This window comes from Microvirga aerophila (assembly GCF_003332305.1).
Lineage (GTDB): Bacteria > Pseudomonadota > Alphaproteobacteria > Rhizobiales > Beijerinckiaceae > Microvirga > Microvirga aerophila.
The window spans coordinates 1-54,357 of sequence record NZ_QOIO01000021.1 but is presented as its reverse complement, the minus strand read 5'-3'; the positions used below and the strand labels follow the sequence as shown (position 1 = coordinate 54,357).

The following is a 54,357-nucleotide window of genomic DNA, read 5'->3' as shown; positions in this document are numbered from 1 at the left end:
GCCATGATAGCCCTCTGCCAGCCAGGCCTGGAGGCGTTCAGGCGCGAGCGGGATCGCGTCCGGCCGGGCGATCCGCACCACGTCGAAGCCAAGCGCCTCAGCCCGGGCCGTAAAGGCGCGCTTCAGCGCCTCGCCGTCTAAAAGTCCAGGTTGTCGTAGTGCTCCGCCGGAGCCATGCCCGGCACCCGCTCTGCCAGGAGCGCGCGAAAGGACGGCCGGGATTTGATCCTGGCGTACCAATGCTTCGCTGTTTCGTTCTCGTCCCATGGCACGTCGCCGAGATAATCCACCACGGAGAGATGGGCCGCCGCCGCCAGATCCGCATAGGTCATCCGGTCGCCCGCGAGCCAATTCCGTGTCGCAATCAGGTATCCGATATACTTCAGATGGTATCGCACATTGGTTCGCGCAGCGCGAATCGCGCCCATATCCGGCGAACCGCCGCCGAGTTCGGTGGGCATGAACCGCTTATAGATCTTTTCTGTGGCAAGATAATCCGACACCTCGGCGTGGAATTTCACCAGGAACCAGTCGAGCAGCCGGCGCACCTCCACCCGCTCTGCGATGTCCCGAGGCAGGAAGCGCCGGTCCCGGAGCGTATCGCCGCGGGTGTCGTCCATATACTCGGCGATGATGAGCGCTCCCGGCACCGCCAGGCCGTCATCGTCGATGAAGAGCGGGAGATTGCCCCCTGGATTGATTTCCAGGAAGGGCAGCCGCCGCTCCCAGGGCTTCTCCTCCACCACGGACGGCTCGACGCCCAGCTCCGCCAGGACCAAACGAGCGAACCGCGATTGCGGGCAAAAGGGATAAGAGTGAAGGATGGCCATCAGCGGTTCAGACGCGAAACAGGCGGCCAGAATAAGGCCGCGTCTCGTTAAGGGTCGGTAAGGAATTTTGGTGAATCTCATGTCCTGGACGCAAGTACGCCAGAATAGAAGCGCAAGGCGTGCTTGACAGATCCGGGAACGCCCGACCATCTGGCGCCCGCTTTAGGATTTTCAACGATGCTGCAAATTGTCGAGGCCCTGTTCCTGGGCCTCATCGAAGGCTTGACCGAGTTCCTGCCGGTTTCCTCGACGGGCCATCTCCTGCTGATCGGCCATTTCCTGGGGTTTGAGTCCACCGGCAAGACCTTCGAGGTCCTGATCCAGCTCGGCGCGATCCTGGCCATCCTGTCGGTCTATTTCAACCGGCTCTGGGCCATCGCCAAGGCGTTGCCCACGGATCCGGCCGCGCGGCGCTTCGTGATCGGCGTCCTCATCGCGTTCCTGCCTGCGGCCCTCATCGGCGCCGTACTGCACGGCTTCATCAAGGAAGTGCTGTTCGACCCCTGGATCGTCTGCATGACGTTGATCGGGGGCGGCTTCGTGCTCCTGATGGTCGACGGGCTGCCGCTTGTGCCGAGGCACACGGACGCCACCAAGTTCCCGTTGCCGATGTATCTCAAGATCGGCCTCATCCAGTGCGTCGCCATGGTGCCGGGCGTATCGCGCTCGGGAGCCACCATCGTGGGCGCGATGCTGATGGGGGCGGACAAGCGGGCGGCCGCGGAATTCTCGTTCTTCCTCGCCATGCCCACCATGACGGGCGCCTTCGCGTACGATCTTCTCAAGAACTACAAGAACCTGTCGGCGGACGACATGACCGTCATCGCGGCGGGCTTCGTGGCGGCCTTCCTGTCGGCGCTCGTGGTGGTGAAAGTGCTGCTGGACTATGTCTCCCGCCATGGCTTCACGCCGTTTGCCCTGTGGCGGATCGTCCTCGGAGCCGCGGGACTCGCGGGTCTGATCGTTTTCGGGTGAGGTCATGCACCCGCAAAACGACGCCATAGCGGTCATTCTCGCCATCTTGATTGCCCTTGTGGCCACGACCCTCGCCACGCTTGCAGGCGTCATGGGGGATGTGCCCACAACGCAGCGCTTCACTCCGGATCAGACTTGCGCCGAATGGACGGACGGCTGCGTCGTCTGCTCCCGCACGCCTCAGGGGCTGGCCTGCTCGACCCCCGGCATCGCCTGCCAGAGAGGCCAGGAAAGCTGCCTCAGACGTTAGCGGACGCGCCGGCTCACGGCGCCGGCGTCTTGTCCGGGTAGCGGCACAGGTCAATGATCGGGCAGCGCCAGCACTCGGGCTTGCGCGCCTTGCACACGTAGCGGCCGTGCAGGATCAGCCAATGGTGCGCGTGGAGCCGGTACTCGTCCGGCATGATCGCCTCGAGGGCGACTTGCGTGTCGAGCGGTGTCTTGGTGACGGCGAGCGGGATGCGGTTGGTGACCCGGAAGATATGCGTGTCGACCGCGATGCGCGGATCTCCGAACGCGATGTTAACCACGACGCTCGCGGTCTTGCGGCCCACCCCCGGAAACGTTTCCAAAATCTCGAACGAATTCGGCACTGCGCCATTGAACTCCTCCACGAGGCGGCGCGAGAACGCGATCACGTTCCGGGCCTTGGTGTTGAAGAAGTTCAGGGTCTTGATGTTCTGACGCAGCCCTTCCTCGCCCAGCGCCAGCATCTTTTCCGGCGTATCGGCCACGGGAAAGAGATTGCGGGTCGCCTTGTTGACGCCCACATCGGTCGCCTGTGCCGAAAGGGCCACCGCCACCAGGAGCGTGTAGGGGTTGCTATACTCCAGCTCGCCTGTGGGTTCCGGCATGGCTTCGTGAAAGCGGCGGAAGATCTCCACCATGGTGGCCCGGTCCACCGGCTTCGGGGCGCGGACACGCGGCATCTTCACGGCGGCTTTCAGCGGCGCGACGAGCTTGGCTTTCGGCTCGGAAGCTTTGGGCTTGGAAATGCGGCGGGGTGACCGCTTCAGATCGGGCATGGCTGCGTTATAACTGGAGCATGGAGAGCGGCAAAGCACCATTCGGCGGATCGGAGCGGTTCGAGGAGCCGGTTTTCTCGGCCGTCATCCGCCCGCACCGCTCGCTGTCGCCACAGGGCTTCAAGATCCTCATGGGGCTGCTGTGCCTCCTGTCCATTGTGGCCAGCCTCCCTTTCGTGATCCTCGGTTTCTGGCCGGTGGCGGGGTTCTTCGGCCTCGATTTTCTCGGCCTCTACATCGCATTTCGCATCAACTACCGGCAGGGCCAGTCCTTCGAGCTTTTGGAGCTCACCCCGATCAGGCTCCTTCTCCAGAAGGTCACCCACCGGGGCGAGGTGCGGGAATGGCGCTTCAATCCCTTGTGGACCCGGGTCGACCGCCAGGAGGACGACGAATTCGGCCTCCGGGAACTCGCCCTCACGTCCCGGGGCGAACACGTGGTCTTCGCCCATGATCTGTCTCCGCCGGAGCGGGAGAGCCTGGCCGAGGCTCTCGGACGGGCGTTGGCGGACGTGAAGCGGGGCTACTGACGCGCTACGGCGATCTTCTCCACAGAAAGAAACCCCGTCACAGGAAACGGGTGTCGCTTCCCAGCCCAGTCGCTAGGATGAGCATAAGAGGATAACGCCATGCTCGATACCTTACGCGACATCACCATCGAACCCTCGGCCATCGACCTGCCGGACGGCCCCCAGGCCGATTACGAGCGCGTGCGCCGCATCATCGCGTTCATCTCCGAGCGCTGGCGCGAGCAGCCGTCCCTGGAGGCCATCGCCGACCATGTGGGGCTGTCCACCACCCATGTGCACCATCTCTTCCGGCGCTGGTCGGGCCTGAGCCCCAAGGCCTTTCTCCAGGCCATCACCCTGGACAACGCCAAGGTGCTGCTCGCCTCCTCGGCCAGCGTGCTCGACGCCACCTACGAGGTGGGCCTGTCGGGCCCGGCGCGCCTCCACGACCTTTTCGTCACCCACGAGGCCATGACGCCCGGCGACTACAAGGCGGGTGGCTTGGGCCTCACCATGCGCTTCGGCTTCCACCCCTCGCCGTTCGGGGAGGCGATCCTGGTCGCCACCGAGCGCGGTTTGGCCGGTCTCGGCTTTGTGGACGAGGGCGACCGGGAATCGGCGCTCGCCGACATGAGGCGCCGCTGGCCCCGAGCGGAATATATCGAGGACACGGCCTCAACCGCGCCCCTGGCTCGCCGGATCTTCAATCCCACCCAGTGGCAGGCGGAGCAGCCCCTGCGGGTGGTGCTGATCGGCACCGATTTCGAGATCCGGGTCTGGCAGACCCTGCTGCGCATCCCGCTTGGCCGCGCCACCACCTACTCCGACATCGCCGGCCATATCGGCAAGCCCTCCGCCTGTCGGGCGGTGGGTGCGGCGGTGGGCAAGAACCCGGTCTCCTTCGTGGTCCCCTGCCACCGGGTATTGGGACGCTCGGGCGCCCTCACGGGCTACCATTGGGGGATTACCCGCAAGCAGGCCATCCTGGGCTGGGAGGCTGGACGGAGCTTGGGGTGATCCGGCACCGTTCGTCGTCGTTCCAGAGCCGCGTAGCGGAATCCATGGCCGCGGACATCAATAGTTAGGGCGCAGTGGATCCCACTGCGCTTTTTTTAGTCTTCCTATGGGGTTATGGGTTCCAGGCGCGCGGTCACTTTACCCTATTGCAGCCATGCAACAGCCCCACGTTCCGACGGATTGAGGCCATCTCAGCCCCAGGATCGTCTTGCAGCGCTCGAAACCCCTTCTTATATCAGCGCCAGCACAGGGAATGGCCGGCATCGGACGCGCTCTGTCGATTGTTCAACCCAATAAGCCATGGGCCGGGCTGCTTTTAGGGCCCGGCGGTCTGCTTGAAAGTGAGGGATCCCGCCATGGGTAAGGTCATTGGTATCGACCTCGGCACCACCAATTCCTGCGTCGCCGTTATGGAAGGCGCGCAAGCCAAAGTTATCGAAAACGCCGAAGGCGCGCGGACGACCCCGTCCATCGTGGCCTTCACGGACGAAGGCGAGCGCCTCGTCGGCCAGCCGGCCAAGCGCCAGGCGGTCACGAACCCGGAGCGCACGTTCTTCGCCATCAAGCGCCTGATCGGGCGCACGTTCGAAGACCCCATGACCAAGAAGGACATGGGTCTCGTTCCGTACCACATCATCAAGGGCGGCAACGGCGACGCCTGGGTCGAGGCGGACGGCAAGCAGTATTCCCCGTCCCAGATCTCGGCCTTCACCCTTCAGAAGATGAAGGAAACGGCGGAAGCCTATCTGGGCCAGCCGGTGACGCAGGCCGTCATCACGGTTCCGGCCTATTTCAACGACGCCCAGCGCCAAGCCACCAAGGACGCCGGTAAGATCGCCGGCCTCGAGGTGCTTCGCATCATCAACGAGCCAACGGCAGCAGCCCTGGCCTACGGCCTCGACAAGAAGCAGCACGGCACCATCGCGGTCTACGACCTCGGCGGCGGCACCTTCGACGTGTCGATCCTCGAGATCGGCGACGGCGTGTTCGAGGTGAAGTCCACCAACGGCGACACGTTCCTGGGCGGTGAAGACTTCGACATGCGCCTCGTCGAGTACCTGGCGGCCGAGTTCAAGAAGGAACAGGGAATCGACCTGACCAAGGACAAGCTCGCCCTCCAGCGCCTCAAAGAGGCTGCCGAGAAGGCCAAGATCGAGCTGTCCTCCGCGAGCCAGACCGAGATCAACCTGCCGTACATCACGGCGGACGCCTCCGGTCCCAAGCACCTCGCCCTCAAGCTCTCGCGCGCCAAGTTCGAGCAGCTCGTGGACGACCTGGTGCAGAAGACCATCGAGCCCTGCCGCAAGGCCCTCAAGGACGCTGGCCTCTCGGCTGGTCAGATCGACGAGGTGGTTCTGGTCGGCGGCATGACCCGCATGCCCAAGATCCAGGAAGTCGTGAAGTCGTTCTTCGGCAAGGAGCCCCATAAGGGCGTCAACCCAGACGAGGTCGTGGCCATCGGCGCGGCCGTCCAGGCGGGCGTGCTCCAGGGCGACGTGAAGGACGTGCTGCTCCTCGACGTGACCCCGCTGTCGCTGGGCATCGAGACCCTGGGCGGCGTCTTCACCCGTCTGATCGATCGCAACACGACGATCCCGACCAAGAAGAGCCAAGTGTTCTCGACCGCGGAAGACAACCAGAACGCGGTGACCATCCGGGTCTTCCAGGGCGAGCGCGAAATGGCGGCGGACAACAAGCTGCTTGGCCAGTTCGACCTGATGGGCATTCCGCCGGCCCCGCGCGGCATGCCGCAGATCGAGGTGACCTTCGACATCGACGCCAACGGCATCGTGAACGTCACCGCGAAGGACAAGGCCACGGCCAAGGAGCAGCAGATCCGCATCCAGGCCTCGGGCGGTCTCTCGGACGCCGACATCGAGAAGATGGTGAAGGACGCCGAGGCGCACGCCGAAGAGGACAAGAAGCGCCGCGAGCTCGTCGAGACCCGGAACCAGGGCGAGAGCCTCGTGCACTCGACCGAGAAATCCCTGAAGGAGTACGGCGACAAGGTCTCCGAATCCGACCGGCAGGGCATCGAGACCGCTATCGATGCGCTGCGTCAGGCGCTCGCCGGCGAGGATCCGGAGGTCATCAAGGCCCGCACCACGGACCTGATGCAGGCCTCCATGAAGCTCGGCGAAGCCATGTACCAGGCCGCTCAAGCCGGTGAAGCCGGCGGCGAGCAGCCGGCTGGCGACGAGGCTCCGAAGGACGACGTCATCGACGCCGACTTCCAGGAGGTCGACGAAGGCGACAAGAAGAAACGCGCCTAAGTCCATGGCCGCTTTTTAAGGAATCGGCACCCGGTTGTTCATCGCCGGGTGCCGTTTTCATGAGGCAGGCTTGAAAAGGCTAAAATCAACAATGACCATCATGCCGATCGATATCCACGATGCTTTGGCAAGGCCCGCCGAAGCCGCGCGCATTTTCGTGGGGCAATCGATTGCTCCGAGGGGCGCCTGACATGTCCAAGCGCGATTACTACGAGGTTCTCGGCGTCTCGAAGACCGCGACCGAGGCGGAGATGAAATCCGCTTTCCGCAAGCTCGCGATGCAGTACCACCCGGACCGCAACCCGGGCGACCACGAGGCCGAGGTCAAGTTCAAGGAACTCAACGAAGCCTACCAGACCCTCTCCGATGCGCAGAAGCGCGCGGCCTACGATCGCTACGGCCATGAGGCCTTCGCCAACGGCGGCGCGGGCGGACCAGGGTTCGGCAACGACTTCTCCGACTTCATGTCGGATATCTTCGAGAACTTTTTTGGCGGAGACGCCCGTGCGCGTGGCGGCGGCGGCCGCAGCACCGGTGGCCACGAGCGCGGCTCCGACATGCGCTACAATCTCGAGATCAGCCTCGACGAGGCCTTCCACGGCAAGACCGCCGAACTCAAGATTCCCACCGCGATCACCTGCGAGACCTGCTCGGGAACCGGCGCGAAGGCGGGATCCAAGCCCAAGCCTTGCCCCACCTGCGGCGGCGCGGGCCGGGTGCGGGCGACGCAAGGCTTCTTCTCCATCGAGCGCACCTGCCCCAACTGCCATGGGCGCGGCGAGGTGATCGACGATCCCTGCTCGGATTGCGGCGGCGCCGGACGGGTCACCCGCGAGCGCACGTTGTCGGTCAACATTCCGGCCGGCGTCGAAGACGGCACCCGCATCCGCCTCGCCGGAGAAGGCGGAGCGGGCTCCCGCGGCGGGCCCGCGGGCGATCTCTACATCTTCCTGTCCCTGAAGCCGCACCCCTTCTACCAGCGCGACGGGGCTGATCTTTTCTGCCGCGTGCCGATCTCCATGGTGACGGCGGCGCTCGGCGGCGAGTTCAGCGTTCCCACCATGAGCGGCACGGACGCCCAGGTGAAGGTTCCCGAGGGAACGCAATCAGGCAAACAGTTCCGCCTGCGGGGCAAGGGCATGCCGGTGCTGCGCTCTCGGGACGTGGGTGATCTCTACATTCAGGTTGTTGTGGAAACTCCGCAGAAACTCACCAAGCGCCAGCGCGAGCTTCTAATGGAGTTCGACCAGGAGTGCTCCAAGGAGAATCATCCGGAAAGTTCGGGCTTTTTCTCCCGCGTTCGCGAATTCTTCGACGGGTTGAGTGGATCCTCTTAGCTTGACGGTCGTTTCCTTTGAGTTTCTAAAGAGCCCAGAGTCTCCTTAGAGCCTATGTGATCTGCCCGTTTGAGGGGTCCCCCCAGTGCTTCAGTCTTTCCAAAGGCATACGCCCCGGAAATTGCCCATCGGCAAGGACCGCTTCGAAGACGAAGCCCGTTTCCTCCGCTCCTGGCTCGAGCGCCCCCTGGTCATGGGGGCGGTGACGCCCTCGGGGAAGATCCTCGCCAGAACCATGGCGTCCTTCGTGGACCCGCGCATCCCGGGCCCCGTCGTGGAGCTCGGTCCCGGCACCGGCCCGGTGACCGACGCTCTGATCCGGCGCGGGGTCGCCCAGGACCGGCTCGTTCTGGTCGAGTACAGCCCCGATTTCTGCAGGCTCCTGAAGCGGCGGTTCCCCAAGGCGACCATCATCCAAGGGGATGCCTACGACCTTCACGAGACCCTGTCGGACGTCCTGTCGGAAGCGCCAGCCGCGACGGTCTCCAGCTTGCCGCTTTTCACCAAGCCGATGGATCAGCGCCTGGCCCTGCTCGACGCCGCGCACGCGATCATGGGCCCGGACGCGCCGTTCATCCAGTTCACCTATGCGGTCGTGCCGCCGATCCCGGCGCGCTCCAAGGCGTACCGCACCCGCGCGTCCAACCGCATCTGGCGCAACCTCCCCCCGGCCCGCGTCTGGGTTTACAATAAGGCCACGACCCCATGAGCTCTGCGATGCCCCTTCGTATGGAATCTGCTCCGGCAAGGGACATTCGCGACAGGCTCATCATTGGTCTCGACTTACCCTCCGTCGAAGAGGCGCGCGCGGCAGTCGATCGCATCGGGGATGCAGGCACGTTCTACAAGATCGGCTACCAACTGGCTTACGCGGGCGGCTTCGAGTTCGCCCGGGAGCTGATTGCGGAGGGCAAGAAGGTTTTTCTTGACCTCAAGCTCCACGACATCGGCAACACCGTCGAAGAGGGCGTGCGCTCCATTGCGCGGCTCGGCGCGACGTTTCTCACAGTCCATGCCTATCCCCAGACCATGCGGGCGGCGGTCGCCGGCAAAGCGGGCTCCTCCTTGAAGATCCTGGCCGTGACCGTGCTGACGTCCTATGAAGAACAGGACCTTGCGGATGCAGGCTATGCACCGGGCATGACGGCCGCCGATCTTGTCACCCGCCGCGCCGAACAGGCCCGCGACCTTGGCATCGACGGCATCGTGTGTGCGTCTCCCGAGGCCGAGCGCGTTCGCGCCATCGTCGGCTCCGACCGCCTGATCGTCACGCCGGGGATTCGTCCGGCCGGCTCCGAGGCGGGCGACCAGAAGCGCATCCTGACCCCCGCCGACGCCATTCGCCTCGGCGCGGATCACCTCGTGGTGGCGCGCCCGATCATCAAGGCGGCCGATCCGAGAGCGGCGGCGGAGGCGATCGTGCGGGAAATCTCCGGCGCAACGCGTTAAAGACAACAGCCGATGAAGCGCATCGCAGCCGCCATCCTCTGGAGTGCGCTCGCGCTCGTCTGCGGGCCTGCATGGGCCGACACCTGCACCCTGATCGTCGATCTCGAGACGGGGCGGGTCATCAAGCGCGAGGGCCCATGCGACGAGCGCAGCAGCCCGGCCTCCACCTTCAAGGTCCCGCTCAGCCTGATGGGCTATGACGCGGGCATTCTGACAAGCGATGACGCGCCTGCCTGGCCCTGTCGGCCGGAATACAAAGCCTGGAACGACGCCTGGAAGAGGACCACGACTCCGCGCCCATGGCTGCGGGACTCCGTGGTCTGGTATTCGCAGGCGCTGACCCGCACCATGGGGCCCGGGCGCTTCAAAGGCTATGTGAACGCCTTCGGATACGGCAATCGCGATCTCTCCGGCGATCCCGGCAAAGCGAACGGCCTGACGAACGCCTGGCTGAGCTCGTCGTTGCAGATCTCGCCGGTCGAACAGGTGGCGTTCCTCCGGAAACTTCTCAAGCGCGAACTCCCCGTCTCGGCCCACGCCCGCGACATGACGATGGCCATCATGCCAACCTTCACCTCGGAGGGCTGGGCGGTGCGCGGCAAGACCGGCTCCGGGTTCCAGCCAGGACCGAACGGCAGACCTGACCGAAGCCGCCAGTTCGGCTGGTTCGTGGGTTGGGCCGAGAGAGGAAACCGCACCGTTCTTCTCGCGCGCCTGATCAAGGACGAGCGCAAGGAGAACTCGGTTGCAAGCTTTCGCGCCCGCGACAGCCTGCTGGCCGATTTGCCCGCTCTGCTCAGCGATTAGCGCCTGCGCACCTTGACGGCGTGGCGCCTGTGGCCTTTCTCGTGCAGCATCGAATGGAGGAGCCGCCGATGCCCAAAGCCTATGTTGTCGCCCGCGTGACCGTCACCGATCCGCAGGCCTATGCCGAATACGTCAAGGGAGCGTCCGAGGCGATCCGGCACTATGGCGGACGGGCCTTGGCGCGCGGTGGCGCTTACGAAGCGCTCGAAGGTGAAGCGCGCCCGCGCAACGTGATCCTCGAATTCGAGTCGCTGGAGCAGGCCAAGCGGTACTATCATTCGCCAGAATACCAAGCCGCAAAGGCGCTGCGGGAAAAGGCCGGCATCGCCGAGATGGTGGCCGTGGAAGGAGTCGAGTGATGGCTAAGGGATACTGGATCGGTCGCGTGGATGTCACGAACCCGGACGGATACAAGAACTACGTGGCGGCCAATGGAGCCGCCTTCGCAAAGTATGATGCGCGCTTTCTCGTGCGGGGCGGAGCCTACGAGGCGGTGGAGGGCGAGGCCCGGGCCCGCAACGTGGTGATCGAGTTTCCGTCCTATGAGCAGGCCCTGGCCTGCTGGCATTCGCCCGAATACAAGGCCGCAAAGGCCGAGCGGGATGGACACGCGGTAGCGGACATCATCGTCATCGAAGGGTATGACGGGCCGCAGCCCGCCTAAGGGATGGCAAGGCCGGGGAGCGGAATGCAACCCGGATAAGCCTCATTCCGCTCCAGGCTACGCTTCTCAGCAGCCGCATCGGCCGCTATATCCGACCCCGTGGAAACAGGAGTTCAGGCATGACCGAGATGCGACTCGTCGTGGTGGGTGCGGCCGGGCGCATGGGGCGCATGCTGATCAAGGCCGTGGCTGAAACGGAGGAATGCCGCCTCGTCGGCGCCATCGAGCGCAAGGGCTCCGATGCGGTCGGTCACGATGCCGGGCTGCTTGCCGGAACGGGTCTGCTCGACGTGATCGTGACGGAGGATCCCCTGCCGGTCTTCGCCCAGGCCGACGGCGTGCTCGATTTTACCGCTCCTGCGGCGACCACGGCCTTCGCGGCGCTCGCGGCCCAGGCCCGCATCGTGCACGTGATCGGCACCACAGGCCTGCAGGAGCCGGACTTCACCAAGCTCGAAGCCGCCGCCCGCCACGCGCGCATCGTCCAGTCCGGCAACATGTCGCTCGGCGTGAACCTGCTCGCGGGCCTCGTGCGCAAGGTGGCCGCCACCTTGGGCGAGGATTTCGATATCGAGATTCTTGAAATGCACCACCGCCATAAGGTGGATGCGCCGTCCGGCACCGCACTCCTGCTCGGAGAGGCGGCGGCGGAAGGCCGGAAGATTTCCCTGAAAGAACGCTCTGTGCGCAGCCGCGACGGCCATACGGGCGCGCGGAACTCTGGCGATATCGGCTTTGCAGCCCTGCGCGGCGGCTCGGTCGTGGGCGAGCATACGGTGATGTTCGCGGCCCAAGGCGAACGGCTGGAGCTTTTCCACCGGGCCGAGGACCGGGGCATCTTTGCCCGCGGCGCCGTCCGGGCCGCGCTCTGGGCCTTCGACAAGAAACCCGGCTACTACACCATGGCCGACGTGCTCGGCCTGAACCAGTTATGACACCCCATTCGAAGCATCGTTGGAGACGCCACCACATGAACCGCCTTCTCGTCCTCGCCCGCCACGGCCAGAGTGAATGGAACCTCAAGAACCTCTTCACCGGCTGGAAGGACCCGGGCCTGACCGATCTCGGCGTCGAGGAGGCGCGTGAAGCGGGCCGACGCCTCAAGGCGTTGGGCGTGCAATTCGACATCGCCTACACGTCGGACCTGTCCCGGGCCCAGCGGACCTGCAAGCTGATCCTCGAGGAGATCGGCCAGCCGGATCTCCGGACCATCATGGACCAAGCCCTGAACGAGCGCGATTACGGGGACCTCTCGGGCCTCAACAAGGATGACGCCCGCCAGCGCTGGGGCGAGGAGCAAGTACACCTATGGCGTAGGTCCTACGACGTTCCGCCTCCTGGCGGCGAAAGCCTGAAGGACACGGTCGCCCGCGTGCTGCCCTACTACATCCGCGAGATCCTGCCCCGGGTCATGCGCGGCGAGCGGGTCTTAGTGGCCGCCCACGGCAATTCCCTGCGCGCCCTCGTGATGGTGCTCGACGGGCTGACCCAAAAGACGATCCCGTCGCTCGAACTCGCCACCGGCATCCCGCTCGTCTACCGGCTGAACGAGGACACAACCGTGGCCGACAAGAAGGTGCTGGAGGCCTGAAGGCCTGCAGAACAACGGGCGCCAACGGTGCTCTCCTCCCCCTTGCGGGGAGGAGGTGGAGGTGGGGGTCGCAAAGTCAGACCTCTGAGCTTCGTTGTCGAGGCGCAAGGCCGCTACAGCCTCGCCTCTCCCTGAGAGAGAGGTCGAGCGTAAGCGAGGGTGAGGGGTTACGCCCTCTCCGGGTACGGCACGCCCCCTCACCCGGACCTCACAGTCCGACCTCTCCCCCCGGGAGAGGTGATCGGCGCCTTGCAGCAACGTCTCTCACCCTGGCGCCCCCAGCAATGGGGAGGAAACATCGGGCAGCGCCACAAGGGATATCTCCATGACCTCCATCACCCTTGCGCCCGGCCTCGTCTACTACCCCGATTACCTCGATCGCACGGCCCAGGAGAACCTTCTGCAAGCGGTGCGCGACATTACCCTGGCGGCTCCGCTCTACACGCCCCGCATGCCGCGAACCGGCAAGCCGTTTTCCGTGCGCATGACCAATTGCGGGCCCCTCGGCTGGGTGTCCGACGTTTCGGGTTACCGTTATCAACCCACCCATCCGGAAACCGGCGAGTCCTGGCCCGCCATGCCCCGGCTCGCCCTCGATGCATGGGAGACCTTGAGCGGCTACCCGGCCCCTCCCGACGCCTGCCTGATCAATTTCTACGAGTCCGCGGCCCGGATGGGGCTGCACCAGGACAAGGACGAGGAGGAGTTTGACGCTCCCGTGGTATCGCTGTCCCTCGGCGACACCGCGCTCTTTCGTTATGGCGGGCTGGACCGAAAGGACCCGACGCGGTCGATCCGGCTCAGGTCCGGTGACGCCATTGTGTTCGGCGGCCCAGCGCGGCTGATCTATCATGGGATCGACAGGCTGATGACCGGGGGCTCCGACCTGCTGCCGCAGGGCGGACGGCTCAATCTGACCTTGCGCAGAGTGAAGAAGCCGCTTTAAGCCTTTGTAATGGACGTGTCTGGAGAACGCTGATGAAAAACGTCGTGAGGGGGCTTGCCGCCACAGCCCTGGCCCTGGCCCTGACCCTCAGCCTTCAGGCCGCGCTTGCGGCTGAGCCCGTCTTCCCGCCCGCCTCCCGGGTGGGTCTCGTGCCGCCGCAGGAAATGGTGATGTCGAAGCGGTTCACCGGGTTTGAGAACACCGAGCGGGCGGCGGTGATCACCATCGCGGAGATGCCGGCGGAAGCCTATGGGCAGCTGGTGACCGGGATGACCAAGGATGCCCTGAAGCGCCAGGGGCTCGACGTGACCTCCCGGGAAAACCTGAAGGTCGGCGACCGGGACGGCGTGCTCATCGCGGGCTCCATGACCGGGCCGGTCAAGGGCCGCAAGTGGGTGATGGCGGTGCGGGGCCTAGACATGACGGCGCTTCTAATCGCGCAGGTCCAGGGCGGCAGCGACGGCTACAGCGAGACCGATATGCTAAAGGCGCTCAGGAGCGTCGCCCTGCGCGGTCCGGTCTCCCTGGACGAGCAGGTCTCGGCCTTGCCCTTCCAGATCGGCAACAAGGCGGGCTTCCGCCCGGTGCGGGTGTTGTCGGGCAACTCGGCGCTGTTCACGGACGGTCCGCTGGATACCGTCAAGGCGGTGGAGCAGCCTGTGGCAATCCTGGCCGTATCCCTGCAGCCGCCTCCGCCAGCTGGCGAAAGGCGGGAGCAGTTCGCCCGCATGGCCCTCAACTCCAACGAAGTTTTGAAGGAGATCAGGGTCGAGCGCGCGGATTCCTTCCGCCTCAAGGGTCAGGATTGGCACGAGATCGTCGCCCGGGCCAAGGATCAGGCCTCCGGCGAGGACGTGGTGGTGATGCAGACCATCCGGTTCGAGCCGGACCGCTACGTGCGGCTGGTCGGCCTGGCCCGCGCCGAGAAGCGGGAGCAGGTGCTGCCACGCTTCCGCACCATGATCGACAGCGTCGAGATGAACCCTTAGGGACCAGCGGAGGATCGTCGGCCCAGCGCCAGGGGCGACGGCTGCGTTCTGGTCACAAGGCTTGCCACGACCGAGAACAGCCCAAACAGGACATGCGGCAGGTAAACCTGGTTCGCAAAGCCGAAGCCGAGGGGCGAGATGGCCAGGATGAAGCCCGTAAGCCCATCGAGCCCCAGGTGGAGCGGCATGGGCACGAGGGGAACGAGGCTCAGTTCGTAGGCGGTGACGAGGCTGTACAGAATTGCCCCCACGCCGAAGAAGATGGCCACCCACTTGGCGGCCGGCACGTCCGCGAATCCGAAGAGCCAGGGGGAAGCAATGAGGGCCAGCCCCCAGAGGTAGTCGATGACGCCATGCAGGCGGGTGGGAATGAAACGCATGTCGTCTCCCGAGATCCGAGACGGCAACGGTGGGGAGACCCGGCGGTTCCGCCGCTCACGGGTCGAGGCGGCGCATGGTTTGATGCGCTAGTCCCGGGGCGGAAAGGCCGGCAGGGACCAGCCGCGCAGGATCGCCAGCGCCCTCAGGCCGAAGGCCGCCAGGAAGCCTGCCGCGGCTGACGGAAACGGACCGACGCCTGAGGCTTGCAGGCCGACCATGACGGCGGCTCCGAGGGCCGCCGCCGTGACGTAGATCTCCTGCCGCAGCACGAGGGGCGTGGTGCCGGCGAAGATGTCCCGGATGATGCCCCCGAAGGTGGCCGTGATCGTGCCCAGCGCCACCGCCGACAGGGCCGGGACCCCGGCCGCGACAGCCTTGCCGGTTCCCACGATGGCGAACAGCGCCAACCCCAGGGCGTCGGCCCACAGGAGCGCCCGCCCCCGCTTGCCGCCTTCCATGACCGCGACCCGGCGTGGGCCCAGCGCGAAGACGACCTCGGCGACCAGAAGGCAGACGAGGACGTCGCTCGGGTCACCAACCCAGAAAACGGGCCGCGTGCCGATGAGCAGGTCCCGGAGCGTCCCGCCGCCGACGCCGGTCACCGTCGCCAGAAGCGCGAACCCGAACGGGTCCATGCCCTTGCGGGCCGCCATCAAGGCCCCGCTCAGGGCAAAGACGGCGACGCCGATGGTCTCGAAGGGAATGTGGCCGAGGAGGCCCAAATTAGAGCCTCGGACCCAAAAGAGGGCTCCACTTTTGGGATCGATTCCGATGCTCGACTTTATAGGCGGCGCATCGTTCGAGGCGGAAAACCGGGTCCACTTTTCCGCACGATGCGCTAAGACGCGGCGGAGGAGTTGTCCGCATCGGCGCCATTCTGGGCCGCCTTCGGGCCGCCCTTGGCGACGCCCACGAGGGCAGGACGCAGGACCCGGTCGCCGATCACGTAGCCCGACTGGACCACCTGGACCACCGTGCCGTTGGGCACATCCGGGTTGGGAACCTCGAACATGGCCTGGTGGATGTTAGGGTCGAACTTCTGCCCCTCGGGCTCGAGCTTCTTCACCCCATGGCGCTCAAGGGTCTTGAGCAAGTCGCGCTCGGTCAGGTCGATGCCGTCGATCAGGCCCTTGAAGGCGCCCTCGGCGGTGCCGCGGGCCTCATCAGGCACGCTCTCGATGGCGCGGCGGACATTGTCGGCTACGTTGAGCATGTCGCGAGCGAAGTTCGCCACCGCGTAGGTGCGGGCGTCCGCCACCTCGCGCTCCGTGCGGCGGCGCAGGTTTTCCATATCGGCCATCAGACGAAGGAACTTGTCCTTCAGGTCGGCCTTTTCGGCCTCCAGAACGGCGATCGGATCCGGCGCAGCCTGCGAGGCGGTCTCGTCGGCCGGAGTGTTGGCGGCCTCGGGGGCGTCGTTTGGCGGGGTCATGTTCTGGTTTTCCGTGTCGTTCGGCTTCATCGTCATTCAACTGAGATGGGAAAGGGGTCGGCCCACATATCAGGTCGCAGGCGGCACAAATCAAGCGCTACGGCGCTGGGACGAGGCGCTTTCCTCTGTGTTGAACACTTCGAGCAGGGTCCGCCGGATGCTCGCCTGGCGGCCCGCATGGGTCACTTTCGTGCCCGTGAGGTCCGTCACGTAGAAAACGTCCACGGCTTTCTCGCCAAAGGTCACGATATGGGCTGAGGCGATGTTGAGGTTGAGCTTGCCGAGCGCCGTCGTGAGATCATAGAGCAGGCCCGGCCGGTCGAGGCCCGATACCTCGATGACCGTCTGGCGGTTCGACAGGGAGTTGTCGATCGTCACCTCGGGCGGCACGTGGAAGGCCTTCGTCCGCTCCTTGACCGGCCGTTTGCCATTCACGAGATCGGCGATCTTCACCTCGCCCTTGAGCGCGCGCTCGATGCCTTTCGCGACTCGCTCGGCCCGGCGCAATTCGTCTTCGTCCCGGTCGAAGGCGCGCGAGAGCACGATGGTGTCCAGCGCCATGCCGTCCGTGGTGGTGAAGATCTGCGCATCGACGATGTTGCCGCCAGCCGCCGCGCAGGCCCCCGTGATGATGGCGAGCAGCCGCGGATGGTCCGGGGACAGGATCGTCAGCTCCGTCACGCCGCGGAACTCGTCCGTTTCATGGCAGGTGGACACCGTCCGACCGGCCTTCTCGGCATTCTTCACGAAGCGGGCCTGCTTGGCCCGGCGGGTTTCGTCGGTCTTGAGCCAATAGGCCGGGCTGTGCCGGGCCGCATAGGCGTCGAACATCTCCTGCGACCAGTCCGGCAGCTCGGCCCGCAGCTGGTCCTGCGCCAGACGCACGCGCTCGGAGCGGGCCATGTCGCTCACGCCGCCGCCGAGCAGAACCTCGGTCTCGTGATAGAGGTTGCGCAGAAGCTGTCCCTTCCAGCCTGTCCAGACCCCCGGCCCCACGGCCTTGATGTCGGCGATGGTCAGGACAAGGAGGAGCTTGAGACGCTCCATGGTCTGGACGACCTCGGCGAAGCTCTTGATGGTGGCAGGGTCCGACAGGTCGCGACTTTGCGCCGTGTTCGACATCAGGAGGTGATGCTCCACGAGCCAGGCCACCGTATGGGTCTCGGCCTCGCTCAGGCCGAAGCGCGGGCCTAGCTTGCGGGCGATGACGGTGCCGGCCTCCGAGTGGTCCTGCGGACGGCCTTTGGCGATGTCGTGGAGAAAGACCGCTACGTAAAGGGCGCGGCGGTTGCGGATGGTGCCGAAGATCTGGTTCGCAAGCGGGTGCTCGTTGCCCAGATGCCCGGCCTCGATTTCCGTCAGCACGCCGATGGAGCGGATCAGGTGCTCGTCCACGGTGTAGTGGTGATACATGTTGAACTGCATCATCGCCACGATGCGGCCGAATTCCGGAATGAAACGACCGAGCACGCCGGCTTCGTTCATGCGCCGGAGCACCACCTCCGGCACGTTCTTCGACGTGAGGATGTCGAGGAACAGCCTGTTGGCCTCCGGATCGTGGCGCAGGCTGGGGCCGATCAGCGAGAGGGAGCGGGTTGCGAGCCGCGTCGCGTCGGGGTGGATCGGAAGGTTGTGCCGATCCGCCAGCCAGAACAACCGGATCAGGTTCACCGGATCCCGCTCGAACGCGGTCTCGGACCTGACGTTGATGCGGTCGTTGTCGATGAGGAAATCGTCGTCGGCCAACGTTCCGCCCCGACGGCGCCGGAAGCGGCCGAGCATGCGGTCGAGCACGGGCCTGCGCTTGGCCTGTCGCGCCTCGAGTTCCGCGCACACGATGGCCGTGAGATCCCCCACATCCTTGGTGATCAGGAAGTAGGACTTCATGAAGCGTTCGACCCCGGACAATCCCCCGCGGGCCGTGGACCCGATGCGTTCGGCAATGATCCGCTGGACGTCGAAGGTCAGCCGCTCCTCGGCGCGTCCTGTCGCGAAATGCAGATGGCAGCGCACGCGCCAGAGGAATTCCTCGCAGCGGGCGAACAGCCTGAACTCCTCAGGCGTGAACAGCCCCGCCTTCACCAGCTCCTCCGGCTCGCGCACCCGATAGACGTATTTGGCGATCCAGAAGAGGGTGTTGAGGTCGCGCAGGCCCCCTTTGCCATCCTTGACGTTCGGCTCGACGAGGTAGCGCGATGCGCCCGCCTTGGCCACGCGCGCATCGCGCTCCTTGAGTTTCGCGTCGACGAAATCCGCCGCCGTGGAGGCGACGATCTCCCGGTCGAAGCGCTCGATCAGGGTGTCGTAGAGCGCCCGGTCGCCGAAAAGAAAGCGCGCCTCGAGGAGCGAGGTCCGGATCGTCATGTCGGCGGCGCCCTCGCGCAGGCACTCGTCCACGGATCGGGTGGCGTGGCCCACTTTCAGCTTCAGGTCCCACAGCACGTAGAGCATGGCCTCGACCACGCTCTCGCTCCAGGCGGTCTGCTTGTAGGGCAGCAGGAACAGGAGGTCGACATCCGAGCCCGGCGCCAGCGTCCCGCGCCCATAGCCGCCGGTCGCCACCACCGCGAGACGCTCCCCCGTGGAGGGATTGTCCGCCGGATAGAGATGGCGCACCACCGCATCGTGGACCGTGCGAACCAGAGCATCCATCTGGTCGGAAAGATACCGCACGCAGGCCAGCCCATTCTGCTTTTCGAGAAGCTGCGCCTCGGCTGCGGCCTTGCCCTCGTCCAGGGCGGCCTTGAGGCCGGGCACCAGCCGGGACCGGAGGGTGGCCGCGTCGTCCAGCGGCTGCTCGCCCAGATGTTGCAGGATTCTTGCGAAAGGATCGTTCGACATGCCGGACCGTGTTCAAGGTTCCGTTTCGCTTAACACTTTGCGGAGGTCTCGCCCATCGTTGAGTTCCGGAACCGTGGTCGCATCCGGTCGTTGTTCTTTATACGCTACGACGTTTGACAAAAGAAACGATTGGTTCTACATAAAGGACACGCGCCGATTTGAGCATGCAGCTTGCGGGCGCGAAACAAGTGCAGCTAAAGCGCCGGGCGCTCAAGACCTCACGGTCGAGGGTTCCTATGCGCCAAACATAGGACCCAAGGATATGAGACTGACCCGCCGCTTCCTTCTCACCGCCTCCCTCGCCACCGGCATCGCGTCCTTCGCCACCGCAGCTTCGGCTCAGGTGAAGGAAATCCGCATCGATTACGCCACCTACAACCCGGTCAGCCTCGTCCTCAAGGACAAGGGCTTCCTGGAAAAGGAATTGGCCAAGGACGGCATCACGGTTCGCTGGGTGCAATCGCTGGGCTCCAACAAGGCGCTTGAATTCCTGAATGCGGGCTCGATCGATTTCGGCTCCACGGCCGGCGCCGCCGCGCTGATCGGCAAGATCAACGGCAACCCGATCAAGTCGATCTACGTGTATTCCCGTCCTGAATGGACCGCCCTCGTGACCCGCAAGGACACCGGCATCACCAAGGTCGAGGACCTGAAGGGCAAGCGCGTCGCCGTCACCCGCGGCACAGATCCGCACATCTTCCTCGTCCGCTCCCTGCAGGACGCCAAGCTCACCGAGAAGGACGTGAAGCTCGTACTGCTCCAGCATCCGGATGGGCGCACGGCTCTCGAGCGTGGCGACGTGGACGCCTGGGCCGGCCTCGATCCGCTGATGGCCGCGGCGGAAGTGGAGAGCGGCGCGACGCTCTTCCACCGCAACGCGGCCGCCAACACCTGGGGCGTGCTGAACGTCACCGAGACCTTCGCCAAGGAGAACCCTGCGCTCGTCTCGCGGGTGCTCAAGGCTTACGAGGAAGCCCGCGCTTATTCGCTCGCCAATCGCGACGAGCTGAAAAAGACCCTCGTGTCCTACACCAAGCTGCCCGAGACGGTCATCGAGCGTCAGCTCGAGCGCACGGAACTGACCCATTCGACCATCGGTCAGCCGCAGGTGGACACGGTCCTGGCCGCAGGCCTCGCCCTGCAGCAGGCGGGCGTCATCAATGCCGGCACGGACGTGAAGGCCGCCGTCGATTCGCTTATCGACCGCAGCTTCGCGACCGCTGCCCGCTAACCTACTTCATCACGGGAGAGCGCCGTGACAGGCCAAGCCGAAAGCCAAGCCTGGTCCTCCCATGAGGGTGCCGCCGCTCTCGCGGCCCCTGTCCTTGCCGAGAAGCGTCGCGCCTTCGACTGGCGCGTCCTTCTCGGCTTTTTTCTTCCCATCCTCATCGCGCTTCTCTGGGAAGCAGCCGTGACTTTCGGCGTCGCCCAGGGCCGCCTCGTTCCGCCGCCGAGCCGCATCCTGGCAACCCTCGCGGCACTCTCGGAAACCGGCGAATTGTGGACCCACGTGTGGGCGACCCTCTGGCGCATTCTCGCGGGCTTCGCCATCGGGGCCGCGGCCGGGATCGTGCTCGGCGCACTGTCCGGCGCCAATGAAACCATCCGCCGCCTGCTCGATCCAACCCTTCAGGCGCTTCGCGCCATTCCGTCCATCGCCTGGGTGCCGCTCTTCATCCTGTGGCTCGGCATCTTCGAGGCATCGAAAGTCGCGTTGATCGCCGTGGGCGTGTTCTTCCCGGTCTATCTCGGCATCGCGGGCGCGATTCTCTCCGTCGACCGCAAGCTTGTAGAAGTGGGTCACGTGTTCCGACTCTCCCGCACCAAGCTCGCTCGGCGCATCCTGCTTCCGGCGGTTCTGCCCGAAGCCCTCATCGCGCTGCGCTCAGGGCTAGGCCTCGGCTTCATGTTCGTGGTGGCGGCCGAGTTCATGGGCGCGTCGGAAGGCCTAGGCTACCTCTTGGTCGACGGTCAGCAGATGGGCAAGCCCGATCAGATCCTCGCGGCCATCATCGCCTTCGCGCTCCTCGGCAAGATCGCCGACAGCATTCTGGTCTATTCCACCAAGCCGCTCGTGCGCTGGCAGGACACCGTGCGGGAGCGCCTGTGATGCTAAGCCTCGAACACCTCTCCAAGACCTATGCCGACGGCACCCGCGCGCTGTCCGACATCAACCTCATGGTCCATGAGGCGGAGATCGTCGGGCTGATCGGCGGTTCCGGCTGCGGCAAGACCACGTTGCTTCGCCTCATCGCCGGTCTCGACCGGGCGAGCGCCGGAGCCATCCGGCTCGACGGCGAGACCATCGACGGACCGAACCCGGCGGTTGGAATCGTGTTCCAGGAGCCGCGCCTCCTGCCGTGGCTGTCGGTCTTCGACAACATCGCGTTCGGTCTCGACAACGTGAGCAGCGCCGAGCGCAAGGCCCGGGTCGGGCATGCGCTGGAGAAGATCGGCCTCGCCGAGCATGCGAAACGCTGGCCGCGCGATCTTTCAGGCGGGCAGCAGCAGCGCGTGGCGATTGCCCGCGCGTTCGTCACCAACCCGAAGGTTCTGCTTCTCGACGAGCCGTTCTCGGCCCTCGACGCGTTCACACGCGCCAGCCTTCACGAGCACCTGCTGGGCCTGTGGGAAGAGACGCGCCCCACCGTCGTTCTCGTCACGCACGACGTGCAGGAGGCCGTGACCCTGGCCGACCGGGCGATCGTCATGCAGCCGAAGCCTGGACGCATCTTCGACGAACTGGGCCTTGGGCTTGCCCGGCCTCGCGACAAGGCGGGACTGCCTTTCGAAACATCCGTCCGTCGTGTACTGACAGCCCTGGACCAATCGCTCAACACGCCGCAAAAGCAGCCCCAGCGCGAGCGCGACCGTCAGGCCGCCGCGCTCTGGTGGTGAAACGAGAAGGACAACGCCCATGGACTCGACTGCTCTGCGCGCCCTGCAGGCGCCGCTGAAGGATCAGTACCGCGCCGATCCGGATGCCGCCGTCATCACGCTCAAAGCCCAAGGCACGCTGGACGACCAGCACATCGCCTGCAAGGTCGAGACCGGCCGCGCTCTGGCGGTGGCGGGCCTTCATCCGGCCACCGGCGGTTCGGGCGTGGAACTCTGCTCGGGCGACATGCTGCTCGAAGCGCTCGTTGCCTGCGCGGGCGTGACCCTGAAAGCGGTTGCGACCGCGCTCGAGATCAACCTGCGCCACGGGGCTGTGAAGGCCGAGGGCGACCTGGATTTTCGCGGCACGCTCGGCGTCGACAAGGGCGCTCCGGTCGGGTTCAAGGACATTCGCTTGAGCTTCGAGGTCGACACCGATGCGCCCCAGGAGAAGATCGACCAGCTTCTCAAGCTGACCGAACGCTACTGCGTGGTGTTCCAGTCGCTCAACAACCGGCCGAACCTGAGCGCCACCGTCACCCGCCGCTGAAGCTTGCGGCTAGTTTCCGACAACGAGAGTTCGCGGCGCGGCGCTGACCGTCACGGCAGCCCCGTCGCGGATTTCCTGAATGGCGAGGGATCGATCATTCGTCCCATCGGGCTTGAACCGGAACACCCCGTCCGCCCCGGCGAATCCCGCAGGGTTCGTCAACACGCCGTCGCTGAAGACTTGGCCGCGTTGCACCCGGTTGAGAGCCACAGCCAACGTCACCGCATCGTAGGACAGGGTCGCAAGACGGATCGGATCCGTGTTGAAGCGCGCTCTGTAGCGGCCCGCGAAGGCCTCGAAGCCGCGGTTGTCGGGCGCGGCGAACCAGCCGCCTTGGAGCGCCGGCAGCCCGAAGACCCGCGCCTCGTTCCACACGCCCGTGCCGAGCGGCTTGACCTGTTCAGGATTGAGCCCCGCCACTTGAAGCGCCTGGGCGAGGGCCGGCAATCCATCGCCGTTCTCGGGCATGAACAGGGCATCGGCCTGAGGCGCAGGGCCCGCGATCACGCGCGAAAGGCGCTGCACGGCTTCCTGCGTACGACCGACTGGGTAGCGCTCGACGGCGACGATGCGCACGCCCCTGCGCGCCGCCGCCTGTTGCAGGGTCGCCTCCGCGACGCGGCCATAGGTTGTCTCAGGGATGAGCGCCGCCATGGACCGGCGTCCTTGCTGAGCTGCGTAGGAGACGATCCGCTCCACCTCGGCCTGCACGAGGAAGCTCAACAGGTACACGCCTTGCGTGGCCGCGCTCGCGTCCGTCGAAAAGGCAATCACCGGTTTGCCAGCCTGGCGCGCCACTTGGCCCGCAGCCTGAACCGAGCCTGCGAAAAGCGGCCCGATGATGAGTTCGGCCCCCTCGGCCAGGGCTTGGCTCGCGGCCTCGCGCGCGCCGTCCGGCGTTCCGCGGTCGTCCTTCACCAGGATCGTGAGCTCCTTTCCCTGAGCCTCCGAGAGGGCGAGATCCGCCGCGTTGCGCATGCTCTGGGCGGCGATCGCGCCCTGCCCGGGCCCGGTCAGGGGCAGGATCAGGGCGACCCGCACGGGCCCGTTGCCGATGGTCCCGCCGCCGGGCCGCGTCGGCCCAGGCTCGGGAAGCGGCTGGGCCTCCATCGTCGGACGAGCGTCATCCTGGGCGTAGGCGGGCTCCGGCGGGGGCGCCGCGGGGGCGGAGGCTCTGCCGATATTGCGCGGAGGAGTCAGGCTTCCCGATCCCACGCAGCCAGCCAGGACAAGCGAGCCTGCGACAAGCGCCGTGATGGCCTTGCGCCTGGCGCGTCCAACCCGTTTCAGACCAAAGCGCGCCATCTTCCGACCCCCCAAGGGAAGCAGCTCACACCAGAACTGACCAATCTTGGCCGGAAAAAGTAAACATTGTTTCCATGATCAACGCCCGCTTCCTCGGAAGCCGGCCTTTATGCGACACTCGAACCCAATGACACAGAGAATCGACAACCGGACCAAGCGGCGCGAGCCGTCGGACAGGATCAGCACCTTCACGGCCTTTGGGCTGGCCGCCGAGGCCGAGCCCTTGCGTCCCGGTCTCTACGTGGTGGCGACCCCGATCGGAAACCTCAAGGACGTGTCCTTCCGGGCGCTGAGCGTGCTCGCGGCGGCGGACGCGGTTCTGGCCGAGGATACGCGCGTCACCAAGACTCTCCTGGCCCATTACGGCATCTCGACGCCGCTCGTGGCTTATCACGAGCACTCGAACGACGCCGTGCGCGAGCGCATGGTGCATCGCATCCGGGAGGGTCAGGCCTTGGCCCTGGTGTCGGACGCCGGCACGCCTCTGGTGTCCGATCCAGGATACAGGCTCGTACAGGCCGCCATCGAGGAGGGCCTGCCCGTAACGCCGATTCCCGGCGCGTCCGCAGCGCTGACGGCGCTTGTGGTGTCGGGCCTGCCGACCGACCGGTTCTTCTTCGAAGGCTTTCTGCCGCCGAGGAGCGCCGCAAGGCGCACAAGGCTGTCCGAGATCGCGTCGATCCCCGGCACGCTCATGCTGTTCGAAGGTCCGCACCGCCTGCCCGAGATGCTGGCCGACGCCGCGGCGGTTCTCGGCGAGCGACCGGCCGTCGTGGCCAGGGAACTCACCAAGCTGTTCGAGACGGTCCGCCGCGGCACCTTGCCGGAGCTTGCCGCCATGTTCGCCCAGGAAGGCCCGCCCAAGGGCGAGATCGTCGTCCTCATCGGCGAAGCCACGAAGGCCATGCAGGCGGCTGAAGTCGTTGCGAACCTGGACGAGAGGATCGAGGCCGCCTTGAAGAACCACTCCATTAAGGACGCCGCCGCCATCGTGGCCGCGGAACTGAACGTGCCGAAGCGCGAGGTCTATGCCCGCGCGCTCGTCCTGGCCAAGAAGGACCCATGAACAGCGCCCCTGAGCGCCGCCGGACAACCTATCTGCGCGGCCACAGGGCCGAGCGGATCGCGCTCCTGTTTCTCCTGCTCAAGGGCTATCGCCCCCTCGCCCGCCGTTATGCGGCTGCGGGCGGCGAGATCGACCTCATCGTCATGCGCGGCGACACCGTCGCGTTCGTGGAGGTCAAGGCGCGGGGCCTCATGGGCGACGCGCTCTCGGCTATCACGGCCACCAAGCGCCGCCGCTTCTCCCGCGCCGCGCGGGCATGGCTGTCACGCCAGCCCTGGGCGGCCGGCAAGACATGGCGCGCCGACGCGGTCTTCGTCGCGCCGCGACGGTGGCCGCGGCATCTCAAGGCGGCGTTCGAGCTTGAGATGAGCTGACGCCGAAGCGCAAAGCGTCTCGAACGAAACGCATTCCCCTCCCCGCAAGGGGAGGGAATAGGCATCCTCGCCTCACTTTCTCACGCCACCATCCGGCGCTGTTCGCCGAGCGCTTGGCGGATGTGGCGAGCCAGTTCCTGGGCGATGTGATTGCCGCCGTTCTTGGGCAGGTAAAGATTGACCATGAACGGAGGAAGCAACGGCAGGCCGGAATCCTTGCCGAGAACCTCAAGTCCGCTGGGCACTGTTGATGCCAGCACGGCCATCACGGCAATGTCCGCCGCAGCCGTCGCGACCTGCGCATCGTTGTTGGTTATCTCGGTGGTGGAGCGCCACTCGATGCCGGCCTTGTGCAGCACGTCGCGGATCGGTGCCCGGAAGGCGCAGTCGCTGCAGCCGATCGAGACAGGAAGAGGTCGCTGCCGGTAGGCCTCGCCGCCCCGCGCGCCTGCCCAAACGAGCTTGTCGACGATCAGGTTCTCCCCATCGGGACCACATTCCAGTTCCGTGGTCAGCGTCAGGTCGATTTTGCCGGAATGAAGCAGGTCGAGGAGTTCAAAGCTCGACGTGCACCGCAGGGAGACCTGCACCTTGGGGTAGGTCTGCGCAAAACCTTTCAGGAACGTCGGCAGATATGCGTTGACGATGTCGCTGGGGATGCCGAGCCGCACCTCGCCCTCGTAGACCGGAGTGGTCATCTCGGTCCAGATATCGTCGTTGAGAGCAAGCAGGCGCTTGGCGCGCCCGAACAACCTCTCGCCGGCGCTCGTCAGCTTCATCCCGCGCCGTTCCCGGGTAATCAGCTCCTGGCCGACCATTTCCTCAAGGCGCTTGATCTGCTGGCTGACGGCCGCCTGGGTCAGGTTGAGGACCCCTGTCGCGGCGGTCATTCCGCCTGCATCGACGACGGCCACGAAGGCCCTCAAAAGACTGACGTCGAGATTGTGGGGCACGGCGCGGCTCCATAACGGTTCATTATCGTCAATATAATGAACATTCGTTTCACTTATACAAGGCCGTATCCTAGATTTCTCTCATGGCCGCTGGACATGTCCTCCAAAGGGACACAGCAGCGGCAAAACGGCCCTGAACTTCGACGCTTCGACCTGAAGCCCCCACGCCGGACACCATTCCGGCGAAGGACGGCGCTCGCCTGAAAGCCCCGAACCTTCAAGGTCCAACCGCTGGAGTGAACCATGTCTTTGACGATGAATTGCGAAGCAGCCACCTCCCCGCTGACATCCACGACCATCACCAAGCGCCCCTCTCTTCTCACCCGTTTCTTCGCGGCCGTGGCGCAGGAAATTCGGATTCGGCGCGACATGCGCACGCTGTCGGGCTTCGACGACGCTATGCTTCACGATATCGGCTTGGGCCGGAGCGGGCTTGAGGACGCCATCCGTCACGGCCGCTGGAAACAGGATGCAGCAGCCTCCAACGTCCCGACGGACCTTAGGGGCACCACCGTCATGCCGCTCTCCCTGACGGAATGGCGATAAGGGAAGCCCAACGCCCGCTACGGAGTAAAGACCGTGACGGCGCAGGGTTTGATCGTGAAATGGGCCGGCGTCTGCGTGGCGATCTCGCCGTCAGCATTGATCGGGCGCGGGCGCCGGGTGCGGATGTCGAATTCCTTGGCCTTGATGGCGCGAACCTCGCTCCACGCCCCATGCCGCCCATACCGGAAGGACCGCGCCATGAGGGCGAGCTTCCAGGCGCGCTCGAGTTCGAGGCTGTAGAGATCGAGATGCTGATCGTCGATGGCGGCATCCTGTTCCACCGCGTTGCCGCCGCCGTAGAACACCCCGTTGCCAACGGCGATCTGCAAGGTCCTGACCCGCACGGTCTCCGTTTCGGTCGTGATAATTGCCCTGAAGGGGCGCGCTTGCAGGAGCACTTTCAGGGCCACGAGGGCATATCCCAACCGTCCGTAGCGGCGCTTGATGTCCCGTGTCAGCTTCTGGGCAAGTTCAGCCGAGAGGCCGAGGCTCGCCACGTTGAAGAACGGCTCCCCGTTGACGAGGCCGAGGTCGATCCTGCGCGTCTTGCCCGCCGCAATAATGTCCGCAGCCCCATCGAGATCGGGCGGAATCTCCAGGGTTCGGGCGAGGTCGTTGGCCGTTCCCAGCGGCAGGATGCCGAGTGGCAGATCGGCCTCGATGACCCCGAGCGCCGCTGCATTGATCGTGCCGTCGCCGCCGCCCACGACCACGCAATCGACCTGGCCTTTATGCCGGACAATGAGGGGCGACATGTCCTCGCGGCGCTTGCATTCCACATGCACGGGCTCGATGTCGTGAGCCCGCAGGCTTTCGATCGCCGTCTTGCATTGGGTTTCGCCGCTGCGGCTCTTGTTGTTCACGATAAGAAGGGCGCGGCGGGTCATGGCCTATCAGATGCAGGAGTTGGAGCGCGGGGGCAAGGGACTTGAAGGAAAGCGTAGCAGGAAACAACGTCCGGGCGCTGTTTTCGTTCACTCGGCCCGACAGAACAGTTGCCATCGGGCGATTTCAGGCCAATAACCCCGCTTCCCATGGAGGCTGACGCATGACCCTGACCGTTGCGGTCCAGATGGACCACGTTCAAAGCATCAAGATCGCCGGCGATACTGGCTTTGCGATGCTGCTTGAGGCGCAGCGCCGGGGACATCGCGTTCTGCATTACACACCCGACCGTCTCAGCATGCGCGACGGGATCGTGACCGCCATGGCGGAGACCATCGAGGTGCGCGACCAAGAGGGCGACCATTTCACCTTGAGCGAGCCGCAGCGCGTCGATCTCTCGACAGTGGACGTGGTGCTCATGCGCCAGGATCCTCCCTTCGATCTCGCCTACATCACCGCCACCCACATGCTCGAGCGCATCCATCCCAAGACGCTTGTGGTCAACGATCCTTCTCATGTGCGCAACGCCCCGGAAAAGCTCTTCGTCACGCACTTTCCGCACCTGATGCCCACCACCCTGATTTCCCGCGACAAGCAGGAAATCGAGGAGTTCCGGCGCGAGCACGGGGACGTGGTCATGAAGCCGCTCTACGGCCATGGCGGCGCGAGCGTGTTCAAGATCGGCCGGGAAGACCCGAATTTCGGCTCGCTCTATGATCTCTTCGCGAACCTGTTCCGCGAGCCATGGGTGATCCAGCGCTTTCTCCCCAAGGTGACCGAAGGCGACAAGCGCATCATTCTCATCGACGGCGAGGCGGCAGGCGCGGTCAACCGCGTGCCGGCCGCCAACGACATCCGGTCCAACATGGTGCGCGGCGGCGCCGCGAAACCGACCGATCTCACGCCCCGTGAGCGCGAGATCTGCGAGACCATCGGCCTGCACCTCAAGCAGATGGGCCTTATACTCGTGGGCATCGACGTGATCGACGGCAATCTCACGGAGATCAACGTCACGGCCCCCACGGGCATTCGCGCCATCAAGCGCCTCGGCGGGCCGAACCTTGCCGTCAATGTGTGGGACGTGATCGAGTCGAAGGTGGCGCGGTAGGATCTGGGCATCATGGATCAGTCCGAAAAGGCTGCACATTTCGAAGCTCTTCACGAGCGGCCTGGCACATTCGTCATTCCCAACCCCTGGGATGCCGGGAGCGCCCGGGTCCTCTCGTCCATGGGCTTCGAGGCGCTGGCGACCACAAGCGCCGGACTCGCATTCTCGCTGGGTCGACGGGATGCCGAAGGGGCGTTGACCCGTGACGACATTCTGACAAACGCCAAAGCCATCGTGGACGCGACGGACCTGCCCGTGTCGGCCGATCTGGAGAATGGCTTCGGGCAATCCCCGGACGAGGTTGCCGAAACGATCCGAAGGGCGGCATCGGTGGGACTTGTCGGCGGGTCCATCGAGGATGCGACGGGATCCCCGGACAAGCCGATTTACGATTTAAGCCACGCCGTGGAGCGCATCACGGCCGCCGCCGAGGCGGCCCGCGAGTTCCCGTTTCGGTTCATGGTCGTGGCACGATGCGAGAATTTCAGCGTCAAACGCGACGATCTGGAAGACACGATCCGTCGTTTGCAGGCCTTCGAACGGGCCGGAGCCGATGTGCTCTACGCCCCAGCCCTACCCGATCTGGATGCGATCCGAACGGTTTGTGCCTCCGTCGGCAAGCCCGTCAATGTTGTCATGGGGTTCGGGGGCGGATTGTATCCTGTCCAAACCCTTGCTGAGGCAGGCGTCAAGCGGATCAGCATCGGCGGCTCGTTTGCGAGAGCTGCCCTAGCGGGCCTGGCTCGCGCGGCTCGGGAGGTTCGAGACCACGGGACATTCACCTACGTAGAAGAAGCAATGCCGTTCAGCGAAGCCAACGGCTATATGGCTCCCGTCTCGCGCAAATCCGAATCAGACAGTTGATCGGCCCCCGCTTGGCCCATCCCGCCAAGGGGGCTTAAGCCGCCAGTTCGGCGATCACCGCATTGAGCACGGGAAAGCCCTCCCGCGTGACGGCGAGGCGTGATCCCGTCCGCCGGATCATGCCGCTGTCTTCCAGGTTCCGGACGCGCCGCTCGTTGAGCGTGCGGCCCGTGAAGGCCGTATAGCGGCCGGGGTCGATGCCCTCCTTGAGACGAAGGCCCATGAGCAGGAATTCGTCGCCCTCGGCCTCGGAGGTCAAAACCTCCTCGTCGATCACGCCGTGACCCTCGCGTTCCACGTGCTCGAGCCACGTCTCAGGATGCCTTTCCGTCGAGGTCGCGAGGCGCGCGTTGCCGGTCACGAGACGACTATGGGCGCCGGGGCCGATGCCCGCATATTCGCCGTAGCGCCAGTAGACGAGGTTGTGTCGGGATTCCGCCCCGGGCCTTGCATGGTTGGAGATCTCGTAGGCCGGCATCCCGTGCGCATCGCAGACCTCCTGGGTGATGTCGTAGAGCACGCGACCGGCCTCGTCGTCAGGCACAGTGAGCTTGCCCGCCTGGTGCAGGCGCTCGAACCAGGTGCCGGGTTCGATGGTGAGCTGGTAGAGCGACAGGTGCTCGACCGCATGATCGATCGCCTGCTTGAGCTCAGCGCGCCATGCCTCGGGAGTCTGATCAGGGCGGGCATAGATGAGGTCGAAGGAATAGCGCTCGAAGATGGAGCCTGCCACCTTCACGGCCGCCAGGGCCTCCTCGACGGAGTGCATGCGACCGAGGCGGCGCAGGTCCGGGTCGTTCAGAGCCTGAACGCCCATGGAGACCCGATTGACGCCGGCTGCCCGGTAGCCCCGGAAGCGCTCCGCCTCGACGCTGGTCGGATTGGCCTCAAGCGTGATCTCGGCACCGGGGGCGACCGCCCAGGCCTTGCCGATGGAATCGAGGATGGCGCCGACCGTTTCCGGCCGCATGAGCGAGGGCGTGCCGCCGCCGAAGAAGATGCTGGTGACGGTGCGGCCCGGGATGCGCGCAGCCGTATGGGCGATCTCCCGGGCGAAGGCCGCCAGAAAGCGCTCCTGGTCCACCGGCTGGTGGCGCACATGACTGTTGAAGTCGCAATAGGGACATTTGGAGGCGCAGAAGGGCCAATGCACATAAACGCCAAAGCCCGCATCGCGCGTCGGATGCTCGATCATGGGCGGTATATGGCAGCTCTGGCCAGAAACGTCACCCTCATGCGGGTTGCAAAGTCAAAGTGCTTTGCTGAATGAGTGAAGCGCGAGGCGACTACAGCCTCACCTCTCCCTCCAGGGAGAGGTCGAGCGAAAGCGAGGGTGAGGGGTTATGCCCTCTCCGGATAACCCACGCCCCTCACCCGGACCTCACGGTCCGACCTCTCTCCACGGGAGAGGTGAAAGATACGCCTCGCCGGACCAGCCCTGCTACTCCGCCCGTCACTCTGGTTACCCGATTTCTGAACATCTTTCGCCGCTGGCTGTTCATGATCTGAAGGCTCGCTGCTGGCCTCCCGAGGGCGGGCGGTCTAGAGTTGGGCTCAAGCAAGGACATACACCGTTATGCGTCACTGGCGTGCCCCGTTCGACCGGCAGGGCTATCACCACGGCAACCTCAAGGAAGCCCTCATCGAGGCCGCGCAGCGCTTCATTGCCGAGCGGGGCCTGGGCGGCTTCACGCTGGCCGACGCGGCCAAGCTCGTGGGCGTGACTCCAGCGGCCCTATACCGTCATTTCCGGGGGCGTGAGGCTTTGGTGGCCGAGGTGGCCTTTCGGGGCTTCACCCAGCTGACGGAGCGGCTTGGCCGCGCCCTCAAGAGCGACGGTACGCCGCTCGAGCGCTTCACCCGGATGGGCGAGGCTTACCTGGCCTTCGCCGAGCAGGAGCCGGGTTTTTACGCCGCCATGTTCTCGGCAAAGCCCGCGGACGGTGAAGCCTGCGCTGCGGATTCCAAGGGCGAGAAGCCCTTCCCGGCGGGCGATAATGCGTTCGATTTTCTGGTTCATGCCCTGTCCGACACGTTTCCCGAGGGCTTTAAAGGCGTCGATGCCCGCTTCATCGCCATCGAGGTCTGGGCCCTCTCCCATGGCATCGCCACCCTGGACGCCGCCGGGCAGCTCCCCAAAGGGCCAAGCATGCCGGACAAGTACGAGCTGCTCAGAGCCGGTGTGCTCGCCCTTGTGCACGGGGCCCTCCGGCGCTCCCAGACGTAGCCCGCAAAATGACAACGAAATAACCGCCCCGCCTCCCCTTGAAAGCGCCAAAATCGATCCGCATGTTAATGTTGTTAGCATTAACATACAGGACCCCTTCGATGTCTGACTCTGCTTCCACCGCCTGGAATACGGGCCCTCACGCGGGGCCTTGGAATGCCGGTGCTCAGCGCCGCTGCGGGCGACGGCCCCGCCGGGGGCTGGAAATCGCCGGCATCGTTCTGGGCTTCATCTGGTTCTGGCCGCTCGCGCTGGCCTACTTGGTTTGGAAACTCATGGGATATCCAAAATTCGACGAGGCGAAGTCCTACCTTCGCGACAACTTCAGCCGCACCGTGGATGATATGTTCGGATCGCGGGGTCCTGCCGGCGGGTTCGGAGCCGGCGGCACCGGCAACGCCGCCTTCGAGGAATACCGTCGCAACGAACTGCGCCGCCTCGAGGAAGAGCGCCGCAAGCTCGACGAGGAGGCGCGCGCCTTCCGGGATTTCGTCGAGGAGCTGAAGCGGGCCAAGGACCGCGAGGAATTCGACGCCTTCATGGCCAAGCGCCGCTCGGACCCGAACAGCCCGACGAACAGCTAAAGGCCCCTAGGGTTCAAGCGAAGCGCCCCGCGGGGCGCTTCGTGCTTTCTAGGCCCGGCGCAAGCACCCGGCTGCAAGGCTCAGGAAGGCCCTGGCCCGATGCGACAGCGCCTTGGGCTCTGGCTTCGACCAGTCGATGCCGTGTTTCTCTTCTCGGGACAGCTCCCCGAAGGTCCTGTCGAACCCGTCCGGCTGGAACATGGGATCGTAGCCGAAGCCTTCCGTTCCCCGCGGCGGCCAGACCACCTGGCCGAAGACCCGGCCCTCAAACAGCTCCTCGTGCCCGTCCGGCCAGGCGATCACCAGCGCCGAGACGAAATGGGCCTTGCGGTTGCCGTTCTCAGCGATACCGCGCTTCTGCAGCTCGCGCTCGACGCGCCCCATGGCGGCCGGAAAGTCCTTGGCAGGGCCCGCCCAATCCGCCGTGAACAGACCCGGCGCCCCGTCCAGGGCGTCGACGCACAGGCCGGAATCGTCGGAGAGCGCCGGCAGGCCCGTGGTCCTGGCGGCCGCATGGGCCTTGATGGCGGCGTTCTCGGCAAACATGTGGCCGGTTTCGGCGGGCTCCGGCAACCCCAACTCGCCGGCCGACACGGCCTCTACTCCGAAAGGCCCGAGAAGCTCCTGCATCTCGCGCAGCTTTCCCGCATTATGGGTCGCGATGACGACCTTTCCGGTCAGGGGACGACGCATGGTCACGCCACGGCCTTCTTCTGCAGGTCCACGAGCTGGGTGACGCCGGCCTTTGCCAGGCGCAGGAGGCTCAGGAACTCGTCCTCCGAGAAAGGCTTGCCCTCCGCGGTGCCCTGAACCTCGACGATGCCGCCGGAGCCGGTGATGACGAAATTGGCGTCGGTCTCGGCGGCCGAATCCTCCGCATAATCGAGATCGAGCACCGGCTGGCCCTGATAAATACCGCAGGAGATCGCCGCTACCGGCTCGCGCAGGGGATTGATCGATATGATCGAACGGTTCTGCATCCAGGTGAAGCACTCGTGCAAGGCCACCCAGGCGCCTGTGATCGAGGCGGTACGGGTTCCGCCATCGGCCTGGATCACGTCGCAATCGACAACGATCTGGCGCTCGCCGATCGCCGGCAGATTGACCACGGCCCGGAGCGACCGGCCGATGAGGCGCTGGATCTCCTGCGTGCGGCCCGAGGGCTTGCCGGAATTGACCTCGCGGCGGGTGCGCTCGTGGGTGGCCCGGGGCAGCATGGAATATTCCGCCGTCACCCAGCCCTTGCCCGTCCCGCGCAGCCACGGCGGCCCTTTTTCCTCCAGGGAGGCGGTGCAGAGCACCCGCGTGTTGCCGAAGGACACCATGCAGGAGCCTTCCGCATAGCGCGCGACGCTGCGCTCCAGCGTCACGGGGCGCAACTCGTCAGGGGCGCGGTTGGAAGGACGCATGGCAAACTCTCCTGAAGGCAGACGTCATTGAAATGAGGAGCCCCTTATAAAGACGCCATGGGATGCGGCAAGCACGGGCTTGCTTAAAGCGTCCGGGACCAGCACATAATGACGATACGCATGGTTGAGCCGAGAGGATCGAAGAACCACCGAATGCATGTACCGGGTTCACCCTCCAGCCTGTCCGAGATCCGCGCGATCGCGGAGCTGAATGATCGTTCGCGGGAGATTTTCCGCCAGATCGTCGAAAGCTACCTCATGACCGGCGAACCCGTGGGGTCGCGCAACCTGTCGCGCATCCTGCCCATGGCGCTCTCGCCTGCCTCGATCCGGAACGTCATGGCGGATCTCGAGGCCGCCGGGCTCATCTTCGCCCCCCATACCAGCGCCGGTCGCCTGCCCACCGAAGTGGGCCTGCGCTTCTTCGTCGACGCCATGATGGAAATCGGCGACGTCACGTCCGAGGAGCGTAACCGCATCGAGGCGCAGATGAAGGCCGCGGCCTCCGGCCACACCCTTGAGACGGCGCTCACCGAAGCCTCGGCGCTCCTGTCGGGCGTGTCGCGCGGCGCCGGCGTGGTCGTGACCTCCAAGTCCAATGCGCGCCTCAAGCACATCGAATTCGTGCGCCTCGACCCGGCCCGAGCCCTGGTGGTGCTGGTGTCGGAAGACGGATCGGTGGAAAATCGCCTTCTCGACCTGCCGCCCGGCCTGCCGGCCAGCGCCCTCATTGAAGCCGGGAATTTCCTCAACGCCCGCATCCAGGGCAAGACCCTGGGCGACGTCCGGAGGGAGGTCGAAAGCCGCCGCGGCGACATGGAAAAGGAACTCGACACGCTCACCGCGCGGCTGGTGGAAGCGGGTCTTGCGACCACGGTCGGCCCTGCCGAGTCGCGCCAGCTGATCGTGCGCGGACAGGCGAATCTGCTCGACGACTTGAAGGCGGTCGAAGACCTTGAGCGCATCCGCCTGCTGTTCTCGGATCTCGAAACCCAAACCGACGTGATCGACCTGCTGAGCCGCGCCGAAGGTGGCGAAGGCGTGCGCATCTTCATCGGATCGGAAAACAAGCTGTTTTCCCTCTCCGGCTCCTCCATGATCGCCGCCCCCTTCCGTGACGGAAATCAAAAGATCGTCGGCGTTCTTGGCGTCATCGGCCCTACACGGCTCAACTACGCGCGCATCGTGCCGATGGTGGATTACACCGCGAAGGTGATCTCGCGAATCTTGGAGAAGGGTCGCTAGGAGGAAAGTCGCGCAATCCGCGCACCTCGTTCGAGTCCATGAGGGTATCGGGGCACGCGACACCGCCTTCCCTTGGCTTTAGTGGGCCGGGCTGCTATTGCCCGCCCAACAGGGTTTCATACCCGCCCGAGTTTTTACCGATGACCGCGCATACTTTCGACAACATCCGCAACTTCTCCATCGTGGCCCATATCGACCACGGGAAGTCGACGCTCGCCGACCGCCTGATCCAGACCACCGGCGCACTCTCGGCCCGCGAGATGACCGAGCAGGTGCTCGACAACATGGATATCGAGCGCGAGCGCGGCATCACCATCAAGGCCCAAACGGTGCGCCTGGAATACAAGGCCCAGGACGGCAAGACCTACATCCTGAACCTGATGGACACCCCCGGCCACGTGGACTTCGCTTACGAGGTCTCCCGGTCGCTCGCCGCCTGCGAGGGCTCGCTTCTGGTGGTCGACGCCTCCCAAGGCGTGGAGGCGCAGACGCTCGCCAACGTGTACCAGGCCATCGACGCCAACCACGAGATCGTGCCGGTCCTCAACAAGATCGACCTGCCGGCCGCCGACCCGGACCGGATCAAGGAGCAGATCGAGGAGGTGATCGGCATCGACGCCTCCGACGCGGTGCCGATCTCGGCCAAGACCGGCCTCAACATCGAGGGCGTGCTGGAGGCCATCGTCCGGAAGCTGCCGCCGCCCAAGGGTGACGAGAAGGCTCCGCTCAAGGCTCTGCTGGTCGATTCCTGGTACGACGCCTATCTCGGCGTCGTGGTGCTCGTGCGCATCATCGACGGCGTGATGAAAAAGGGCCAGACCATCAAGATGATGGGCACCGGCGCCGTCTATGGCCTCGACCGGGTGGGCGTGTTCTCTCCCAAGATGCAGGAAATGGCGCAGCTCGGCCCCGGTGAGGTCGGCTTCTTCACGGCCTCCATCAAGGAAGTGGCCGATACCCGCGTGGGCGACACCATCACGGATGACCGCAAGCCCACGACGGAAGCGCTTCCGGGTTTCAAGCCCGTGCAGCCGGTGGTGTTCTGCGGACTATTCCCGGTTGACGCGGCGGAGTTCGAGAATCTGCGCGCCGCCATGGGCAGGCTTCGCCTGAACGACGCCAGCTTCTCATACGAGATGGAGACGTCCGCGGCGCTCGGCTTCGGCTTCCGCTGCGGTTTCCTTGGATTGCTTCATCTTGAGATCATTCAGGAGCGCCTGGAGCGCGAGTTCAACCTCGACCTCATCTCCACCGCGCCGAGCGTGGTCTATCACCTGAAGCTGCGCGACGGCTCGACCATCGAACTGCACAATCCGGCCGACATGCCGGACGTGATGAAGATCGAGACCATCGAGGAGCCGTGGATCCGCGCCACCATCCTGACGCCGGACGAATACCTCGGTTCCGTCCTCAAGCTCTGCCAGGAGCGGCGTGGCATCCAGATCGACCTGAACTATGTCGGCAAGCGCGCCATGGTGGTCTACGACCTGCCGCTGAACGAAGTGGTGTTCGACTTCTATGACCGCCTGAAGTCGATCTCGAAGGGCTACGCATCCTTCGACTACCACATCTCCGACTATCGCGAGGGCGACCTCGTGAAGATGTCGGTGCTGGTCAATGCCGAGCCTGTGGACGCGCTCTCCATGCTGGTCCACCGTGATCGGGCCGAGGGCCGTGGCCGCGCCATGTGCGAGAAGCTCAAGGAGCTGATCCCGCCGCACATGTTCCAAATTCCGGTGCAGGCGGCCATTGGCGGTAAGATCATCGCCCGCGAAACCATCCGGGCGCTGCGCAAGGACGTGACAGCCAAGTGCTACGGCGGCGACGCCTCCCGCAAACGTAAGCTTCTCGACAAGCAGAAGGAAGGCAAGAAGCGGATGCGCCAGTTCGGCAAGGTCGACATTCCGCAGGAAGCCTTCATCGCAGCCCTGAAGATGGATTCCTGACCGGCGTTGAGGCCGGTTCGAACGGAAGCGCCGTGAGGATTTTCCGCCTCACGGCTTACTGTAAGGTCGTGTTCTCGTTCGCGATGACCTGCTGGATCGAGACGGTGTGCAGGATCTGCCCGGCCGCATCGGTCATGTTGAGGGTCCAGTTGCTCCAGTCGATCCCTGCCGCACCCGCCTCACTGGAGATCTCCTGGATCGCTTGCCAGGTCTCTGCTTGCGCGGCGTCGAGGCTCGAGACCTCGACTCCTATGTCGTCCTGCAAGAACTGCTCACCATCGGAAAGATTGAAATAGCAACGCATGAATTGCTCTCACTGAGCTGGCGAGCCGGACACTCGCAGGGTGGTGATGTCGACCAGAATGTTGACCGCGCCGATCAAGGCGCCGGAGGCATCGTGCAGAGGCGTCGGATAGGGCATGAAGCGAACTCGGGTTCCGTCAGGCCGCTCTGCGATGGCGTCCACGTTTCGAACCGGCCTGTCTTCACGAAGGGCGACCGCCATCGGGCATCGATCGTGCGGCAGCGGCGTGCCGTCAGGCATGTAGATACGCCAGGAGCCGCACCACAGCTCCTGTCCCAAAACGGGTCGCCGTCCCCAGAGCGCCGCCGCCGCCTCGTTGAAGAACGTGATCCGGCCGGCCGCATCCGTCGCATAGACGGCCACCGGCAGCGCTTCGAGAATTTCGGGGTATCGAGGGTCGGCGATCCAGCCATCCATGTCGGGATCATTGACGTCCGAGGTGCGATTGGCCGCCCGCTTCAGGTCGGGCGGGGGCTTCCTGTTGAAGTCGGCAATACGAAGAAGCTGTTTCTTCACATGCGCGCGGATGGCCTCAGCCTGTGAGGTCAGTTCGCTGTTGCGGCCGACATGCATTGTTACGCCCTCCAAAGCCCCTGGACGCATTGCCGGCCATTTTTTCGGCCGTCTCGGAAACGCTTTCTTGGCAACAGAAAACGCCGCAAACTAGGCTGCAACAAGGCGGGGTGCGGTCTCCGGTGCGACAACGTCGCTGGAACTCTGTTTCACTGCTCGAGTTCAACCCCGGCACAAGGCTTGAACCCGCCAATGGTCGAACGCTGAACCAAGGGGCCGCCACGACTCTGCGAACAAGCGTGATCGGGCGCCTGACCAGGGATCAAAGTCTTCAACCGCAATGCCAAGCCAAACCATCTCGTGAGGGATGAATCATGTCTTCGACCTTGCGCACGACGCTCCCAACTTTGCTGGCGCTCCTCTTCGGATATGGGCTGATGCAGATGGGAAATACGCTCCAGGGAACGCTCCTCAGCGTCCGGGGCAGCATGGACGGCTTCTCGCCGGCCGAAATCGGAGCCGTGGGCGCAGCCTTCTGGGTCGGCATCGTGCTTGGCTCCTTGCGGGCCGGCAAGGTGATCGAGCGCGTCGGACATACCCGCACCTTCGCAGGCCTTGCGGCGATCGCAGCCTCGGCCACCCTGCTGCATCTCCTGGTGATCGATCCCCTGGTCTGGATCGTCGCGCGGGCCATTACCGGCTTCTGCTTCGCCGGATTGTTCATGGTGGTGGAAAGCTGGCTCAACGCCTCGGCCAATGCGCAGATCCGCGGCCAGATCCTCAGCCTCTACGGCATGACGGGTCTGATCGCCGGGATCGTCGGACAATTGCTCCTGCCGGCAGGCGATCCATCGGGTTTCGGGCTCTTCTGCATCGTGTCGATGATCATTTCGCTGGCCCTCGTTCCCATTGCCCTGTCCCAGGCGACCGCGCCCGCCCAAGAGACAAGCGAGGCCAAGATCAACCTGAAGCGCCTGCACGTCCAATCGCCTTTCGGCGTGGTTGCGGCGTTTCTGTGTGGAATCACCACGGGCTCATTCTTCGCCCTTGGCCCTGTCTTCGCCCAGAGCCAGGGCATGGACACGACCGGCATCGCGATTTTCATGGCATGCGGCACCCTGGGCGGTTTCGCCATGACATGGCCGCTCGGCTGGCTGTCCGACCGCATCGACCGGCGTCTCGTCATCATCGGCACAACGGCCATCGCGGCCGCGATCTTGTTCAGTTTCGTCACGTTGATTCCAGACAGGTCGCCGCCATGGGTCTATTATGCCTGCGTAGCGATCTTCGGCGGCGGCGTCATCCCCACCTACAGCATCGTGACGGCGCATGTGAATGACATGGTCAGGCCCGGCGAGTTCGTGGCCGCGTCCGGGGGCCTACTGATCCTCGTCGGAGCAGGGTCCGCCGCAGGTCCGGTTCTTGGTGGCATCGCCATGAGCGCCTTCGGCTCGGAGGGGCTCGCCTACATGACCATTGCGGCGCAGGCTTTGATGGCCCTGTGGGGGGCCTACCGCATCCGGCAGCGTTCCGCGCCGCCGGAGGCCGACAAGGAGCATTTCGTCCTCGAGCCTGCCGTTCCTGTCGGAACCGAGCTGACGCCGGCCCATATGGGCCGCGCGGGGGCGTGAAAATCGATCTCGGACCGGAAGGCGCCGAAGGCTTTTAAGCCGTCGCGGCGCGGCGTCCGCTCGCGTCGACGACGATCTCGCCGTCCTCCTTGCGGAATTCGCCCTGCTGGGCCGGCAGAATGTCGAGCACGGTCTCGGAGGGCCGGCACAGCCTTACCCCTGCGGGCGTGACCACGATGGGGCGCTCGATTAGAACCGGATTCGCCATCATGGCGTCGAGCAGCTGATCGTCGCTCAACGCCGGATCGTCAAGCCCGAGCTCGTGGAACGGCGCGCCCTTCTGGCGCATCACGTCCCGAACGGACAGGCCCATGCGCCCGATCAGCTGCCGGAGCAGGAGACGCGTCGGCGGATTCTTCAGATATTCGATGATGTGCGGCTCGATCCCGGCATTGCGGATGAGCCCCAGGGTGTTGCGCGAGGTGCCGCATTGCGGGTTGTGGTAGATGATCACGTCCATGAACGGTGGCTTCCATGAGACCCGGCGCGCCATGCGCCGGCGGCTTCCCACACTGACGTAATGGCGGCCCTCAATCGCGGCAAGCCGCTCCGACGCGCACCTTCAAGCCGGACAGAACCGTCCGGACAAGCGCCTCATGGGACTGGGGCGTATCGATGCCCGCGAGCGACAGTTCGAGAACCCACTCATCCGAGAGCGGCACGATGAGAGCTTCGATGGTGATGGCGTGGGACCCAGCTGGAAGGTTCTGGTCGATCCAGGTCGCGCTCCAGCGCGTCGCTCCGGGAGCAGGCGACGTGATAGACACGGATTGGGCGGGACGGCCGAGCAGGGTCTCGTAATCCTGCTGGAGAAAGACCGCATCGCGTTGCGCGAGGTCCGACTGCGGATGATCCTGAAGCTCTCGAGCGGAGCGAAGATTGATGTCGATCTCAGCCGAGGATGAAACCGCCGTGATGCTGGTCTCGCCGCTGCCCGTATTCTGCCGCCACTCCTCCGGCAGCGAGAGCGCGAAGCAAAGACGGGGCGTGACCCGGCTTGCGACGACGGTCTCGCGCATCGTGGGGTCGAAGCGAACGAGAACCGGACCATCCGGCGAGGCGTCATCGGACGGCAGGGTGTTGGCCTGGACAGCCGGAGCGGCCAGCAGGGCCGCAATAACGAGGATCCGCCCCAGTGTCGCCTTCATCGGACCCTCCATACCGCCACGCTATTTCTTCTTGAAGCAACGCTTTCGAAGCCCGCTGGTTCGACCCAGGGCCTTGAGCCGTCGGATCTCGGCCCTACCTCGCCGTCAGAGCTGGACCTTATGGGGAGAACAACAATGCCTGCATCGATGCGCATTTCGGTCATTGCAGCCCTTTTGCTCACGGCAGGACAAGCCTCGGCGGCGACTTGCCGCGACCCGGCCGGTTTCGAGAAGTGGCTGAGCGATATCCAGCAGGAAGCGGCAGCGCAAGGGATCTCTTCGGAGGCGATCAGGCAAGGATTGTCCGGCGTCACCTTCGACCAGAACGTGATCAAGAAGGATCGCGGCCAGGGCGTTTTTAAACAGAGCTTCGAGCAATTCGCAGGCCGGATGGTGTCGCAGGGGCGTCTGAGGAGCGGCGCCAACATGCTCAAGCGCCATGACACCACCCTGGCCAGGATCGAGCAGCGTTTCGGTGTGCCGGGGCCCATACTCGTGGCGATCTGGGGGCTTGAGAGCGACTTTGGGGCGGTGCGGGGCAACCTTCCAGTCATCCGCTCGGTTGCGACCCTCGCCTATGATTGCCGCCGCACGGAGTTCTTCCAGGCGCATCTGTTCGATGCCCTGCGCATTGTCGACAGGGGCGACCTGTCGCCTGCTGAAATGCGCGGCGCTTGGGCGGGCGAGCTCGGACAGACGCAGTTCATGCCGTCGTCCTATTATAAATATGCTGTGGATTTCGACGGAAATGGGCGGGCGGATCTTTTGCACAGCCCGGCAGACGTCCTGGCTTCGACGGCCAACTATCTGAAAGAACACGGCTGGGTGCGAGGCGCTGACTGGTCTCCCGGAGCTCCCAATTACGAAGTGCTGCGGGCATGGAACAAGTCGCAGGTCTATTCCCGGACCATTGCGTATTACGCCTCCAAGCTCGCCGGCGACGACACCTCGGCGGCTGCCAGTCAATAAATCCTTGTCGCAGCGAAGCGGACGCCCACACGCATCCGCCTCGCCACTAGATCAGCCGCGGGCGCGGGCGCGGATCATGAAGTTGTCGTAGGCGTATTCGGCCACCTGGAACCAAAGATATTCCTCGCCGCGGAATGCCTTGTAGCTGTCATAAAGCTTCTTGAAGTTCGGGTTGGATGCCGAGAGCTCGTCATAGATCTCGTTCGCGGCCTTGTAGGCGGCATCCATGATTTCCGGGGAGAATGGCCGCAACTGGGCGCCCGCGCCGATCAGGCTGCGCAGCGCCGCCGGATTCTTGGCATCGTATTTCGCCTGCGTGTCCACATTGACGTAGCCCGCCGCTGCCTGAATGGCCGCCTGGTACGCCTTCGGCAGCTCGTTCCATTTCTGCTGGTTGATGAAGAAGTGGATGGCGGGACCGCCCTCCCAGAAGCCCGGGTAGTAGTAATAGGGCGCAACCTTGTTGAGACCGAGCTTTTCATCGTCGTAAGGGGCAACCCACTCCGCCGCATCGATGGTGCCGCGCTCGAGCGCCGGGTAGAGATCACCGCCTGCGATCTGCTGCGGCACGACGCCGAGCTTACCCATGATCTGACCTGCGAGACCGGCGATGCGCATCTTCAGGCCCTTGAGGTCGTCGACGGTCTTGATCTCCTTGCGGAACCAGCCGCCCATCTGCGCACCCGTGTTGCCGGCAGGAAGTGCGTACAGGTTATATTTGGAGAAGAACTCGTTCAGCAGCGTATTGCCGTTGCCGTGATAGAGCCACGCATTGGTCTGGCGGGAGTTGAGGCCAAAGGGCAGATTGGTGCCGATGGCGAAAGTCGGATCCTTGCCGACATAGTAGTAAGCGCAGGTGTGGGCCATCTCGACGGTGCCGTTGCCCACCGCATCGGCGGCCTGGGGCGTGCCGACGATTTCACCGGATGCGAAGGGCTGGATGATGAACTTGCCGTCAGTGGCCTCCGACACCAACTTCGCCAGGAGTTCACCTCCGCCGAACAGCGTGTCGAGGGATTTCGGGAAGCCTGAGGTCAGACGCCAGCGGATCTCTGGCGAGGACTGGGCGATGGCCGGCATGGCGACGGCACCCGCGGCCAAGCCTGCGGTTGTCGCCTGAAGAAAAGCGCGACGCTTCATAAGTCATCCTTTCATGAACAAAGCTTCCAGGACACCACAGGGAAATTTTGTTTCAAAGCAGCGGCCGAAATGTGGAGGTTTGTGCCAAAACTCATAACGGCCTTCCGAAATCGAGGCAGGCACATGAACGCAGACGCGAGAGAATTTTCATGCGCTCAGCGCATGGAAAGTCCCCTTCAATGGAAGCTAACCGACAGGGCCTCATGCATATCAAGCGCGGCAACAGCCGATGCGAATCCGGCGATCGTCCTTCAGCGGTTTATACGACCACCGTCACCTTTTCGGCCGCCCGCGTCAGGGCGGTATAGAGCCAGCGGCTGCGATGCTCCCGGAAGGCATAGGACTCGTCGAAGAGCATCAGGTCGTCCCATTGAGAGCCTTGAGCCTTGTGAACGGTGAGCGCGTAACCGTAGGTGAATTCATCGGACTCGCGCCGGAGCACGAAGGGGATTTCCTCTTCGACTCCCTCGAAGAAGCTCTTGTGCACCGCGACCTCCACGGACCGGCGCCTGGCGTCGTCGTCGGGGATCACGTCCATGCGGATGAAATCATTGCGGATGCCCCGCAGGGCTTGGATGTTCCAGGTGCCGCCGTTGAGCAGCCCCTTGGTCTTGTCGTTGCGCAGGCATACGAGCTTCTCGCCCGCGGCCGGCATGGGGCTGCGATAGCCGTTCAGCTCGCGCAGGCGGGTGTTGTAGAGACGTCGCGTCTTGTTGAGCCCGACGAGCACCTGATCGGCCTCCATCACCATGGCGGAGTCGATCTCGCGCCTACCGACGACGCGGCTCTCGCCATACGTTCCTTTTTCAAGGCGGCCTCCCTCGCGCACGAGCAGGGACATCTGGATAATGGGATTGTCCTTGGCCTGACGGTGCACCTCGGTCAGCATCACGTCCGGTTCGGCACTCGTGAAGAAGCCGCCGCCTTTTACCGGAGGCAATTGCGCCGGATCGCCCAGCACCAGAACCGGCTGGCCGAACGACAGGAGATCCCGCCCCAACTCCTCATCCACCATGGAGCATTCATCGATGATGATGAGGTCGGCCTTCGCGGCCTGGCTCTGCCGGTTGAGCACGAATTGCGGGCCACCTTCATCCGACTCCCGCGATCGGTAGATCATGGAATGGATCGTGGACGCATCTGCGCATCCTTTCGAGCGCAGAACGAGCGCGGCCTTGCCCGTATAGGCCCCGAAGGCGACCTCGCCATCGACCCCTTCGGCGATGTGGCGCGCCAGGGTGGTCTTGCCGGTCCCTGCATATCCGAAGAGGCGAAACACCGGACGACCACCTTGGCGCAGCCAATCGGCCACAGCCTTCAAAGCGGCATCCTGTTGCGGGGACCAGGTCATGCGGATTTCGCCTCGTTGCGCAGGCTGTAGAGAATGCCCACGATGATGCAGGCGCTTCCCACGAACACATAGGGATCGAGCGCTTCGCCATAGACGCGCCAGCCCACCAGGGCAATGAGCGGAATGCGAAGGAAATCCAGCGGCACGACCATGCTGGCGTCTCCGTGCCGATAGGCGTTCGTCAGGCAGTAATGGGACAGCAGGCCGCCGGCGCAGACGCCGATCAGCGCAATGATATGCGAGGGATCGATCTTGAGCCAGAACGCGCCGCTGACGCCCATGAGGTTCATCGGCAATTGCATGAGGTTCATGAAGAACAGGATCGAGAAGGTGCTCTCGGTCATGGTGAGCCTCTTGGTCATGATGCCGACTAGTGCGAACCCAAACGCTACCGCAAGCATGAGGAGGCTTGCCGGCTGCAGGGTTTCGGCGCCCGGCCGTAGGATGACCAGAACACCGACGAAGCCGAGCGTCACGGCAACCAGACGCCCCTGGTTCATGTGCTCGCGAAGAAGCGGGATCGCCAGCAGCGCCACCCAGGCGGGCGTCGTGAACTCCAGCGCGAAGACCGTCGCGAGAGGCAGCAGCGTGAGGCTGTAAGCCCAACCGTCGGTGCTGGCGAAGTGGAGGACATTGCGGGTGAGATGCAGCTTGATCCGTCGCGGCCTCAACCCCGGCCGCAGCTCCGGCTTGAACAACGCCAGAATGAGAAGGATCAGGACGCCCGATGCATTGCGGACGGACAGGATCTCGAACACCGAGAACGTTGACGCGAGCGCACGCACCGCGACGGCCGTTGCGGAGAAGGACAGGAGCGCGCCGCTCATCCAGAGGACGACGGCAAGGATGCTGCGATGAGACACTGCGGACCAGGCGATGTGAACGGTGCTCCCGATTAGCCTGTCTGCCCGGCGTCGTGAAGGGTCGAGCGAAGGCCCCGGGCGAATGGGCGCAGGCGCACCGATGAGCGACCGGAATACGCCTCGTCGTGTGCCCATACGTCATGCGAAACGGCACACGTGATTCTTGACTCTCGAATTGCGTAGAAGGGGGTCGCGCAACCTCAACCGACACTTTTTTGGGTGAGTAACCGAAACTTTTTTCAGAGGCGCTGCAGGGCAGTGCAGAGCGTCTCCTAATGAGCATATTTTTCAGACACATGGGTGTCGTCATCGAGTGGCCGAACAACGTGTTCGCACGAGCCGCAACACCGCGCTCGCTCGATACAACACATTGATATTGATAGATTTTTTTAACGAAGTTGATCGCTTCAATGAACTTCGAAATCATTCGAATAGGCCTCAAGCAACGCGCCGCGCGTCATCTGATGCACCTGCTATTGGCGGTCGAAACCGTAAGTCCAGGCGGGCCTCTCACAGAAAATATCCACAGAAATCGTTCGCGTTCTACTTCCTACACTTTCCGTTAATCGGAACCGCCTTGGTATAACGACGTTGCCTTGCAAGCGTGACGGTTGCACGCGAAGGCCCTTGAAGGAGGCGGCTATGCCGACAGACGACAAGTCAAACCCGCTGACGATGCTGTTCACGGGTGACACCGGTGCGACCAGCACCAAATCCAAGAAGAGCAGCTCACGTCGCGGTTCTTCCAGCAGCTCAAAGTCCGGCGCCAAGAAGAGCACAGGTTCCACGGCGCGCAAGAGCGCCGCGAAATCGTCCAGCACCTCGTCCCGCTCCGGCGCGGCGAAGAGCGCGTCGAAGACCGGCTCGAAGAGCACGGCTTCGAAGAAGGCCGGAACGAAGACGGCCGCGAAGTCGACCTCCCGGTCGACCAAGACGGCAGCCAAGTCTTCGGGTCGGACTGCATCCAAGTCCACCGCAGCCAAGTCTTCGGCCAAGTCCGGCGCGAAGAAGTCGGCCGCAAAGTCCGGCGCCAAGAAGACGGCTGCAAAGTCGAGCGCGAAGAAGACGGCTGCGAAGTCGACCTCGCGTTCATCGGCAGCGAAGTCTTCGGCAAAGTCGACCAAGTCGACTGCCAAGAAGACGTCGACCTCGCGTTCCACCGCGGCGCGCGGCGGTTCGAAGACGGCTTCGCGCTCCAGCGCCAAGTCGGGCGCATCCCGTTCGACCGGCGGTCGTTCGGCTGCGAAGTCCTCGGCCCGTTCCTCGAGCCGCGGTGCGGCCAAGGGCGCAGCCAAGAGCTCGGCCTCGAAGGGCCGTACTTCTGGAAAGGCGACGACCAAGCGCGCAGCCGCCGCTTCGAGCCGCACGTCTTCCACGAAGAAGTCCGGCGCCGTCAGCGGAGCCAGGAAGTCCTCGGGACGTTCGTCAGGCTCCCGCAAGAGCCCGTCGAAGTCGAAGCGCTAAGCCAGCAAGCCGCGACGCCGGAGGAAAGGGGCCTGCCTCTTTCCTCCGGCGCATCGGCACAAAAAATCGCCCGGTGAAAACCGGGCGATTTTCTTTTGGGAGATGTCCGGCAGCCTATCGGCCGGTGCTCATCGGGTCGCTTTCACCCCAGTAGGGGGTGGCGTTGTAATAGCGGTGGACGTGCTCTTCCCACTCGCGGTCATAGGAAGCGTCATGACCTTCAGCCGTGCGCCTCGGTGCGCCACGCAGCTGGTCTTCAGTCAGGTTGAGCTCGTAGGCGTCGAGTTCGGTGTTGTACTTCAGGACGCCCCAGGGGAGCGTATAGTACTCCTCTCCAAGGCCCATGAACCCACCGAAGCTCATCACGGCGTAGCCGACCTTGCCGGAACGCTTTTCGATCATGACACGCTCGATGGTGCCGATCTTCTCGCCATCTGAGCGGCGCACCGGGGTGCCCTCGACCTTGTCGCTGGCGATTAGATTGTGCGTTTCGCGAATATCGCCGGTTTGTGCTGTCGTTTGCATTTCATGCTCCATCAGGGTGGATGCCAAGGCAACGCTCGGGTGAAAACACCGGTTCCGGTGGTTTCCCAGTCCCGGCAAGGCGTTCCGGCCTGGCGAGCGCTGTCAGACGCGCCCGGACCAAGCGTTGCCTTAGGAACCTGCCCAATTCCCTGACGTTGATCCGCGTTTGCAGAGACACGCTAAGGGAGAGCCAGATGACCGTTCGTCAGAAGCCGGTTGGAGAGCAGATCGTCGTCATTACGGGCGCCTCCAGCGGAATTGGCCTTGCAACCGCACGCCTTTTCGCCGAACGCGGGGTCAAGGGATTGGTCCTGGTCGCCCGCAACGAAGAGGCCCTGCAGACAATCGCCGGCGAGCTCACCGGCAACGGCACCCGCGCCATTGCGGTTGCGGCAGATGTCAGCCAGAACGAGGATGTGGAGCGCGTGGCCCACACGGCCATCGAAACCTTTGGCGGGTTCGACACCTGGGTCAACGATGCGGCCGTCGCCCTCTATGGAAAGCTTGAGGACATTCCGCTCCAGGATCAGCGCCAACTCTTCGACGTCAACTACTGGGGCGTGGTCTACGGCTCGCTCGTTGCGGCGCGGCATCTGCGCGAACGGGGCGGCACCATCATCAACGTCGGCAGTGTCCTGTCCGAGCGGGCGATCATGCTCCAGACCCAGTATTCGGCCTCGAAGCACGCCGTGAAGGGATTTACCGATGGCCTGCGGATGGAGATGGAGACCGCGGACGCGCCGGTTTGGGTGACGCTCATCAAGCCTTCCTCCATCAACACGCCTTATGTGGAACACGCCCGCAACTATCTCGACAAGAACGCGACGGTGCCGCCCCCTGCCTATGACCCGCATCTGGTCGCCAGGGCAATCGTCTTCGCAGCCGAGAACAAGAGGCGCGAAATGACCGTTGGCTTCGGCGGCTGGGTCATCGGAGCCATGGGCAAGGTCGCCCCACGCCTGACCGACAAGGCGATGGAATGGACCGGCTATTCGGCACAGACGACCGATCAGCCCCAACGCCAGGGAATGCGCGACAACCTGTATCAGGCCCGCCAGGATGGAGACCCCTATTCGTCTCTCACCCGTGAGACACGCAAGACAAGCCTTCTGCTTTCGGCGCAAATGCATCCCTTGGCGACCGCGGCCCTCATTGCGGGCCTCGGCGCTGCCATTGGAGCCATGCTCATGCCCCGCGGAAGCTCGCGTCCGCGGCACACCAGGCCCCCGCACCGTCCGTTCAGGCCCATGACGCGCAGCGTGGGCAACGGGCACGACAAGCGGTCTTTCGGGCCAGGGCATGCGCCGCGCGGCGAAGGACTCAACCGGCGCCCGCAACCGCGGCATTGACGGGATGCGGCTCCGGAATCGACTCATGAAACGGCGCTTCCACGCAGGGGGAAGCGCTTTCTTTTCTTCATCCGCGGCTTCAAGGGGGCGGGTCCCCTTTGGCCGAAAATGTTCTAGCCTCATTGCATGATGTCGATTCGGATCCTTGTCTGCGCTCTTGCTCTTGCGGCGGCCGGCCCGGCCACGGCTCAGGATAAGGGCAGCCTCAATCCCAAGCCCCTTCCGCCGCTGGCGAACCCTGACGATCCTTCGGTCCCGGCAAAGGAACTTTTTGGTCGGCGCGACAAGCCCGCCTCTCTCCAGTCGCGTGCGATCGGCGGCTACGCGCGAGGCTGCGTGGCCGGCGCGGCCTCCATTCCGATTGATGGCGACACCTGGCAGGTGATGCGGCTGTCACGCAACCGCAACTGGGGCCATCCTCAACTGATCAGCCTTCTGCAGGATTTCTCGGGGCGCATCCCTCAAATCAACGGGTGGCCAGGTCTTCTCATCGGCGATATCTCGCAGCCCCGCGGGGGGCCGATGATCACCGGCCACGCGTCGCACCAGATTGGCCTGGATGCCGATATCTGGCTCACGCCCATGCCCACGCGCCGACTGACCCGAGCTGAACGGGAGGAGATGTCGGCCACCAATGTGGTTCGCGGGGACTGGCTCGACATCGATCCCAATGTGTGGACGCCCCAACACACCGCCCTTATCCGCGCGGCCGCCAAGGAACGGCGCGTCGCTCGCATCTTCGTGAACCCGGCCATCAAGAAAGCCCTGTGCCGGGAGGCCGGACAGGACCGTGGATGGCTCACGAAAGTTAGACCCACCTGGGGCCACAACTATCACTTCCATGTCCGCCTAAACTGCCCTGACGATCAAGCGGGCTGCGCCGATCAGGATACACCGCCTCCAGGCGACGGCTGCGGCGCGGAACTCGCGCAATGGTTTACCCCGGCGATGCTCTATCCCAAGCCCGGCAAGCCGCGGCCCCCGCTGACCATGGCTCAGCTACCCGCCGAATGCCGCAGGGTTCTGGCTGCGCCTTAGAACGCGCGTTCCGAGGGGGACCGGAACGCGCTTTTCGCTATCTTGTCGATGATCGTTTGGACGTCTACTCGGCCGCGATCCCGGTGCCGATCTGGCAGGTGACGCCAGTGCCGCCAAGACCGCAATAGCCGCCAGGATTCTTGGCTAGATATTGCTGGTGGTAATCCTCGGCGAAGTAAAACGGCCCCGCGTCAAGAATCTCAGTGGTGATCGGGCCGTATCCCCGATCGGCCAGAGCCTGGCTATAGGCAGCCTTGGATGCTTCGGCGGCGTGGCGCTGGTCCTCACCGAACACGTAGATGCCCGACCGGTACTGGGTGCCGGCATCGTTGCCCTGGCGCATGCCCTGCGTGGGATCGTGACTTTCCCAAAACGTCTTCAGCAAATCCTCGTAGGTGATTGTCTTCGGGTCGAACACCACGAGCACGACCTCGTTGTGCCCGGTCATGCCCGAGCAAACCTCCTCATAGGTGGGATTGGGCGTGAGGCCGGCCGTGTAGCCGGCAGCCGTAATCCAGACGCCATCGCCCATCTGCCAGAACTTGCGCTCAGCACCCCAGAAGCAGCCGAGGCCGAAGACAGCCCTTTCCATTCCATCGGGATAAGGCGGTTGAAGAGAGCGGCCATTGATGAAATGGCGCTCTGCCGTGGGAATGGGCGCCGACCGGCCCGGAAGAGCCTCGGTTGGCGTAGGCAAATCGCGTCGCTTGAGAAAATTGAACATGGGGACCTCTCTCGTGCCCCCTGAATGTAAGCATTTTCTTCGCAAACGGGAGGGCCGAGGCCCTCACCACTCCCATACAGGCGTCAGCGTCCGGCCAGATACCCGATGGGCTCGAGGGACCTTTGGCCCATCCAAAGCAGGAAGGCTCCAACCAGGAAGCCCGTGACGGATGCGGGAAGCTGCAGAATGTGAAGCAGGATCGGATCCCACAGCCAGGAATAGGACTGCCGGGCAATTCCTGCCTCTAATCCGTTGACGCTGCCGGGAAAGAACGTGCTCATCACGCCGCCGAGCGACGTAAACGATATAACGCTGTTGACGATCGACCGGGTTCCATCAATGACCAACCCGACAAATCCTGCGGCCACAAGCAGCAGACCGAAACTACGCGCCAAGAACCTCAAGAGCCTACCTCTCCAAACATGTAGGCACCTTAGTTCGGTTTGTCGAAATAGCAAAGCCAGCCCTACCCAACTTCTCACAAGTTGGACCTTGCATTTAGGTCGTATTTAGCGCTACACGAGCGCCTCCGCACAAACGTGCGGGACATCCGGGCCGGGTTGATCGAAAAAGCCGCCGGAGTCGTGGTCCGCCCTGCGGGCCCAGAGCAGGAGGGGTGGCCGAGTGGTTGAAGGCGCACGCCTGGAAAGTGTGTATACGGGAAACCGTATCGAGGGTTCGAATCCCTCTCCCTCCGCCACTATCACCTCCGCCTCGTGCCGGGACCTAAACTTGACGGCTAGGGGAATCAGCAGCCAGCTCCCTCCTGCGGGTGGTCTTTGATAGCTCTCAGGATCGATAACAAGAATACCTCTGCAAGACACGCCCGAACCATCGGAGCCTCCGCAGGCCATGAGCTAGCGGATCGAGCCGGCCTTGGGCTCTCATACTAGAGATGCGGCAATTACGCATATCTTGCGCGATGCGCATATATTGACTTGACCCCACAAGAACTGCACAGAACATGCGATTTTTGGCTGCTCTTCTTGGCCAGTGATGCGAAATTCTCGCAACAGAGAGTGGAAGGGTGCCACAACTTCCTATCAAGAGAGCCGTTGAGAAAGTCCCCTTGGGCATGATGGTCGTGCCGCTCCTGCTCGGCACGCTGATCACGACGTTCATTCCTGAAACTCCAAGGGTCTTTGGCTCCTTCATAGGCGCTCTGTTCAACGGCACCTACATGGCTCTGATGGGGCAGTCAGGACGCCCGGAGGAAGTCAGCCGGGAAGATGCCGTGCATCCCGATGCAGGTACCGTGCCGGCCGGGACTCCCGGGGTTCGCTGACATGGGGGCGAAATGGCTGATCGTCGCTGACGACCTCACCGGCGCGGCTGATTGCGCCATCGCCTTCGCCAAAGAGGGTGTCGCTGCGGCGGTCGGCTGGGGCGACAGCGCCGAAACCACGGGCGAGTATCCTCCTGTATTCTCCTACGACACCAACAGCCGTGGGCTCTTGGGGCCGGACGCCCTGGCAAAACACCGCGAGGCGCTTGGAAAGCTTCTTGAAGAGGGCAGCGCCCTCTTCAAGAAGATCGACTCGACCCTTCGTGGACAGCCAGCCGCGGAGACTGTCGCAGCTTTCGAGGCCATGCGAACCCGGGATGGTTCAGTGCTAGGCATCATGGCACCGGCCTTTCCGGCAACTGGCCGCACGACGGAAAACGGCCGGATTCACGTGGGTGGCAAGCCTCTGGAGCAGACCGAGGTCTGGCAGCGGGAGCACAGCTATCCCAATGCGGATCTCGTCCAGGTTCTGGCGACCGCCGGGATCGAGGCTGAGAACATACCGCTCGCCACCATCCGCGCCGACGCGGATGCTCTTCGGGCTGCGCTGATCGAAATCGCCTCCAAGGGCGACCGGGTCGCGGTCTGCGACGCAGTGACCGAAGACGATCTGGTCCGGATTGCCGAAGCAGGCCTGCCTGTCCGAAGCGACGTGTTCTGGATCGGCAGCGCTGGCCTTGCGCATGCCTTAGCAAAGGCCACCCGAGGCGAAACCGTCGGCTTGATCCCCACTCCGGTGACGGACAAGGGCGCCCTGGTGGTCGTGGGATCACTCGCGCGTGCATCACGCTCGGCCGCGAGGGTCCTGTCGACGTTGCCGGGGCTGCGTTACGTTCCCGTCGAGCCCAAACTCCTGCTCACGGAGACGGCCGTTGCGGACCGAAGCGCCCTTGTCAACCAGGTCGCCATGGCCCTCCAGGCCGGGGAGGACGTGCTGGTCGAAATCCTCGTCAACAACACTCCCGACCTCGCGCTGGGACCATGTCTCGCCGACAGGCTGGCTGATCTTCTGAAGCCCGCAGCTCCGTTCGCAAGCGGCTTGGCGGCCACCGGCGGAGAGACGGCTGCGGCGCTCCTGGCGGGCTTCGGCGTGAACGGAATCCGCCTCGTGGATGAGGTCGAGCCCGGCGTATCGCTCGGCCTAACCCTTGGAGACCTATCCATTCCCGTCGTTACCAAGGCCGGTGCCTTCGGGAGCGAGAACACTCTGAAGCACGTCGTGCAGCGCCTGCGCACCATCAGGCAGGAAGGAAAACTGGCATGAGCCGTCCGATAATCGCAATCACCATGGGCGATGCTTCCGGGATCGGCCCGGAAATCATCATGAAGGCACTCGCTCGACCCGACGTGCAGGAGATGTGCCGTCCGTTGGTGGTGGGCGACGCCGAACGCCTCCGAATTGCGGGTTCGATGGTAGGCACCTCGCTCATGGTCAACAGCCTCGAGCGACCTGATGAGGCACGCTATTCCCCGGGCGAGGTCGAATGCATCGACCTCAAGCTGATCCCTCAGGATCACCCCTTTGGCCGCGTCTCTCCCGTTTCGGGCGAAGGTGCATTCCGTTACATCGAGCGCGCGGTCAGGCTGGTCGAAGCCGGACAGGCCGACGCGATCTGCACGGCGCCGCTCAGCAAGGAGGCGCTGCACGCCGCTGGTCACAAGTACCCCGGTCACACGGAACTGCTGGCGGAGCTCACCCGAACGCCGGAAGTCTCGATGATGCTTGTGTCGCCGAAGTTGCGCGTCATCCACGTGACCACGCATATCGGCTTGATCGACGCCATTGCCCGCATCGAGCCTGGTCTGGTCGAACGTGTCATCGAGCGTGCCCAAACGACCCTGGTGAAGGCAGGCATTGCATCGCCGCGCATCGGCGTTTGCGGCATCAATCCCCATGCCGGTGAGAACGGGCTGTTCGGCTACGGCGAAGAGGAGCAGAAGATCGCGCCCGCGGTTGCTGCCTGTCGTGCCAAGGGATGGCGCGTGGAGGGTCCGCTCCCGGCCGACACCCTGTTCTTCCTGGCGGCTCGGGGGGACTACGACATGGTCGTCGCGATGTACCACGATCAAGGCCATGGCCCCATCAAGGTGCTTGGCCTGGAATCCGGCGTGAACATCACCGTGGGCCTGCCAGTGATCCGGACCTCGGTCGATCACGGCACTGCGTTCGACATCGCCGGCAAAGGGATCGCTGACGAGGGCAGTCTCGTAGAAGCGCTGCGACAGGCAGCCGACTTGGCACCCAAGCACGTAGAAGCGTGAACCTTCTGCCTTGATGCCTGAATGAGGTACAGATCATGACAATATGGGTGGCACGGTCCTATGCCGAGAGCGTGTCGCTGGTCACCGATGAGGCGAATCACGGCCGACAAGGTTTTCCTGCGAGCGGATGGCGTCGTGGCGGGACGCGGCCTGTGCGAGGCGAGTCCCGATCAGATCGCCTTGAAAACACTCATGATGGAGCAGGCCCGCGATGTCTTCGTGCTCGCGGACGCGACGAAGCTGTCCCGCACCAAGCAGGCCATGTGGGCTCCCCTTCCTGCAAGCTGGACACTCATCACCGATTGGAATGCAAGCACCGAGCAGTGCGAACTGTTTACTGCCGCCGGGGCACAGGTGATGCGGGCACCCGAATAACTCACTTTAATCTGCTCATATGAAGGGCTGATTGCTCCCTTCTCGTCCAGCTCACGTCGCCCGGCACATAAACTCTGCAACCACATCCTGACTAGATGTCTTGAGCGGACATTCCGTCTACTTCGGCTCGATGCAAGTTCCAGAACTGGGCCAGCCCCCGCATGCTATGACCGCGGTTGATATGTTCCCTACAGCAGCGGGGTTCCGCCGGTCACGGCGTAGATGCCGCCTGTCATATAGCTGCCCTCCTCGGAAGCGAGCAGAACGTAGATGCCCGCCAGCTCCTTCGGTTGCCCAGCGCGGCCCAGCGGCGTGTCCTGGCCAAAGCTCTTCACCTTTTCGTCCGGCATGGTGGACGGGATCAACGGCGTCCAGATCGGGCCTGGCGCAACCGCGTTGACCCGAATGCCC

The 54,357-nt window shown here is 64.3% G+C and carries 60 protein-coding genes, 1 tRNA gene and 1 pseudogene (1 of these 62 only partly in view); 37 read left to right on the top strand and 25 right to left on the bottom strand.

Annotated features, from left to right (window positions below; all coding sequences use genetic code 11):
* Together queG and DRB19_RS13085 are read right to left on the bottom strand one after the other, a co-directional pair.
* Positions 1-240: the 5' end (the start) of a tRNA epoxyqueuosine(34) reductase QueG gene (gene queG / locus DRB19_RS13090; protein WP_245439481.1), read on the bottom strand. Its footprint begins 1,011 nt before the window's first position; 240 of the gene's 1,251 nt are visible here — the first part of the coding sequence; it begins with the start codon at positions 238-240; the stop codon falls past the left edge of the window.
* The gene (locus tag DRB19_RS13085) at positions 138-830 is read right to left on the bottom strand and encodes a glutathione S-transferase family protein (RefSeq protein WP_114186475.1); all 693 of its coding nucleotides are present in this window, start codon (positions 828-830) and stop codon (positions 138-140) included. The genes queG and DRB19_RS13085 overlap by 103 nt, the downstream gene beginning before the upstream one ends.
* Before the next feature lie 177 nt (positions 831-1,007).
* On the opposite strand from DRB19_RS13085, the gene DRB19_RS13080 reads away from it, so the two are divergent.
* Complete coding sequence (locus DRB19_RS13080; protein ID WP_114186474.1) at positions 1,008-1,805, top strand: undecaprenyl-diphosphate phosphatase; 798 nt, start codon at positions 1,008-1,010, stop codon at positions 1,803-1,805.
* Positions 1,806-1,809: 4 nt separating this feature from the next.
* Positions 1,810-2,055: a hypothetical protein gene (locus tag DRB19_RS13075; RefSeq protein ID WP_114186473.1), complete on the top strand. Its 246-nt coding sequence runs from the start codon at positions 1,810-1,812 to the stop codon at positions 2,053-2,055.
* A 13-nt stretch (positions 2,056-2,068) separates the two neighbouring features.
* Here DRB19_RS13075 and nth read toward each other — a convergent pair whose 3' ends face one another.
* Complete coding sequence (nth, locus tag DRB19_RS13070; protein ID WP_114186472.1) at positions 2,069-2,830, bottom strand: endonuclease III; 762 nt, start codon at positions 2,828-2,830, stop codon at positions 2,069-2,071.
* 20 nt (positions 2,831-2,850) lie between these two features.
* On the opposite strand from nth, the gene DRB19_RS13065 reads away from it, so the two are divergent.
* The 13 genes from DRB19_RS13065 to DRB19_RS13005 all read left to right on the top strand — a co-directional run bounded on the left by DRB19_RS13065 (position 2,851) and on the right by DRB19_RS13005 (position 14,412).
* A complete protein-coding gene (locus tag DRB19_RS13065; RefSeq protein ID WP_114186471.1) occupies positions 2,851-3,360 on the top strand; it encodes a DUF2244 domain-containing protein in 510 nt (169 codons plus the stop codon).
* A gap of 99 nt (positions 3,361-3,459) precedes the next feature.
* A complete protein-coding gene (locus tag DRB19_RS13060; protein WP_114186470.1) occupies positions 3,460-4,356 on the top strand; it encodes a methylated-DNA--[protein]-cysteine S-methyltransferase in 897 nt (298 codons plus the stop codon).
* 356 nt (positions 4,357-4,712) lie between these two features.
* Positions 4,713-6,629: a molecular chaperone DnaK gene (gene dnaK / locus DRB19_RS13055; RefSeq protein ID WP_114186469.1), complete on the top strand. Its 1,917-nt coding sequence runs from the start codon at positions 4,713-4,715 to the stop codon at positions 6,627-6,629.
* 191 nt (positions 6,630-6,820) lie between these two features.
* On the top strand, positions 6,821-7,966 hold the full coding sequence (dnaJ, locus tag DRB19_RS13050) for a molecular chaperone DnaJ (RefSeq protein ID WP_114186468.1): 1,146 nt from the start codon (positions 6,821-6,823) through the stop codon (positions 7,964-7,966).
* Positions 7,967-8,051: 85 nt separating this feature from the next.
* Complete coding sequence (locus tag DRB19_RS13045) at positions 8,052-8,675, top strand: class I SAM-dependent methyltransferase (protein WP_245439479.1); 624 nt, start codon at positions 8,052-8,054, stop codon at positions 8,673-8,675.
* An 8-nt stretch (positions 8,676-8,683) separates the two neighbouring features.
* Complete coding sequence (gene pyrF / locus DRB19_RS13040) at positions 8,684-9,415, top strand: orotidine-5'-phosphate decarboxylase (RefSeq protein ID WP_170148922.1); 732 nt, start codon at positions 8,684-8,686, stop codon at positions 9,413-9,415.
* A gap of 12 nt (positions 9,416-9,427) precedes the next feature.
* Positions 9,428-10,222 (top strand): class D beta-lactamase, encoded by a 795-nt coding sequence (blaOXA, locus tag DRB19_RS13035; protein ID WP_114186466.1) that lies wholly within the window; start codon positions 9,428-9,430, stop codon positions 10,220-10,222.
* A gap of 68 nt (positions 10,223-10,290) precedes the next feature.
* On the top strand, positions 10,291-10,581 hold the full coding sequence (locus DRB19_RS13030; protein ID WP_114186514.1) for a DUF1330 domain-containing protein: 291 nt from the start codon (positions 10,291-10,293) through the stop codon (positions 10,579-10,581).
* Complete coding sequence (locus tag DRB19_RS13025; protein ID WP_114186465.1) at positions 10,581-10,886, top strand: DUF1330 domain-containing protein; 306 nt, start codon at positions 10,581-10,583, stop codon at positions 10,884-10,886. Before DRB19_RS13030 ends, DRB19_RS13025 begins: the two co-directional genes overlap by 1 nt.
* Before the next feature lie 128 nt (positions 10,887-11,014).
* Positions 11,015-11,821, top strand: coding sequence for a 4-hydroxy-tetrahydrodipicolinate reductase (gene dapB / locus DRB19_RS13020; protein WP_114186513.1), 807 nt, complete (start codon positions 11,015-11,017; stop codon positions 11,819-11,821).
* A 35-nt stretch (positions 11,822-11,856) separates the two neighbouring features.
* On the top strand, positions 11,857-12,477 hold the full coding sequence (locus tag DRB19_RS13015) for a 2,3-bisphosphoglycerate-dependent phosphoglycerate mutase (protein WP_114186464.1): 621 nt from the start codon (positions 11,857-11,859) through the stop codon (positions 12,475-12,477).
* 325 nt (positions 12,478-12,802) lie between these two features.
* The gene (locus DRB19_RS13010; RefSeq protein WP_114186463.1) at positions 12,803-13,423 is read left to right on the top strand and encodes an alpha-ketoglutarate-dependent dioxygenase AlkB family protein; all 621 of its coding nucleotides are present in this window, start codon (positions 12,803-12,805) and stop codon (positions 13,421-13,423) included.
* Between the two features lie 32 nt (positions 13,424-13,455).
* The gene (locus DRB19_RS13005; RefSeq protein WP_114186462.1) at positions 13,456-14,412 is read left to right on the top strand and encodes a hypothetical protein; all 957 of its coding nucleotides are present in this window, start codon (positions 13,456-13,458) and stop codon (positions 14,410-14,412) included.
* On the opposite strand, the gene DRB19_RS13000 is transcribed toward DRB19_RS13005, so the two are convergent.
* From DRB19_RS13000 to DRB19_RS12985, 4 genes are all read right to left on the bottom strand, one after another.
* Positions 14,409-14,792, bottom strand: a complete 384-nt coding sequence (locus DRB19_RS13000) for an SPW repeat domain-containing protein (protein WP_114186461.1) — start codon at positions 14,790-14,792, stop codon at positions 14,409-14,411. The two genes, DRB19_RS13005 and DRB19_RS13000, sit on opposite strands and share 4 nt — an antisense overlap.
* A gap of 87 nt (positions 14,793-14,879) precedes the next feature.
* Complete coding sequence (locus tag DRB19_RS12995; protein WP_245439478.1) at positions 14,880-15,515, bottom strand: trimeric intracellular cation channel family protein; 636 nt, start codon at positions 15,513-15,515, stop codon at positions 14,880-14,882.
* Positions 15,516-15,631: 116 nt separating this feature from the next.
* Positions 15,632-16,255, bottom strand: coding sequence for a nucleotide exchange factor GrpE (gene grpE, locus DRB19_RS12990; protein WP_276330609.1), 624 nt, complete (start codon positions 16,253-16,255; stop codon positions 15,632-15,634).
* Between the two features lie 60 nt (positions 16,256-16,315).
* The gene (locus tag DRB19_RS12985) at positions 16,316-19,066 is read right to left on the bottom strand and encodes a [protein-PII] uridylyltransferase (protein WP_114186458.1); all 2,751 of its coding nucleotides are present in this window, start codon (positions 19,064-19,066) and stop codon (positions 16,316-16,318) included.
* 262 nt (positions 19,067-19,328) lie between these two features.
* Here DRB19_RS12985 and DRB19_RS12980 point away from each other — a divergent pair, with 262 nt between their 5' ends.
* From DRB19_RS12980 to DRB19_RS12965, 4 genes are read left to right on the top strand one after another with little or no spacing between them, the layout of a single operon-like run.
* Positions 19,329-20,297: an aliphatic sulfonate ABC transporter substrate-binding protein gene (locus DRB19_RS12980; protein WP_114186457.1), complete on the top strand. Its 969-nt coding sequence runs from the start codon at positions 19,329-19,331 to the stop codon at positions 20,295-20,297.
* A 24-nt stretch (positions 20,298-20,321) separates the two neighbouring features.
* A complete protein-coding gene (locus tag DRB19_RS12975; protein ID WP_114186456.1) occupies positions 20,322-21,176 on the top strand; it encodes an ABC transporter permease in 855 nt (284 codons plus the stop codon).
* Positions 21,176-21,964, top strand: a complete 789-nt coding sequence (locus tag DRB19_RS12970) for an ABC transporter ATP-binding protein (RefSeq protein ID WP_114186455.1) — start codon at positions 21,176-21,178, stop codon at positions 21,962-21,964. Before DRB19_RS12975 ends, DRB19_RS12970 begins: the two co-directional genes overlap by 1 nt.
* 19 nt (positions 21,965-21,983) lie before the next feature.
* A complete protein-coding gene (locus DRB19_RS12965; protein WP_114186454.1) occupies positions 21,984-22,493 on the top strand; it encodes an OsmC family protein in 510 nt (169 codons plus the stop codon).
* A 9-nt stretch (positions 22,494-22,502) separates the two neighbouring features.
* On the opposite strand, the gene DRB19_RS12960 is transcribed toward DRB19_RS12965, so the two are convergent.
* Positions 22,503-23,798, bottom strand: a complete 1,296-nt coding sequence (locus DRB19_RS12960) for a penicillin-binding protein activator (RefSeq protein WP_114186453.1) — start codon at positions 23,796-23,798, stop codon at positions 22,503-22,505.
* Positions 23,799-23,925: 127 nt separating this feature from the next.
* Here DRB19_RS12960 and rsmI point away from each other — a divergent pair, with 127 nt between their 5' ends.
* Positions 23,926-24,864, top strand: coding sequence for a 16S rRNA (cytidine(1402)-2'-O)-methyltransferase (gene rsmI / locus DRB19_RS12955; RefSeq protein WP_114186452.1), 939 nt, complete (start codon positions 23,926-23,928; stop codon positions 24,862-24,864).
* A complete protein-coding gene (locus tag DRB19_RS12950) occupies positions 24,861-25,238 on the top strand; it encodes a YraN family protein (protein WP_114186451.1) in 378 nt (125 codons plus the stop codon). The genes rsmI and DRB19_RS12950 overlap by 4 nt, the downstream gene beginning before the upstream one ends.
* A gap of 80 nt (positions 25,239-25,318) precedes the next feature.
* Here DRB19_RS12950 and DRB19_RS12945 read toward each other — a convergent pair whose 3' ends face one another.
* Positions 25,319-26,191 (bottom strand): LysR substrate-binding domain-containing protein, encoded by an 873-nt coding sequence (locus DRB19_RS12945; RefSeq protein ID WP_114186450.1) that lies wholly within the window; start codon positions 26,189-26,191, stop codon positions 25,319-25,321.
* Positions 26,192-26,434: 243 nt separating this feature from the next.
* Here DRB19_RS12945 and DRB19_RS12940 point away from each other — a divergent pair, with 243 nt between their 5' ends.
* On the top strand, positions 26,435-26,737 hold the full coding sequence (locus DRB19_RS12940) for a DUF1127 domain-containing protein (RefSeq protein ID WP_114186449.1): 303 nt from the start codon (positions 26,435-26,437) through the stop codon (positions 26,735-26,737).
* 17 nt (positions 26,738-26,754) lie between these two features.
* Here DRB19_RS12940 and DRB19_RS12935 read toward each other — a convergent pair whose 3' ends face one another.
* Positions 26,755-27,624 (bottom strand): lipid kinase, encoded by an 870-nt coding sequence (locus DRB19_RS12935; protein WP_114186448.1) that lies wholly within the window; start codon positions 27,622-27,624, stop codon positions 26,755-26,757.
* A gap of 161 nt (positions 27,625-27,785) precedes the next feature.
* Between DRB19_RS12935 and gshB the strand changes: the two genes are divergently transcribed.
* Both gshB and DRB19_RS12925 read left to right on the top strand, forming a co-directional pair.
* Entirely contained in the window at positions 27,786-28,730 is a 945-nt protein-coding gene (gene gshB / locus DRB19_RS12930; RefSeq protein ID WP_114186447.1) for a glutathione synthase, read from the top strand.
* Positions 28,731-28,739: 9 nt separating this feature from the next.
* Positions 28,740-29,594 (top strand): isocitrate lyase/PEP mutase family protein, encoded by an 855-nt coding sequence (locus DRB19_RS12925; RefSeq protein ID WP_373867353.1) that lies wholly within the window; start codon positions 28,740-28,742, stop codon positions 29,592-29,594.
* Between the two features lie 34 nt (positions 29,595-29,628).
* Here DRB19_RS12925 and hemW read toward each other — a convergent pair whose 3' ends face one another.
* Positions 29,629-30,789: a radical SAM family heme chaperone HemW gene (hemW, locus tag DRB19_RS12920; protein WP_114186445.1), complete on the bottom strand. Its 1,161-nt coding sequence runs from the start codon at positions 30,787-30,789 to the stop codon at positions 29,629-29,631.
* A gap of 381 nt (positions 30,790-31,170) precedes the next feature.
* On the opposite strand from hemW, the gene DRB19_RS12915 reads away from it, so the two are divergent.
* The gene (locus DRB19_RS12915) at positions 31,171-31,821 is read left to right on the top strand and encodes a TetR/AcrR family transcriptional regulator (protein WP_114186444.1); all 651 of its coding nucleotides are present in this window, start codon (positions 31,171-31,173) and stop codon (positions 31,819-31,821) included.
* A 101-nt stretch (positions 31,822-31,922) separates the two neighbouring features.
* On the top strand, positions 31,923-32,405 hold the full coding sequence (locus tag DRB19_RS12910) for a DUF2852 domain-containing protein (RefSeq protein WP_114186443.1): 483 nt from the start codon (positions 31,923-31,925) through the stop codon (positions 32,403-32,405).
* Between the two features lie 48 nt (positions 32,406-32,453).
* Here the strand turns inward: DRB19_RS12910 and rdgB are convergent, their stop codons facing one another.
* Complete coding sequence (gene rdgB, locus DRB19_RS12905) at positions 32,454-33,098, bottom strand: RdgB/HAM1 family non-canonical purine NTP pyrophosphatase (RefSeq protein WP_114186442.1); 645 nt, start codon at positions 33,096-33,098, stop codon at positions 32,454-32,456.
* A gap of 2 nt (positions 33,099-33,100) precedes the next feature.
* Positions 33,101-33,814 carry a ribonuclease PH gene (gene rph, locus DRB19_RS12900; RefSeq protein ID WP_114186441.1) on the bottom strand — a complete coding sequence of 238 codons (714 nt, stop codon included), beginning with the start codon at positions 33,812-33,814 and terminating at the stop codon, positions 33,101-33,103.
* A 153-nt stretch (positions 33,815-33,967) separates the two neighbouring features.
* On the opposite strand from rph, the gene hrcA reads away from it, so the two are divergent.
* Positions 33,968-35,059: a heat-inducible transcriptional repressor HrcA gene (hrcA, locus tag DRB19_RS12895; RefSeq protein ID WP_114186440.1), complete on the top strand. Its 1,092-nt coding sequence runs from the start codon at positions 33,968-33,970 to the stop codon at positions 35,057-35,059.
* Between the two features lie 140 nt (positions 35,060-35,199).
* Positions 35,200-37,005: a translation elongation factor 4 gene (gene lepA, locus DRB19_RS12890; RefSeq protein ID WP_114186439.1), complete on the top strand. Its 1,806-nt coding sequence runs from the start codon at positions 35,200-35,202 to the stop codon at positions 37,003-37,005.
* Between the two features lie 55 nt (positions 37,006-37,060).
* Here the strand turns inward: lepA and DRB19_RS12885 are convergent, their stop codons facing one another.
* Together DRB19_RS12885 and DRB19_RS31125 are read right to left on the bottom strand one after the other, a co-directional pair.
* A complete protein-coding gene (locus DRB19_RS12885; RefSeq protein ID WP_114186438.1) occupies positions 37,061-37,309 on the bottom strand; it encodes a DUF6894 family protein in 249 nt (82 codons plus the stop codon).
* A gap of 42 nt (positions 37,310-37,351) precedes the next feature.
* A pseudogene (locus DRB19_RS31125) lies at positions 37,352-37,690 on the bottom strand (PAS domain-containing protein); the annotation flags it as partial.
* Between the two features lie 506 nt (positions 37,691-38,196).
* On the opposite strand from DRB19_RS31125, the gene DRB19_RS12875 reads away from it, so the two are divergent.
* Entirely contained in the window at positions 38,197-39,453 is a 1,257-nt protein-coding gene (locus DRB19_RS12875; RefSeq protein WP_114186436.1) for an MFS transporter, read from the top strand.
* A 34-nt stretch (positions 39,454-39,487) separates the two neighbouring features.
* On the opposite strand, the gene arsC is transcribed toward DRB19_RS12875, so the two are convergent.
* On the bottom strand, positions 39,488-39,913 hold the full coding sequence (gene arsC, locus DRB19_RS12870) for an arsenate reductase (glutaredoxin) (protein ID WP_114186435.1): 426 nt from the start codon (positions 39,911-39,913) through the stop codon (positions 39,488-39,490).
* Between the two features lie 70 nt (positions 39,914-39,983).
* A complete protein-coding gene (locus DRB19_RS12865) occupies positions 39,984-40,601 on the bottom strand; it encodes a hypothetical protein (protein WP_114186434.1) in 618 nt (205 codons plus the stop codon).
* A gap of 135 nt (positions 40,602-40,736) precedes the next feature.
* Between DRB19_RS12865 and DRB19_RS12860 the strand changes: the two genes are divergently transcribed.
* Positions 40,737-41,570, top strand: coding sequence for a lytic murein transglycosylase (locus tag DRB19_RS12860; RefSeq protein ID WP_114186433.1), 834 nt, complete (start codon positions 40,737-40,739; stop codon positions 41,568-41,570).
* A gap of 51 nt (positions 41,571-41,621) precedes the next feature.
* Here DRB19_RS12860 and DRB19_RS12855 read toward each other — a convergent pair whose 3' ends face one another.
* From DRB19_RS12855 to DRB19_RS12835, 5 genes are all read right to left on the bottom strand, one after another.
* On the bottom strand, positions 41,622-42,710 hold the full coding sequence (locus DRB19_RS12855; RefSeq protein ID WP_114186432.1) for a TRAP transporter substrate-binding protein: 1,089 nt from the start codon (positions 42,708-42,710) through the stop codon (positions 41,622-41,624).
* Between the two features lie 259 nt (positions 42,711-42,969).
* On the bottom strand, positions 42,970-44,061 hold the full coding sequence (locus tag DRB19_RS12850) for an ATP-dependent DNA helicase (protein ID WP_114186431.1): 1,092 nt from the start codon (positions 44,059-44,061) through the stop codon (positions 42,970-42,972).
* Complete coding sequence (locus DRB19_RS12845) at positions 44,058-44,924, bottom strand: DMT family transporter (RefSeq protein WP_114186430.1); 867 nt, start codon at positions 44,922-44,924, stop codon at positions 44,058-44,060. Before DRB19_RS12845 ends, DRB19_RS12850 begins: the two co-directional genes overlap by 4 nt.
* Before the next feature lie 473 nt (positions 44,925-45,397).
* Positions 45,398-46,363, bottom strand: coding sequence for a hypothetical protein (locus DRB19_RS12840; RefSeq protein ID WP_114186429.1), 966 nt, complete (start codon positions 46,361-46,363; stop codon positions 45,398-45,400).
* A gap of 139 nt (positions 46,364-46,502) precedes the next feature.
* Complete coding sequence (locus tag DRB19_RS12835; protein ID WP_114186428.1) at positions 46,503-46,913, bottom strand: PRC-barrel domain-containing protein; 411 nt, start codon at positions 46,911-46,913, stop codon at positions 46,503-46,505.
* Positions 46,914-47,107: 194 nt separating this feature from the next.
* Between DRB19_RS12835 and DRB19_RS12830 the strand changes: the two genes are divergently transcribed.
* On the top strand, positions 47,108-48,262 hold the full coding sequence (locus DRB19_RS12830) for an SDR family oxidoreductase (RefSeq protein ID WP_114186427.1): 1,155 nt from the start codon (positions 47,108-47,110) through the stop codon (positions 48,260-48,262).
* A gap of 126 nt (positions 48,263-48,388) precedes the next feature.
* Positions 48,389-49,300 carry a penicillin-insensitive murein endopeptidase gene (gene mepA, locus DRB19_RS12825; RefSeq protein WP_114186426.1) on the top strand — a complete coding sequence of 304 codons (912 nt, stop codon included), beginning with the start codon at positions 48,389-48,391 and terminating at the stop codon, positions 49,298-49,300.
* Between the two features lie 64 nt (positions 49,301-49,364).
* Here mepA and msrA read toward each other — a convergent pair whose 3' ends face one another.
* Positions 49,365-50,024, bottom strand: a complete 660-nt coding sequence (msrA, locus tag DRB19_RS12820) for a peptide-methionine (S)-S-oxide reductase MsrA (RefSeq protein WP_114186425.1) — start codon at positions 50,022-50,024, stop codon at positions 49,365-49,367.
* 83 nt (positions 50,025-50,107) lie between these two features.
* Positions 50,108-50,419 (bottom strand): PetM family of cytochrome b6f complex subunit 7, encoded by a 312-nt coding sequence (locus DRB19_RS12815; RefSeq protein WP_162815680.1) that lies wholly within the window; start codon positions 50,417-50,419, stop codon positions 50,108-50,110.
* A gap of 215 nt (positions 50,420-50,634) precedes the next feature.
* On the opposite strand from DRB19_RS12815, the gene DRB19_RS12810 reads away from it, so the two are divergent.
* From DRB19_RS12810 to DRB19_RS12790, 5 genes are all read left to right on the top strand, one after another.
* Positions 50,635-50,724: transfer RNA gene (locus DRB19_RS12810), tRNA-Ser, on the top strand.
* A gap of 327 nt (positions 50,725-51,051) precedes the next feature.
* Positions 51,052-51,309 carry a 2-keto-3-deoxygluconate permease gene (locus DRB19_RS12805; protein WP_114186423.1) on the top strand — a complete coding sequence of 86 codons (258 nt, stop codon included), beginning with the start codon at positions 51,052-51,054 and terminating at the stop codon, positions 51,307-51,309.
* Position 51,310: 1 nt separating this feature from the next.
* Entirely contained in the window at positions 51,311-52,573 is a 1,263-nt protein-coding gene (locus DRB19_RS12800; protein ID WP_114186512.1) for a four-carbon acid sugar kinase family protein, read from the top strand.
* Complete coding sequence (pdxA, locus tag DRB19_RS12795) at positions 52,570-53,571, top strand: 4-hydroxythreonine-4-phosphate dehydrogenase PdxA (protein WP_114186422.1); 1,002 nt, start codon at positions 52,570-52,572, stop codon at positions 53,569-53,571. Before DRB19_RS12800 ends, pdxA begins: the two co-directional genes overlap by 4 nt.
* Before the next feature lie 87 nt (positions 53,572-53,658).
* The gene (locus DRB19_RS12790) at positions 53,659-53,946 is read left to right on the top strand and encodes a DeoR/GlpR family DNA-binding transcription regulator (protein WP_245439474.1); all 288 of its coding nucleotides are present in this window, start codon (positions 53,659-53,661) and stop codon (positions 53,944-53,946) included.
* 188 nt (positions 53,947-54,134) lie between these two features.
* Here DRB19_RS12790 and DRB19_RS12785 read toward each other — a convergent pair.
* The coding region (locus DRB19_RS12785; protein ID WP_114186420.1) for an SDR family oxidoreductase at positions 54,135-54,357 on the bottom strand (223 nt) is incomplete at its 5' end.

Coding starts and splice junctions, on each gene's coding strand:
- DRB19_RS13085 (WP_114186475.1), bottom strand. CDS start 830: ATGGCCATCCTTCACTCTTATCCCTTTTGCCCGCAATCGCGGTTCGCT.
- DRB19_RS13080 (WP_114186474.1), top strand. CDS start 1,008: ATGCTGCAAATTGTCGAGGCCCTGTTCCTGGGCCTCATCGAAGGCTTG.
- DRB19_RS13075 (WP_114186473.1), top strand. CDS start 1,810: ATGCACCCGCAAAACGACGCCATAGCGGTCATTCTCGCCATCTTGATT.
- nth (WP_114186472.1), bottom strand. CDS start 2,830: ATGCCCGATCTGAAGCGGTCACCCCGCCGCATTTCCAAGCCCAAAGCT.
- DRB19_RS13065 (WP_114186471.1), top strand. CDS start 2,851: ATGGAGAGCGGCAAAGCACCATTCGGCGGATCGGAGCGGTTCGAGGAG.
- DRB19_RS13060 (WP_114186470.1), top strand. CDS start 3,460: ATGCTCGATACCTTACGCGACATCACCATCGAACCCTCGGCCATCGAC.
- dnaK (WP_114186469.1), top strand. CDS start 4,713: ATGGGTAAGGTCATTGGTATCGACCTCGGCACCACCAATTCCTGCGTC.
- dnaJ (WP_114186468.1), top strand. CDS start 6,821: ATGTCCAAGCGCGATTACTACGAGGTTCTCGGCGTCTCGAAGACCGCG.
- pyrF (WP_170148922.1), top strand. CDS start 8,684: ATGCCCCTTCGTATGGAATCTGCTCCGGCAAGGGACATTCGCGACAGG.
- blaOXA (WP_114186466.1), top strand. CDS start 9,428: ATGAAGCGCATCGCAGCCGCCATCCTCTGGAGTGCGCTCGCGCTCGTC.
- DRB19_RS13030 (WP_114186514.1), top strand. CDS start 10,291: ATGCCCAAAGCCTATGTTGTCGCCCGCGTGACCGTCACCGATCCGCAG.
- DRB19_RS13025 (WP_114186465.1), top strand. CDS start 10,581: ATGGCTAAGGGATACTGGATCGGTCGCGTGGATGTCACGAACCCGGAC.
- dapB (WP_114186513.1), top strand. CDS start 11,015: ATGCGACTCGTCGTGGTGGGTGCGGCCGGGCGCATGGGGCGCATGCTG.
- DRB19_RS13015 (WP_114186464.1), top strand. CDS start 11,857: ATGAACCGCCTTCTCGTCCTCGCCCGCCACGGCCAGAGTGAATGGAAC.
- DRB19_RS13010 (WP_114186463.1), top strand. CDS start 12,803: ATGACCTCCATCACCCTTGCGCCCGGCCTCGTCTACTACCCCGATTAC.
- DRB19_RS13005 (WP_114186462.1), top strand. CDS start 13,456: ATGAAAAACGTCGTGAGGGGGCTTGCCGCCACAGCCCTGGCCCTGGCC.
- DRB19_RS13000 (WP_114186461.1), bottom strand. CDS start 14,792: ATGCGTTTCATTCCCACCCGCCTGCATGGCGTCATCGACTACCTCTGG.
- grpE (WP_276330609.1), bottom strand. CDS start 16,255: ATGAAGCCGAACGACACGGAAAACCAGAACATGACCCCGCCAAACGAC.
- DRB19_RS12985 (WP_114186458.1), bottom strand. CDS start 19,066: ATGTCGAACGATCCTTTCGCAAGAATCCTGCAACATCTGGGCGAGCAG.
- DRB19_RS12980 (WP_114186457.1), top strand. CDS start 19,329: ATGAGACTGACCCGCCGCTTCCTTCTCACCGCCTCCCTCGCCACCGGC.
- DRB19_RS12970 (WP_114186455.1), top strand. CDS start 21,176: ATGCTAAGCCTCGAACACCTCTCCAAGACCTATGCCGACGGCACCCGC.
- DRB19_RS12965 (WP_114186454.1), top strand. CDS start 21,984: ATGGACTCGACTGCTCTGCGCGCCCTGCAGGCGCCGCTGAAGGATCAG.
- DRB19_RS12960 (WP_114186453.1), bottom strand. CDS start 23,798: ATGGCGCGCTTTGGTCTGAAACGGGTTGGACGCGCCAGGCGCAAGGCC.
- rsmI (WP_114186452.1), top strand. CDS start 23,926: ATGACACAGAGAATCGACAACCGGACCAAGCGGCGCGAGCCGTCGGAC.
- DRB19_RS12950 (WP_114186451.1), top strand. CDS start 24,861: ATGAACAGCGCCCCTGAGCGCCGCCGGACAACCTATCTGCGCGGCCAC.
- DRB19_RS12940 (WP_114186449.1), top strand. CDS start 26,435: ATGTCTTTGACGATGAATTGCGAAGCAGCCACCTCCCCGCTGACATCC.
- DRB19_RS12935 (WP_114186448.1), bottom strand. CDS start 27,624: ATGACCCGCCGCGCCCTTCTTATCGTGAACAACAAGAGCCGCAGCGGC.
- gshB (WP_114186447.1), top strand. CDS start 27,786: ATGACCCTGACCGTTGCGGTCCAGATGGACCACGTTCAAAGCATCAAG.
- hemW (WP_114186445.1), bottom strand. CDS start 30,789: ATGATCGAGCATCCGACGCGCGATGCGGGCTTTGGCGTTTATGTGCAT.
- DRB19_RS12915 (WP_114186444.1), top strand. CDS start 31,171: ATGCGTCACTGGCGTGCCCCGTTCGACCGGCAGGGCTATCACCACGGC.
- DRB19_RS12910 (WP_114186443.1), top strand. CDS start 31,923: ATGTCTGACTCTGCTTCCACCGCCTGGAATACGGGCCCTCACGCGGGG.
- rdgB (WP_114186442.1), bottom strand. CDS start 33,098: ATGCGTCGTCCCCTGACCGGAAAGGTCGTCATCGCGACCCATAATGCG.
- rph (WP_114186441.1), bottom strand. CDS start 33,814: ATGCGTCCTTCCAACCGCGCCCCTGACGAGTTGCGCCCCGTGACGCTG.
- hrcA (WP_114186440.1), top strand. CDS start 33,968: ATGCATGTACCGGGTTCACCCTCCAGCCTGTCCGAGATCCGCGCGATC.
- lepA (WP_114186439.1), top strand. CDS start 35,200: ATGACCGCGCATACTTTCGACAACATCCGCAACTTCTCCATCGTGGCC.
- DRB19_RS12885 (WP_114186438.1), bottom strand. CDS start 37,309: ATGCGTTGCTATTTCAATCTTTCCGATGGTGAGCAGTTCTTGCAGGAC.
- DRB19_RS12875 (WP_114186436.1), top strand. CDS start 38,197: ATGTCTTCGACCTTGCGCACGACGCTCCCAACTTTGCTGGCGCTCCTC.
- arsC (WP_114186435.1), bottom strand. CDS start 39,913: ATGGACGTGATCATCTACCACAACCCGCAATGCGGCACCTCGCGCAAC.
- DRB19_RS12865 (WP_114186434.1), bottom strand. CDS start 40,601: ATGAAGGCGACACTGGGGCGGATCCTCGTTATTGCGGCCCTGCTGGCC.
- DRB19_RS12860 (WP_114186433.1), top strand. CDS start 40,737: ATGCCTGCATCGATGCGCATTTCGGTCATTGCAGCCCTTTTGCTCACG.
- DRB19_RS12855 (WP_114186432.1), bottom strand. CDS start 42,710: ATGAAGCGTCGCGCTTTTCTTCAGGCGACAACCGCAGGCTTGGCCGCG.
- DRB19_RS12850 (WP_114186431.1), bottom strand. CDS start 44,061: ATGACCTGGTCCCCGCAACAGGATGCCGCTTTGAAGGCTGTGGCCGAT.
- DRB19_RS12835 (WP_114186428.1), bottom strand. CDS start 46,913: ATGCAAACGACAGCACAAACCGGCGATATTCGCGAAACGCACAATCTA.
- DRB19_RS12830 (WP_114186427.1), top strand. CDS start 47,108: ATGACCGTTCGTCAGAAGCCGGTTGGAGAGCAGATCGTCGTCATTACG.
- mepA (WP_114186426.1), top strand. CDS start 48,389: ATGATGTCGATTCGGATCCTTGTCTGCGCTCTTGCTCTTGCGGCGGCC.
- msrA (WP_114186425.1), bottom strand. CDS start 50,024: ATGTTCAATTTTCTCAAGCGACGCGATTTGCCTACGCCAACCGAGGCT.
- DRB19_RS12800 (WP_114186512.1), top strand. CDS start 51,311: ATGGGGGCGAAATGGCTGATCGTCGCTGACGACCTCACCGGCGCGGCT.
- pdxA (WP_114186422.1), top strand. CDS start 52,570: ATGAGCCGTCCGATAATCGCAATCACCATGGGCGATGCTTCCGGGATC.
- DRB19_RS12790 (WP_245439474.1), top strand. CDS start 53,659: ATGAGGCGAATCACGGCCGACAAGGTTTTCCTGCGAGCGGATGGCGTC.